The sequence below is a fragment of the Shewanella sp. MMG014 genome (genome assembly GCF_018100775.1).
In the GTDB taxonomy this organism is placed as follows: Bacteria; Pseudomonadota; Gammaproteobacteria; order Enterobacterales; family Shewanellaceae; genus Shewanella; species Shewanella japonica.
The window spans coordinates 173,014-230,684 of sequence record NZ_JAGJDZ010000005.1; the positions used below are offsets into that span (position 1 = coordinate 173,014).

Annotated in this window: 54 protein-coding genes (2 of these 54 only partly in view); 31 read left to right on the forward strand and 23 right to left on the reverse strand. The window is 42.3% G+C overall.

From position 1 onward, the window contains the following. Positions 1-476 carry the beginning of an amidohydrolase gene (locus J8L86_RS10050; RefSeq protein WP_211030113.1) on the reverse strand. The gene continues 823 nt to the left of window position 1, outside the view, so the window shows 476 of its 1,299 coding nt (coding positions 1-476); it begins with the start codon at positions 474-476; its stop codon lies off the left edge, out of view. A gap of 191 nt (positions 477-667) precedes the next feature. On the opposite strand from J8L86_RS10050, the gene J8L86_RS10055 reads away from it, so the two are divergent. Next, complete coding sequence (locus J8L86_RS10055) at positions 668-2,179, forward strand: ATP-binding cassette domain-containing protein (protein ID WP_211030115.1); 1,512 nt, start codon at positions 668-670, stop codon at positions 2,177-2,179. Between the two features lie 30 nt (positions 2,180-2,209). Here the strand turns inward: J8L86_RS10055 and J8L86_RS10060 are convergent, their stop codons facing one another. Both J8L86_RS10060 and J8L86_RS10065 read right to left on the reverse strand, forming a co-directional pair. Next, positions 2,210-2,581 (reverse strand): hypothetical protein, encoded by a 372-nt coding sequence (locus J8L86_RS10060; RefSeq protein WP_055025367.1) that lies wholly within the window; start codon positions 2,579-2,581, stop codon positions 2,210-2,212. A gap of 23 nt (positions 2,582-2,604) precedes the next feature. Continuing rightward, positions 2,605-3,207 (reverse strand): tRNA-uridine aminocarboxypropyltransferase, encoded by a 603-nt coding sequence (locus tag J8L86_RS10065; protein ID WP_065110171.1) that lies wholly within the window; start codon positions 3,205-3,207, stop codon positions 2,605-2,607. Positions 3,208-3,313: 106 nt separating this feature from the next. On the opposite strand from J8L86_RS10065, the gene J8L86_RS10070 reads away from it, so the two are divergent. Further along, positions 3,314-4,318 (forward strand): putative porin, encoded by a 1,005-nt coding sequence (locus J8L86_RS10070; protein WP_211030116.1) that lies wholly within the window; start codon positions 3,314-3,316, stop codon positions 4,316-4,318. A 70-nt stretch (positions 4,319-4,388) separates the two neighbouring features. On the opposite strand, the gene J8L86_RS10075 is transcribed toward J8L86_RS10070, so the two are convergent. Then, positions 4,389-5,597, reverse strand: coding sequence for a multidrug effflux MFS transporter (locus tag J8L86_RS10075; protein ID WP_211030118.1), 1,209 nt, complete (start codon positions 5,595-5,597; stop codon positions 4,389-4,391). 130 nt (positions 5,598-5,727) lie between these two features. Here J8L86_RS10075 and J8L86_RS10080 point away from each other — a divergent pair, with 130 nt between their 5' ends. After that, a complete protein-coding gene (locus J8L86_RS10080) occupies positions 5,728-6,696 on the forward strand; it encodes a LysR family transcriptional regulator (RefSeq protein ID WP_065110174.1) in 969 nt (322 codons plus the stop codon). A 229-nt stretch (positions 6,697-6,925) separates the two neighbouring features. Next, positions 6,926-7,273 (forward strand): hypothetical protein, encoded by a 348-nt coding sequence (locus tag J8L86_RS10085; protein WP_055025371.1) that lies wholly within the window; start codon positions 6,926-6,928, stop codon positions 7,271-7,273. 168 nt (positions 7,274-7,441) lie between these two features. Here J8L86_RS10085 and J8L86_RS10090 read toward each other — a convergent pair whose 3' ends face one another. Then, positions 7,442-8,845: a tetratricopeptide repeat protein gene (locus J8L86_RS10090; RefSeq protein ID WP_211030120.1), complete on the reverse strand. Its 1,404-nt coding sequence runs from the start codon at positions 8,843-8,845 to the stop codon at positions 7,442-7,444. 31 nt (positions 8,846-8,876) lie between these two features. Beyond that, the gene (locus J8L86_RS10095) at positions 8,877-9,608 is read right to left on the reverse strand and encodes a hypothetical protein (protein ID WP_055025373.1); all 732 of its coding nucleotides are present in this window, start codon (positions 9,606-9,608) and stop codon (positions 8,877-8,879) included. A 195-nt stretch (positions 9,609-9,803) separates the two neighbouring features. Here J8L86_RS10095 and J8L86_RS10100 point away from each other — a divergent pair, with 195 nt between their 5' ends. Both J8L86_RS10100 and J8L86_RS10105 read left to right on the forward strand, forming a co-directional pair. Further along, positions 9,804-10,331 (forward strand): DUF2780 domain-containing protein, encoded by a 528-nt coding sequence (locus J8L86_RS10100; protein ID WP_211030282.1) that lies wholly within the window; start codon positions 9,804-9,806, stop codon positions 10,329-10,331. Between the two features lie 128 nt (positions 10,332-10,459). Beyond that, positions 10,460-10,909 carry a TerB family tellurite resistance protein gene (locus J8L86_RS10105; RefSeq protein ID WP_055025375.1) on the forward strand — a complete coding sequence of 150 codons (450 nt, stop codon included), beginning with the start codon at positions 10,460-10,462 and terminating at the stop codon, positions 10,907-10,909. Between the two features lie 89 nt (positions 10,910-10,998). Here the strand turns inward: J8L86_RS10105 and yjeH are convergent, their stop codons facing one another. After that, a complete protein-coding gene (gene yjeH, locus J8L86_RS10110; RefSeq protein WP_211030122.1) occupies positions 10,999-12,267 on the reverse strand; it encodes an L-methionine/branched-chain amino acid transporter in 1,269 nt (422 codons plus the stop codon). A gap of 178 nt (positions 12,268-12,445) precedes the next feature. Between yjeH and J8L86_RS10115 the strand changes: the two genes are divergently transcribed. The 5 genes from J8L86_RS10115 (at position 12,446) to menE (ending at position 18,258) form a co-directional block, all read left to right on the forward strand. Next, entirely contained in the window at positions 12,446-12,874 is a 429-nt protein-coding gene (locus J8L86_RS10115; RefSeq protein WP_211030124.1) for an Lrp/AsnC family transcriptional regulator, read from the forward strand. Positions 12,875-13,033: 159 nt separating this feature from the next. Beyond that, positions 13,034-14,761, forward strand: coding sequence for a 2-succinyl-5-enolpyruvyl-6-hydroxy-3-cyclohexene-1-carboxylic-acid synthase (menD, locus tag J8L86_RS10120; protein WP_065110180.1), 1,728 nt, complete (start codon positions 13,034-13,036; stop codon positions 14,759-14,761). Continuing rightward, the gene (gene menH, locus J8L86_RS10125) at positions 14,761-15,531 is read left to right on the forward strand and encodes a 2-succinyl-6-hydroxy-2,4-cyclohexadiene-1-carboxylate synthase (protein WP_211030126.1); all 771 of its coding nucleotides are present in this window, start codon (positions 14,761-14,763) and stop codon (positions 15,529-15,531) included. Before menD ends, menH begins: the two co-directional genes overlap by 1 nt. A gap of 72 nt (positions 15,532-15,603) precedes the next feature. Next, positions 15,604-16,710: an o-succinylbenzoate synthase gene (menC, locus tag J8L86_RS10130; protein ID WP_211030128.1), complete on the forward strand. Its 1,107-nt coding sequence runs from the start codon at positions 15,604-15,606 to the stop codon at positions 16,708-16,710. A gap of 48 nt (positions 16,711-16,758) precedes the next feature. Continuing rightward, positions 16,759-18,258, forward strand: a complete 1,500-nt coding sequence (menE, locus tag J8L86_RS10135; RefSeq protein ID WP_247663321.1) for an o-succinylbenzoate--CoA ligase — start codon at positions 16,759-16,761, stop codon at positions 18,256-18,258. A gap of 79 nt (positions 18,259-18,337) precedes the next feature. Here the strand turns inward: menE and rpoH are convergent, their stop codons facing one another. The 4 genes from rpoH to ftsY all read right to left on the reverse strand — a co-directional run bounded on the left by rpoH (position 18,338) and on the right by ftsY (position 22,564). Continuing rightward, on the reverse strand, positions 18,338-19,201 hold the full coding sequence (rpoH, locus tag J8L86_RS10140) for an RNA polymerase sigma factor RpoH (RefSeq protein ID WP_055025380.1): 864 nt from the start codon (positions 19,199-19,201) through the stop codon (positions 18,338-18,340). A gap of 226 nt (positions 19,202-19,427) precedes the next feature. Then, on the reverse strand, positions 19,428-20,393 hold the full coding sequence (gene ftsX / locus J8L86_RS10145; protein ID WP_055025381.1) for a permease-like cell division protein FtsX: 966 nt from the start codon (positions 20,391-20,393) through the stop codon (positions 19,428-19,430). After that, the gene (gene ftsE / locus J8L86_RS10150; protein ID WP_055025382.1) at positions 20,393-21,085 is read right to left on the reverse strand and encodes a cell division ATP-binding protein FtsE; all 693 of its coding nucleotides are present in this window, start codon (positions 21,083-21,085) and stop codon (positions 20,393-20,395) included. The genes ftsX and ftsE overlap by 1 nt, the downstream gene beginning before the upstream one ends. 6 nt (positions 21,086-21,091) lie before the next feature. Then, a complete protein-coding gene (gene ftsY / locus J8L86_RS10155; protein WP_211030132.1) occupies positions 21,092-22,564 on the reverse strand; it encodes a signal recognition particle-docking protein FtsY in 1,473 nt (490 codons plus the stop codon). A gap of 179 nt (positions 22,565-22,743) precedes the next feature. Between ftsY and rsmD the strand changes: the two genes are divergently transcribed. Both rsmD and J8L86_RS10165 read left to right on the forward strand, forming a co-directional pair. Beyond that, entirely contained in the window at positions 22,744-23,328 is a 585-nt protein-coding gene (rsmD, locus tag J8L86_RS10160) for a 16S rRNA (guanine(966)-N(2))-methyltransferase RsmD (protein WP_055025384.1), read from the forward strand. Positions 23,329-23,337: 9 nt separating this feature from the next. Beyond that, positions 23,338-23,622 (forward strand): DUF1145 domain-containing protein, encoded by a 285-nt coding sequence (locus J8L86_RS10165; protein WP_055025385.1) that lies wholly within the window; start codon positions 23,338-23,340, stop codon positions 23,620-23,622. 368 nt (positions 23,623-23,990) lie between these two features. Here the strand turns inward: J8L86_RS10165 and J8L86_RS10170 are convergent, their stop codons facing one another. Continuing rightward, the gene (locus J8L86_RS10170; protein ID WP_055025386.1) at positions 23,991-24,554 is read right to left on the reverse strand and encodes a NapC/NirT family cytochrome c; all 564 of its coding nucleotides are present in this window, start codon (positions 24,552-24,554) and stop codon (positions 23,991-23,993) included. Between the two features lie 453 nt (positions 24,555-25,007). Between J8L86_RS10170 and J8L86_RS10175 the strand changes: the two genes are divergently transcribed. The 3 genes from J8L86_RS10175 (at position 25,008) to J8L86_RS10185 (ending at position 30,460) form a co-directional block, all read left to right on the forward strand. Continuing rightward, complete coding sequence (locus J8L86_RS10175) at positions 25,008-25,436, forward strand: hypothetical protein (RefSeq protein WP_156669196.1); 429 nt, start codon at positions 25,008-25,010, stop codon at positions 25,434-25,436. Between the two features lie 221 nt (positions 25,437-25,657). Beyond that, a complete protein-coding gene (locus J8L86_RS10180; protein WP_211030134.1) occupies positions 25,658-27,304 on the forward strand; it encodes an efflux RND transporter periplasmic adaptor subunit in 1,647 nt (548 codons plus the stop codon). 12 nt (positions 27,305-27,316) lie between these two features. Next, positions 27,317-30,460 carry a CusA/CzcA family heavy metal efflux RND transporter gene (locus tag J8L86_RS10185; RefSeq protein WP_211030136.1) on the forward strand — a complete coding sequence of 1,048 codons (3,144 nt, stop codon included), beginning with the start codon at positions 27,317-27,319 and terminating at the stop codon, positions 30,458-30,460. 75 nt (positions 30,461-30,535) lie between these two features. On the opposite strand, the gene J8L86_RS10190 is transcribed toward J8L86_RS10185, so the two are convergent. The 4 genes from J8L86_RS10190 to J8L86_RS10205 form a co-directional block, all read right to left on the reverse strand. After that, on the reverse strand, positions 30,536-30,802 hold the full coding sequence (locus J8L86_RS10190) for a tetraspanin family protein (RefSeq protein ID WP_080914608.1): 267 nt from the start codon (positions 30,800-30,802) through the stop codon (positions 30,536-30,538). A 98-nt stretch (positions 30,803-30,900) separates the two neighbouring features. Next, positions 30,901-31,695 (reverse strand): VOC family protein, encoded by a 795-nt coding sequence (locus J8L86_RS10195; protein ID WP_065110189.1) that lies wholly within the window; start codon positions 31,693-31,695, stop codon positions 30,901-30,903. A gap of 238 nt (positions 31,696-31,933) precedes the next feature. Beyond that, entirely contained in the window at positions 31,934-33,157 is a 1,224-nt protein-coding gene (locus J8L86_RS10200; RefSeq protein ID WP_211030137.1) for a biotin/lipoyl-binding protein, read from the reverse strand. Further along, complete coding sequence (locus J8L86_RS10205; protein WP_211030138.1) at positions 33,154-33,498, reverse strand: MFS transporter; 345 nt, start codon at positions 33,496-33,498, stop codon at positions 33,154-33,156. Before J8L86_RS10205 ends, J8L86_RS10200 begins: the two co-directional genes overlap by 4 nt. Before the next feature lie 160 nt (positions 33,499-33,658). Here J8L86_RS10205 and J8L86_RS10210 point away from each other — a divergent pair, with 160 nt between their 5' ends. After that, positions 33,659-34,702 (forward strand): AraC family transcriptional regulator, encoded by a 1,044-nt coding sequence (locus J8L86_RS10210; protein WP_211030139.1) that lies wholly within the window; start codon positions 33,659-33,661, stop codon positions 34,700-34,702. 34 nt (positions 34,703-34,736) lie between these two features. Here J8L86_RS10210 and mtr read toward each other — a convergent pair whose 3' ends face one another. Next, positions 34,737-35,981, reverse strand: coding sequence for a tryptophan permease (gene mtr / locus J8L86_RS10215; protein WP_055025393.1), 1,245 nt, complete (start codon positions 35,979-35,981; stop codon positions 34,737-34,739). 11 nt (positions 35,982-35,992) lie between these two features. After that, positions 35,993-38,413: a glycerol-3-phosphate 1-O-acyltransferase PlsB gene (gene plsB / locus J8L86_RS10220; RefSeq protein ID WP_065110192.1), complete on the reverse strand. Its 2,421-nt coding sequence runs from the start codon at positions 38,411-38,413 to the stop codon at positions 35,993-35,995. A gap of 408 nt (positions 38,414-38,821) precedes the next feature. Here plsB and lexA point away from each other — a divergent pair, with 408 nt between their 5' ends. The 6 genes from lexA (at position 38,822) to J8L86_RS10250 (ending at position 45,014) form a co-directional block, all read left to right on the forward strand. Then, positions 38,822-39,439 carry a transcriptional repressor LexA gene (gene lexA / locus J8L86_RS10225; protein ID WP_055025395.1) on the forward strand — a complete coding sequence of 206 codons (618 nt, stop codon included), beginning with the start codon at positions 38,822-38,824 and terminating at the stop codon, positions 39,437-39,439. Continuing rightward, the gene (locus J8L86_RS10230; RefSeq protein WP_055025396.1) at positions 39,436-39,942 is read left to right on the forward strand and encodes a SulA-like leucine-rich domain-containing protein; all 507 of its coding nucleotides are present in this window, start codon (positions 39,436-39,438) and stop codon (positions 39,940-39,942) included. The genes lexA and J8L86_RS10230 overlap by 4 nt, the downstream gene beginning before the upstream one ends. Before the next feature lie 440 nt (positions 39,943-40,382). Further along, positions 40,383-41,951 (forward strand): cytochrome c oxidase subunit II, encoded by a 1,569-nt coding sequence (gene coxB, locus J8L86_RS10235; protein WP_065110193.1) that lies wholly within the window; start codon positions 40,383-40,385, stop codon positions 41,949-41,951. Between the two features lie 9 nt (positions 41,952-41,960). After that, positions 41,961-43,577, forward strand: coding sequence for a cytochrome c oxidase subunit I (ctaD, locus tag J8L86_RS10240; RefSeq protein ID WP_055025398.1), 1,617 nt, complete (start codon positions 41,961-41,963; stop codon positions 43,575-43,577). Position 43,578: 1 nt separating this feature from the next. Then, positions 43,579-44,142, forward strand: a complete 564-nt coding sequence (locus J8L86_RS10245) for a cytochrome c oxidase assembly protein (protein WP_065110194.1) — start codon at positions 43,579-43,581, stop codon at positions 44,140-44,142. Further along, on the forward strand, positions 44,139-45,014 hold the full coding sequence (locus tag J8L86_RS10250) for a cytochrome c oxidase subunit 3 (RefSeq protein WP_055025400.1): 876 nt from the start codon (positions 44,139-44,141) through the stop codon (positions 45,012-45,014). The genes J8L86_RS10245 and J8L86_RS10250 overlap by 4 nt, the downstream gene beginning before the upstream one ends. Before the next feature lie 28 nt (positions 45,015-45,042). Here J8L86_RS10250 and J8L86_RS10255 read toward each other — a convergent pair whose 3' ends face one another. Further along, positions 45,043-45,270, reverse strand: coding sequence for a DUF2909 family protein (locus J8L86_RS10255; protein WP_055025401.1), 228 nt, complete (start codon positions 45,268-45,270; stop codon positions 45,043-45,045). Between J8L86_RS10255 and J8L86_RS10260 the strand changes: the two genes are divergently transcribed. The 5 genes from J8L86_RS10260 (at position 45,269) to J8L86_RS10280 (ending at position 49,257) form a co-directional block, all read left to right on the forward strand. Next, a complete protein-coding gene (locus J8L86_RS10260) occupies positions 45,269-46,036 on the forward strand; it encodes an SURF1 family protein (protein ID WP_065110195.1) in 768 nt (255 codons plus the stop codon). The genes J8L86_RS10255 and J8L86_RS10260 overlap by 2 nt on opposite strands. A gap of 21 nt (positions 46,037-46,057) precedes the next feature. After that, positions 46,058-46,612: a hypothetical protein gene (locus J8L86_RS10265; RefSeq protein ID WP_055025403.1), complete on the forward strand. Its 555-nt coding sequence runs from the start codon at positions 46,058-46,060 to the stop codon at positions 46,610-46,612. Further along, complete coding sequence (locus tag J8L86_RS10270) at positions 46,612-47,592, forward strand: COX15/CtaA family protein (protein ID WP_055025404.1); 981 nt, start codon at positions 46,612-46,614, stop codon at positions 47,590-47,592. Before J8L86_RS10265 ends, J8L86_RS10270 begins: the two co-directional genes overlap by 1 nt. A gap of 14 nt (positions 47,593-47,606) precedes the next feature. After that, a complete protein-coding gene (cyoE, locus tag J8L86_RS10275; protein ID WP_065110196.1) occupies positions 47,607-48,527 on the forward strand; it encodes a heme o synthase in 921 nt (306 codons plus the stop codon). Positions 48,528-48,636: 109 nt separating this feature from the next. Next, entirely contained in the window at positions 48,637-49,257 is a 621-nt protein-coding gene (locus tag J8L86_RS10280) for an SCO family protein (protein ID WP_211030284.1), read from the forward strand. Between the two features lie 162 nt (positions 49,258-49,419). On the opposite strand, the gene J8L86_RS10285 is transcribed toward J8L86_RS10280, so the two are convergent. From J8L86_RS10285 to J8L86_RS10300, 4 genes are all read right to left on the reverse strand, one after another. Next, entirely contained in the window at positions 49,420-50,427 is a 1,008-nt protein-coding gene (locus tag J8L86_RS10285) for a type II CAAX endopeptidase family protein (protein WP_211030140.1), read from the reverse strand. A gap of 43 nt (positions 50,428-50,470) precedes the next feature. Beyond that, positions 50,471-51,358 carry a sensor domain-containing protein gene (locus J8L86_RS10290; RefSeq protein ID WP_065110198.1) on the reverse strand — a complete coding sequence of 296 codons (888 nt, stop codon included), beginning with the start codon at positions 51,356-51,358 and terminating at the stop codon, positions 50,471-50,473. Next, entirely contained in the window at positions 51,345-51,752 is a 408-nt protein-coding gene (locus J8L86_RS10295; RefSeq protein WP_197495561.1) for a PadR family transcriptional regulator, read from the reverse strand. Before J8L86_RS10295 ends, J8L86_RS10290 begins: the two co-directional genes overlap by 14 nt. A gap of 714 nt (positions 51,753-52,466) precedes the next feature. Next, entirely contained in the window at positions 52,467-53,513 is a 1,047-nt protein-coding gene (locus tag J8L86_RS10300) for a polysaccharide deacetylase family protein (protein WP_211030141.1), read from the reverse strand. Positions 53,514-53,522: 9 nt separating this feature from the next. Here J8L86_RS10300 and dinF point away from each other — a divergent pair, with 9 nt between their 5' ends. The 3 genes from dinF to J8L86_RS10315 form a co-directional block, all read left to right on the forward strand. Beyond that, a complete protein-coding gene (gene dinF, locus J8L86_RS10305; RefSeq protein WP_211030142.1) occupies positions 53,523-54,872 on the forward strand; it encodes an MATE family efflux transporter DinF in 1,350 nt (449 codons plus the stop codon). An 81-nt stretch (positions 54,873-54,953) separates the two neighbouring features. Then, positions 54,954-56,888, forward strand: a complete 1,935-nt coding sequence (locus tag J8L86_RS10310; protein ID WP_211030144.1) for a S9 family peptidase — start codon at positions 54,954-54,956, stop codon at positions 56,886-56,888. 54 nt (positions 56,889-56,942) lie between these two features. Then, positions 56,943-57,671: the beginning of a S9 family peptidase gene (locus J8L86_RS10315; RefSeq protein ID WP_211030146.1), read on the forward strand. Its footprint extends 1,221 nt past the window's final position; only the first 729 of its 1,950 coding nucleotides appear in the window; the start codon lies at positions 56,943-56,945; its stop codon lies off the right edge, out of view.

The window sequence follows — 57,671 nt, forward strand, 5'->3', positions numbered from 1 at the left end:
CCAGCAAGGCTATCTTTAGCATTAACAAGGTTTTCGGCCACGCCCATTAACATCGCCACATGGGTATCATGACCACATGCATGCATCACGCCTACAGTTTGACCGCGATAAGTATCAGTGGCTTTTGAGGCAAAAGGTAAGTCCACCACTTCAGTGACAGGCAATGCGTCCATATCAGCACGAATACCAATTAATGGCCCAGGTTTTGCCCCTTTTAAAATCGCTACAACGCCTGTGTGAGCCACACCAGTTTGTACTTCTAAACCTAATGATTCTAGGTGCTGAGCAATCACTTTACTGGTTCTAAATTCTCGATTAGATAGCTCAGGATGCTGATGTAAATCCCGGCGCCACTCAATGACTTTTTGTTCAACATTCGCAGTCAATTTAGCTGCATCAGGGCTATTGGCAAAAACGGCAGGAGCAAACGTGCCTGACAGTGTCGCAACACATAAGGCTAAAGTAGAGAGGCGCATATTATCATCCATGGTTATTATCATTTTTTGTAGCATTCCAATCTACAAGGTCTGACTCGAGTTGTTAAATATTTTGTTAAAGGAGGACCTAAGAAATTGTTTCGATTTGTTTACTTAGTGAACTTCTGTACGATTGACCTGTGCGAATCGTTACCCTTTCGCCAGTGGTTGCAACACAAGGACATTAGCTAATGGATATCAAATTTAATCAATTCACTGCATTGAGTCACTCTCTGACACTGGATATTGCCGATTGGCATATTCACAACCAGTCGTGGGGAGTGTTTAGTGCTCATGGTGATATTGGATCCATACTAGGCGATCTGCTTTGCCAGCAATCCGCTGCATTATTTGATAACAAACTGACTAACCAACCCAAAGATATTGAGGTGTTGTCAGGTGACATGATTATATCGGCGCATCGCATTGCCCAAGTTTCATTAACCGAGCAGCAAAGGTTATTAGCCTTAGAGCTTGAAAGTGACGACACAGATTTTCATGATATTGTCGATACAGGCACTAAAGTCATCGAACTGATAAAACAAGCACTGCCCGCAGCGGGTAGCAGACAAACCAATAACCCCGAGCCAATTGATGCACTACTGACAAAGCTAGATCTACACTCACTACAAGAGCAAGGGTTTCGAGAATTATCGACAGGGGAAACACGACGAGTCATGCTGGCAATTGCCATCGCCAGTCAGCCAGACTTTTTAGTGCTTGATAATCCATTTTCAGGGTTAGATATTCAGCATCGAGATGCATTATCTGACTATTTAAGCCAATTACCAATCCCGATGTTACTGGTGTTTTCAAGAGAAGAAGATCAACCCAAGTGGATAGATAACATTGCTATTTTCAGCCACGGAAAGTTAGACAGAAAGATGAACAAGCACGATTGGGAGCAGCACCCTGTCATCGCCCAAATAACCTCACAAACTCAGGTACAAAGCGAATTAATGTTGGCGACAATGCAACGACATCGCCACCTGAGTCATTTTAACAATCCGGTTTTTGAACTTAAAAATGGCAAAGTTGCCTATAGCGAAAAAACGATTTTTACCGATGTGAATTGGCGAATTGATAACGGCCAACACTGGCAAATTAAAGGCCCAAATGGTTGCGGTAAGAGCACCTTGTTAGGGTTAATATTTGGCGACCACCCTCAATGCTATAGCAATGATATTCATATTTTTGGCAAAAAAAGAGGCACCGGTGAAACCATATGGGAAATTAAACAGCATATTGGCATGGTATCTTCAGCACTCCACTTACAATATCGGGTAAATTGCAGTGCGACAGATGTGATTTTATCAGGTTTTTATGACTCGATAGGCTTATATCAGCAAGCCAGTGCTGACCAGAAAGCTGTCGCAAAAGATTGGCTCATCATGCTGCACATGGTTGAGTACGCCAATACACCGATAAAGCAATTAGACTATAGCCAACAACGATTATTACTGATTGCTCGAGCACTCGTTAAACAGCCTACGCTACTGATTTTAGATGAGCCTTATCAAGGCTTAGATTACTTGGGAATACGTTTAGTTAAAAAGACCCTTGAGTTGATCGCCAAAGAGAACCTGAGCCAGTTATTGTTTGTATCCCATTATCATGAAGACAGTATCGATAGTATTGACCACTACTTAACATTTGTGGCCAAAGAAAATGGTGAAGGTTACCGAGCAGTGATTAGTGAGTAATACACTGCTAACAGCGTTAACTGCTGGAAGCTATTTCTCTTCAATTTTTCGCTCTTTCGCGGCAGCTTCTTTTGCTTCACGCAGATATTTGTCGGCACGAGATTCACGCTCATTAAATTGTGCTTGAGACTTTTTTATCTGCTCTTTTTCCCACTCACCAGACTCTTGACGGGCTAAGACTTCTTGCTCACGATTTTGGGTATCACTTGCTGCTTTACGAGCTTTTTCTAACTGTTCTTGCTCAGTCTTTTTGGAATCAATTCGCCCTTGATCCGCTTTTTGAGATAATGTCAGCCTAGGCTTTTCACTTGCGCTCACGTGCCATGAACTGATCGCACTCAAGATTGCCATTACCGTGACAGCAATGAAATATGTGTTACCCAATCGCGTTTGATTCAACATGCGGTATATCTTCCTTGTTATTGTTATTGTTCTTGATCATAACGAGCACGCACAGCTGGCGGCATGGCATCTAGCTTATGTTGCACCATCGCATCAAAGGCTGCAAACATTGGCGCTATATCCAATGTCGGATTAATGGCTTGCAGCATATATGCTGTCGCTTCAAGCGTCGACAAGCTATCACTTCGTTTCGCTTTACGAATGCGATACTGTGACACGCCTTCAAACTCAATATGCAATGCCGGCAAATCAAGTAACCAAGGATTAAGCTGCAGCATTTTGAAGGCTTTTCGCCAAGTGCCATCAATCAATAAAATAATACAATCTTCAGGTGAATTTGACTCTGAAGCACGTTGGCTTGTTTCGCTTGGATAGACTAAAAATACAGGCTTGCTGGCTTGTTGCAGATACACTTGCAGCTCAGCAAAGTCTTCTGCTGTTTCCCCTACCACAACTTGGGTCTCTGGTAAGGTTAAACACAATAACTTAACCGTATTTTTAGCATGCTCAACCTCTGAAGGGTGCTGCAGCACAATCACTTCGGTTTTGACCTTCACCGTTTTCACGCTGCTACACACGCACGCCGACTTTGGATAAGCACATTTTTGGCAAAAAGCTCTGCTCATTAAAATTATAGCCTGTTGTAATAAAAGAAATTATATGTAATGTTACTTAAATAACATTTGCTAATTAAGCCTATGTTTAGGATATATTTTAACTCAGGGAAGAATTATGACTATCAATAAAATATCACTTTCGGTGATACTTTACCTTGCAAGCTGTGCCTCTTTTGCAGCAGATACCTCTCCATCAAGTTCAGAAAGTCGCTTTCATCACCAAGCCGAAATTGGGTTTCTTGACACCAGTGAAAGCTCAGACGGTTTAGCTAGCGCTTCATATAGTTATTTTTTTCAAGGCGTAGACCAAACCGATGTCCCTCTTGAACTTGCACCGTATTTAAGCCAATCATCTGTTGTTTCAGCTCGTTACGCTACAACAGATCACCAAGACCTTTATGCACTTAGTGGTGAATATATTTTCGATTCTCGCTTTTTTATTGGCGGTGCTTACTCCCTAGTAACACAAGAGCGTGAATGGTTTGATTCTAGTGATGAAGATACCTATGAAATCAATGCTGGTTACTATTTCAATCCATACGCTAAAATTACGTTGTCATACTTAACTTCTTCAAACTCCAATCATGATTCGTATGATTCATACAATTCTCACCGTTCAGAAGATTACGATGCCATAGCAGCCAAATACGAGCATTACTTACCTTTTGAAAAAACGTCTGGTTTAATGCTAACTGCAGGAGTGACCTATGCCGAAATGAAGTCGGAGTATCACAGTGCATACACTACGTATATTCCAAACGGAACTAATGATTTTATTCCACAAATGGTTGAGTCAAGTCACAAAGGGAAAGATGAGGAGACGACGTTAATTATCGATGCAGACTGGTACATTACAAATGCTTGGTCTGTTGGTGCTGGCTATAAATATCTAAACTTTGATGGTAAAAGCACTTACTCATACTCAAGCCAAAGCCCTGAAGGTTCAATAAACGACACAGGTAACTACATTAGTGATGATAGCTTTAATGTTTATACAGTGAATACCAGCTATTTCTGGAAGTTCTCTAAATACATTTCCGCTAGAGCTTCAATAGAGCAGCTTTTTATTGATAGCGATTCAGATACCAGTTTCGGTATCGCGATTAACGCTCGTTTCTAGAACCAAAACAACAATGCCGCTAATAATTCATCAGCGGCATTGAGCAACATCTATAAAATAACGAAAAAATTTAATGCTCTGGCTGTTCTTGCTCCATATGCAAATGGCTTAAACTTTTTATCGACATGATTAATAGCAATACTAACGATAAACCACCCATTAAGAAGGCTACGGCATAAGGAGCGCTGATGTCAGTCATCTGAATTAAGCCTGCTAACACAGATGCCCCACTCATTTGAATACAGCCTAACATGGCTGCTGCTGTACCCGCTCTTTCACCGAAAGCAGATAAAGCCATTGACGTTGCAGGGCCAAGTAATACTGCAAAACCAATGCATAACAACATCATTGGCAACATGAAGGCAAACCCTGCTGCAAGGCCGGTTTCAGGTCCAGCTAACTGCATGACGACTTCAATAACAGCAGCTAACAACATCATTGCCAGTGCAGCAATGACTGCTGGGCGATTGCCAATATGCTTAACCAACACTGGCGCTGCAAAACACGCAGCAATATTTACCGCAGCATTTAAGCCAAATAAGCCACTAAACTCAAGTTCACTTACCCCTAACTCGCCAATCAGCCACATAGGTGAATACGATACGTACGTAACAATAGAAGCCATAGCCACCATACAAGTACTCGCATAAAACATAAAATGCGGATCGCTTAGCACAGGCTTATAACGTGTCCAACGATATAAAGGGCCACTGGTATCGGTGTTTTCTGGACGAGTTTCTGGGAATTTAATGAGGACAATAGCGAGCACGATAATGGCGTAAAGTGCCATAAAAATAAATGTAGATCGCCAACCAAATTGCAGCGCGAGTAAGCCACCTAGTGTTGGTGCCAAAGCAGGAATAACACAAATAGCGCCATTCAAATAACTGTACATTTTGACGCTTTCTTTGCTGCTATAGCAATCACGCACCGCACTGAATACTACAATTGAGGTTGAACAAGCGGCTAACCCTTGTAAAACTCGAGCTAATTGTAGCACTTCAAACTCTTGTGCCATTGCGCCAATAAGACTGCTAACGCCATAAAGGACGATACCAAATAATGCGATAGGACGGCGCCCAAAACGATCTGCTAAAGGACCTATCAGAATTTGACCTAAGCCCATCGCAAACAAAAACAGCACTAATGTCGACTGAACTTGGCTACCACTCACACCATACTCTATCGCCATCGTTGGCATAGAAGGCAAGTAGATATCGATGGCCAATGGGCTTAATAGCACCATAAACATCAAGGTGGGTAGCAGGTTACGTCTCATTTGTTCTAGTCTCTTTCTTAATTTCGGGTATTGATTTAGGCGCGCATTTTAGACTACTCATGGTATGAATAGAAATGGTATGATTTCCTAAGTAAATTTCCCTAGAGGAATATCAGCCAAGGAATATCACATGAATATTGATAATCTTGCCAAGATTGACTTAAATCTACTGGTCATCTTGCAAGTCCTGCTCGAAGAACAAAGCGTCACGCGCGCCGCCAGCCGCTTGCACTTAAGCCAGTCAGCATTGAGTAAAAGTCTCAATCGCTTACGTTCAACCTTAGATGATCCATTATTTCAGCGAACCGCACACGGACTTAAACCTACCGCGCATGCCATTCAGTTAGGCGAGCAATTGCCACAAATATTACAGACATTGCATCAGCTCACCCAACCACCAACTTTTGAGCCTGCAAGCAGTAATCAACATTTTTCATTTTCCATGGTCGAAAGTGCTTACGAAACTTTGCTACCGTATTTTATCGGCACATTGTTACATGATGCCCCTAACGTCAAACTCGACTCGTATGTTTGGACCGAAAAGTCGATGCAAGATTTACAGTTAGGACAAATTGATTTTGGTATTGCAGGTCGTGACACTCACCCTCAAGCCGATTTAAAAATTGAGCAACTACCAGACGGTATCGAGCATCAAACCCTATTTAAAGATAAGCAAGTATGCTTGGTTCGCCAAGATCACCCCATGCTAGCAATAATACAAAGCCCGCAATGGAATTTGGCAAGCTACCTCACAATGTCACATGTGCAAGTGCGCTGCGAAGGCAATGATTGGTGGGCGCTAGATTATCACCTAGCAGAACAAAACTTACATCGTCGTATCAGCACCACAGTGCCCGATTTTTATGGCGCTGCCAGTATTTGCGCGTACAGCGATTTAATCTTTACCTTACCATCGAGCTTTGCCCGCCACGCGGTTAAACTTTACCCTTTAGTACAAGTCCCCTTGCCATTTGAATTTATGCCAATGGCTTATGTGTTGTTATGGCATGAACGTAACAGTCAAGCACCTGGACATTTATGGCTACGGAATATTATTTGTGAAAGTGTGGCGAAAGCCGTGAATCAAAGCGATGTTTAATTTTCCTAGATTCAAATAAACGATACTGATTAAAACCAATGACTTAATGCTTGCAGCCCCAAACCCGTAACCTTAGCTAACAAACATTAACCAGGTTTAACGTGACGTTAATAGCTGTTCCATTGCATTATTAATATACAAATTCTACGGCTTCGAATTTAACCAGCCATTCTAGAGACGTTTCCATCGCCTTTTGATTCGTGTCTAGCCAGTAAATTGAGGAATATTAATGAATTTTAACCAGTTTATAAATCAAGCCCAACTGAAACAAAAAGTTGGCACCATGAATCCTATTTTTGCACTATTATCGATTATCGCTATCGGCTTGATGTCGATTGTTTTATTGCCATTTTTAATTGTGTTTGCCGTTGTTAGCTTTATCGGGTTAAACCTACTTGGGCGCAAGTACCTAGCCCCAAAGATGCAGCCAATTTTCGGTCAACAAGCACCAGATGAGGTTTATCGAGGCGATCCGAACATCCAACGTGAACGCTCGGTTTACCAATCAGATATGTTTAAGCAAACAGGCAATCACAGGCAACGCAGCGGTCGCACCTTCGACCATCAACCTGATTAATACGTTTGTTAGCTTGTCACACATGAGTCATGACTCAACCAAAAACACCGCCATTTGGCGGTGTTTTTGTTTCTTCATTCAAGAAGTTGATAGTTGCGTGTAAAAAATCTCAGATTTTGAAAATTCACTTTACCTGATGACAAATAGAATATGGCTAATAAAACATAATTAAGCCAAGATCCCTTGTGCATGAATCAAAGATTTAAGCTCTTCATCACTAGGTTTAAGCGCAATGACATTATCAATTTGAATTTGAAGCGATTGCCAAATCGGTTCGATAATCTCAGCTTGTTCATCATTAGCATATTGTTTGGCTAGTTTAAGCAATGACGCCGATTCAACCACATCAATGCGTTTAAATACACCATCAGCAAGCGCGACACTTAGCTCTATCATTGCAGGAACACTGCGGCCGTAGTTAATCACATCTCGCAAATAGCGCTCTGCTAAACACACACCTGCGCCTAAACCTGAATCATCATTAAGCATATGCTGGGCTCGGGTAAACATGGCGTCTAATTGACCTTGCTCGGCCGCCTCTGCCAGCCAATGTTCACTGGCATTTGGATTTGCTTCACAGCCTTCACCATTAAATAACATCAAGGCAAGATGATATTGAGCATGAGGATAACCCGCTTGAGCCGCTTTATTAATCCATTCAAAAGCCTTATCAAGCTGTTGTTGCTGATAATACAAAACGCCTAGGTTTGACATTGCTTCAGTGTTTTCAGCTAATGCAGCTTGCTCTAACCAATTCGCCGCTACCGCTAAATCCACTGCAAAGTTTTCACTACCAACCAAGAAAAAGAAGCCTAATAGAGCTTTCGCTTCTATGACGCCAGCCCCTGCAGCACGTTCAATTGCTATCTCGCCAGCTAAGGCATTTTTTTCACCACTGTAGCCATGCAGTAAAGCAACGCCATGCTCAAATAAGGCTTGTTGATGCTTGTCTGAAGCCAGCTCAAACCAATTAGCCGCTTGCTTAAATGTGCCAGCTGACTCAACTTGATTTTCGGCATCTTGCTCAAGTGATTGCTCTTGCTCTTGTTGCATTAACGCTTTTGATTTAAGCGACATACCCACCAGGTACTGAGCCTGCGGATCGTTGTGCATCACAGCTTGATAGCACAGCTCACGCCCCACATATGAATCAAAGGCTTCAAACTGATACTCAGGCGCTTTTTTTCGGTGTACTTTTGGATACAGCAAGGTAATTAACGACAAGATATTCTTGATGGTTTTCTCAGCCAGTGAGACAAGCTGCTCTTGCGTTAAATGATATTTTTCTGGATGAGCACCACGGTTACCGTCGCTGCGTAATCGGTGCAGTGCACGTGTGGTTGGTACATCAATAAAACGCATTCGATTCAATTGCTCGATGCGGTCATATAAGTTCGGGCTATTAAATTTAACGGAATGTTTATCGGCTAATAGCGAGGTGACTTGGTGGGTAAAACTACGAACGAACACCAAAGCCTGTGTTGGAATATCTCTAACGTAGCTTTTGGCTTTGGTGTAATCGTCTACGATGTCAGCTGAGAAGCCGCCAATAAATTCAATATCATTTAACACTGGCGTGGCTCCTTAGCATGATTACTCGCATTTAGATTTCTGTGGTATCTGATTCACTATCATCTGTCGTACGGTTAACCATATACAATCTAAATAAGGCAACGTTAACGAAAAGTCCTAAAAATGCGAACAAGGTATCAATAATAATGCGTAGTGGGAAACCACCGAATTCTGTTAACTGCAACACGATACCGCCTACCATAGAAAGTGGCAGATATAACATTAAAATAAGCATAGTTTTCAATACGATTGGTGATGAAAACTTAAAGCTACTTTTAATGGCTTCAAGTGGTGATACACGTTCTACGATAACCATAAAGTTGACGTATGCAAGGCGAGCAAACAAGTAAAAACTAATACTTAATCCAATAATCCAAAATGGCCCAAACACGGCAAATAACATAACAGGTGCCAAAATAGCTAAACCAGAGAATACCCCTGCGAGCAGTAATGGTGGCACAAAGGTAAAGCTGTTTTTAAGCACTAAACCAGGGGTCACATCATGACCTCGCGAACGAACCTCTAAATACAAGGTTAGCGCGGCAATCAATAATGAAAAAATTAATAGTAACGCCATCATGGCTGCACCATGAATAGCACCAAACTGTGGGATTTCTACTTCAGCTTGCGCTGCGAGTTCTGTTCCTAACCACACTTGGATCATTACTTGAATTAACAGTAGTGGCACAGTAAGCGAAGCAAGCTGTGCAATATGGTTACGAAAGAAATTATATGCTTCAGTCAAAATTGCAGACAATGACATGGGATTTCCAATAATCTAAATAAGACAAATATGCTGCTAAGGATACCGAAAAAACAGTGTTTTTGCACAATTGATATTGAAGCTTAATAGAAGTTAATCAAATCAATTGTCACATTTTTGTGAATAACGTTAAAATGGTGACACAATATCGATACCTCACCTTTAATCATTCAACAAAACCACAGGATGGCCATGATGAAATTAAGCCCTGCAGTAAGTCTTCTAATAGCGATGTTTGCCCTAACTTCACCAGCACAGGCAAGTTGGTTAGACAGTGTATTTGGAAGCGATGAAAAGAAAGTAGAACAAGTAGACACTGCGGCTACTCAATCTACTGACTTAGTTGGTAATGTCATGTCACAACTCGGGTTAAGCCAAGAACAAGCTGAGGGCGGGTTAGGCACGCTTTTAAGCCTAGCGCAATCAAACCTAGGCGGTTCTGATTTCAGCCAGCTATCAAACAGTATTCCTGGAGCCGATGCATTACTCGCAGCAGTACCTGAGCTATCTTCAGATTCTGGTATGTCAGGGTTATTATCCCAGGCGGGTGACTTAGGTCAGTCATTTGAAGGCGCAGCTATGGTTTATGATGCATTTGAACAACTTGGTATCAAAAAAGAATACGTAGCGCCTATGGTCGATATCGCTAAATCATATTTAGAGACTAACGGCAGCGAAGGTACAGTCGATTTGCTGATGAAAGGTGTTAATTCATTGCTATAAGCCAAACAGCATTTAGGATTAACATAATTTAATGCCGAGCAATTCGCTCGGCATTATTGTCTCTGTTAAGCTTAATCAATATAGATTTCCCATTAAATGCGCTCATTAGCTGGCGTGTAGGAGGCAAAATGATCGCGAAACTGAAACAGTTTTTACAATCCCATGCTCAAGCTGTGACCCCTGAGGAGCAAGCGCAACAGCTAAAATTAGCCGCAGTGAGTTTACTGCTTGAAGTCATGTATGCAGATGAGACGCTCGATGAGCAAGAAGTCGCCATGCTCCCAAGCATGATTAGTCACAGCTTAAATATCAGTTCAGCTGAAGCAAATGCATTAATTGACGAGGCCAAATTAGTTCAAGGTAACGCAACGTCGTTATTTGAGTTCACCGCCGAAATTAATGCTCAATGCTCAATTGAACAAAAGCAAAAGCTGCTACTGTGTATGTGGAAACTGGCATACTCTGATGGCAAATTGTGCCGAAACGAAGATCAAATCATTCGCCGAACTGCAGATTTGCTGTATTTAAAGCATAGTGAAGTCATTCAAATGCGTAATATTGCCATGGAACAACGCTAACTCGGTTTTTGCATAATTTAGTCATAGAAAAACAGCGCATTAAGCGCTGTTTTTTTGTTTTGGCTTTTGTTTAAGTTATCTAGGAAATACTACACCAACTGTTTGCGAGCTTGATGCTGTTTCTGCCAATACATAAACGGAGCTATCACCACCAGTAGAATAAATGAATACAGCATATTTTCAGCTAAGGCGATGCCCACGCCAATACAAAATACACTACCACCAATAATCAATGGCAAATAACGTTTGCTGAGTAATTTTACTGCCGATAGCATGGTCAGCAGATAAATAATCACAAACACACCATTACTCCATGCAATAAGATCTTCAAGCTTTTGCTCTGTCACAAAGGTTAAGGTGATGACCAATGCCATGATGGTCAAAATAGTGTTCAACGCACGTAATGGCACGCCATAGCCATTAAGCTGGCTAAAATAACTTGGCAGCACCCCTTCTTTACTAAAACTCCACAATAATCTCGCTGCACTTGCACAATACACATTGACCGTCGCCAAACCACTGGCAATACCTAATACCCCAATCACTTGTGCACCCATGCCTTGCCAAGTGATATCACCTAATAACACATTGAATGCATGGATCATGGCTAAGCCTTCTTTATCACTTGGCACCATCAACAGCAATAAAGTACAGATAAGGTAAATCACGCCAACGAGGACAGTGCCTATCATCATAGCCGGTAACATATCCTTTTTAGGATCGTTAAAATCATTGGCTAAATGTGTCATGGCTTCGATGCCCAAAAAGCTCCAAAAACCGATCCCCATAGCTAACATCACTGTAGAAGCTTCTGGTGAAGCCATACTTGCAAAAGATTCCACTTGGCCGACATTGGTGCCACTCGCACCAAATAGCACTGCCACAACAGCGACAATGGCTAGCGTTAACGCAAATTGCAACTTGGCAGAAACTTGAATCCCGCGATAATTAAGCAGTAACAATACCGCCACAATGATGAGTTCGGCCGCTAATTGCCCCCAGCCAGTAATAGACACAAGTGCATCCATAAATTGGAAGGTCATTAAAATCGCTGCTGGCGCTCCAATGGGTATCACAAACAAGAAAATTAATCCTATTGTGCGCCCTGCTGTGGTGCCATAAGCTTTCTCAATAAAATAGGCAGGCCCTGCGGCATGTGGGAAGCGACTAGCCAATAACCCAAACACCACCGCAACAGGCAAAATGGCGATGGTTAATATAGCCCACGCCAATAATGCACCACTATTTGCCACCGCAATGGTCATTTGCGGCAAAATAAATACCCCTGTACCTAGCAAAGTGGTGGCCATCAACCCGGCACCTTGCCAGCGCCCTATCGTTCCTGTAATTTGATTCATTGGCTTATTCTATGGTGAAGTTTGAAAGAATTATAAAATTAAAATGATAAACAAACTGCCGTAAATACCCCACAAGATAATGGATTAAACCACCATATTGACGGAATTAATGCAAAAAACCGACATTATGGCGGCCCACTTATAACGGTTCAGCCTTTTAAAGCGAGTAATACTTCACATGGACAAATTCGACCAACTCATCATTAATACACTACGTGCCAATGCCCGCCAAAGTATTTCTCATATCGCTGAGACAGTCAGCTTATCACGTAGTGCTGTAACCGAGCGGATTAAAAAGCTCGAGCAATCAGGGATCATTCGTGGCTATCAAGTGTTATTAAGCGAGTCACAAAAAGAAGGCGTTTCCGCTTATTTTGAAATTCAGCATGAACGGGCTAATTGCGCCGATGTTGTCCATGTCTTCCACGCCATTCCAGAGGTAATCACATGCCAAGGAATCACCGGAGAAATGGATTTATTGGTGTATGTCAATGCGGCATCCATGAAGCGATTACATGAAATCCGAGAGTATATTGATGCGCAAGCCGATATTGTCAAAATTAAAACTCATGTAGTAATGAGCGAATGGATTAACAATCAAGCGTAACGCACATTTTATAATTAATTTATTGGTTATACTGATGAAAATAGCCAACATTTATTAAGCCAGTGACCCACATTCTGTAAGGTTTGTGGTTAACACTTAGCGTAAACAACCATGTTGAAACCTTAGGTTTCAGGCACTTTTAATTGGGTATTTATTACTATGCAAACACAACCTACGTCTGACATTAACTTACTATGGGGTGCGTTAATCCTAGAAGAGCTAGCTCGGCTTGGCGTAAAACACGTTTGCATGGCTCCAGGCTCACGCTCAACGCCTTTAACCCTAGCTGCGGCGGCGCAACATAAACTTGAGCGCCACATGCATTTTGATGAGCGAGGACTTGGTTTTATGGCGCTAGGCCTTGCCAAATCCAGCAATAGTCCAGTTGCAATAGTGACAACATCAGGCACAGCTGTTGCTAATTTATACCCTGCCATCGTTGAAGCATGGTTAACTCAAGTTCCATTAATTGTATTAAGTGGAGACAGGCCACCTGAGCTTATTGGCTGCGGTGCCAATCAAGCCATTATCCAACCTGCTATTTTTGCTGATTATGCCAAGCAAGTGAATTTGCCAACGCCAGATCTCGCTATCAGTCCAAACACACTCTTAACAACAATTGACGAAGCCGTGGCTAACCTTCAACAACCTGTGCATTTTAATTGCATGTATCGTGAGCCACTTTACCCAAGCGAGTTGGAGAGTTTACCAGCACTGATAGCATCATCAGCATCTTATACTCAACCGATCTCAGAATGGGCAAATCACAGCCACCCTTATACCGACTATGGCCAGGTTTCCTGTAATAACCTGCCCTCAGAAGACACCATGATGCGTTTTGTCCATGGTAAAGGCATCATTGTAGTAGGTACGCTTTCGCCTCATGACAATCCATCACTCATCATTGAATTATCACAAAAGTTAGGCTGGCCAGTCGTCACAGATGCTCAGTCACAATTACGACAACACCCAAGTGTTATCGGCCATATTGATCAATTGATGCTACACCCCAAAGCAACCAAATTTGTAGAGCAAGCAGATAGATTATTGGTATTTGGCGGCCGATTTATCTCAAAAAGGCTTATTAGCTTTATTGCACAACATCAATGGCACAGTTATTGGCAAGTACTTCCCAATCAGCAACGACTCGATCCTAACCACCAATCTAAACGTATTTGGCAAGCCAGTGTTTCAGCCATATGTAACGCGCCTTGGCCCCGTTCATCTTCAGCCAATTGGGCTTTACCTTTAATTGAAATGAACCAGCAACTAGAGGCGCTGTTCACACAGCACATAGATCAAAGTCGTTTTGGTGAGCCGCAAGTTGTACGTCAACTTGCTAAAGCGCAGACCTCAAACCACCAGTGGTTTATTGGAAATAGTTTACCGGTGCGCTTATACGACATGTTTTCTCCTATAACCTGTGAAACACCGCATATTTATACCAATCGTGGTGCATCTGGTATTGATGGATTAATTGCAACATCCTGCGGTATGGCCCTTGCCACGCAACAACCCAGTACTTTGTTAATTGGTGATATATCCAGTTTACATGACCTTAATTCGCTGGCTATCTGCAAACAAATCACAACCCCTTTTGTGATCGTGGTGCTCAACAATGATGGCGGCAATATTTTTAATTTATTACCTGTGCCAAATGAAGCGGTCAGAGATGAATTCTACCGTTTAAGTCACGGGCTGGAGTTTGGTTATGCCGCTGCCATGTTTGGCTTGCCTTATAACCAAGTAGATTGTTTATCTAGCTTTAATGAGGCTTATACTGATGCAATGGCTTATGCAGGGACTTCTGTAATTGAAGTCAATGTTGCCCCCAATCAGGCAAGCGATCAAATAAAGCTCATTGCACAATGGGTGAAACAACGCTAATGCCAACCATTAAACGTTACGGTGACACAGCATTACCTGCACTGGTTTTATTACATGGTTTTTTAGGTTCAAAAGAAGATTGGCAAGCCAGCTTGCCCATTTTAAGCCAGTACTTTCATTGTATCTGTATCGATTTACCAGGCCATGGTGAAAACGATCAAATATTACCTTCTCCTGGTTTTGAAGTATTAGCTCAAACCATTGTCGATAAAGTGATCAAGCTAGGTTACCCGCAGTTTCATTTACTGGGTTACTCTCTTGGTGGGCGCGTTGCTTTGCACATTGCGAAGTTCCACCCACAAGCATTGTTAAGTTTAATGCTAGAATCCGCCCATTTAGGCTTATGTTCCACTCGAGATAAACAAGCTCGTTTGAAACATGACCAAAAGTGGGCAGATAAACTCGATAATATGCCGATAACTGACTTTTTAGCCCAATGGTATCAGCAGCCTGTATTTGCAGATCTACAAAACAGCGCGCGTGAGCAACTGATTAGTATACGCAGTAAAAATGATCCGCAAGCGCTACTTCATTGCTTTAGAAGCACTTCATTGGGTTTACAAGATAATGGCCAAAAAGTGTTGAAACAATTACACTGCCCAAGATACATGTTGGTGGGTGAGCAAGACAGCAAGTTTTCTAAGCTGGCGCTTAAGTGGCAAGAAAAAATCGATATGTCGGTGATCAGTATTCCGAATTCTGGCCACAATACCCATAAAGCCCAACCACAGATGTTTGCCGCAAGGATAGTACAACTTTTATATCCTTAGCTAACCTTTAACGGTAAATGAAATTTAGCCACCTTAACCGAGGTGGCCATCGCTTTATAGGATATTTGCTTTATGCACTTTGATGCCCCACAACCTTTAAGCCATTCATGCTCTACTCAAATTGGCGAAACGACTGACAATGTGGCGCAAGCAAGCATCCGAGAACTGAGCATACATCAATATAAAATTGACCTTGAACCAGCTCTGCCCGTCGCCAGTCAGCGAATTAATCAACGTTTAGGGCTAATCATCAGTGCCACATTTGATAACTGCGCCCCAGAGTTTGTTGAAATAGCCCCTTTGTCAGGTGTTGATATTCAAGGAGAACTGCTAACTGGGTTTAGTCCTGAATCATTATCACAGGTCATTGAATACCTTGAACAACAATTACCTTCTCTGATAGGGCAACCTATCAAGGCACTGAATGAACTTGCCAATCAAGCGCCCTTTGCATCTATAGGTTTAGGGTTAAGTTTGCTCGGGTTTAAATCGTCATCACAATTTCAATATGCCCATGTTGATGAACGTAAAGTTGGCCTATTTTATTATAAAGACGACACCAGTATTGAGACCTTAACGCAGCAAGTTAATGCGTTACCCATAGGGACTTATGCCATTAAAGTTAAAGTCGCTCAGGCAAGTATCGAGCAAGAAATTACATTTATTCATCAAATTTTAGCTATTAATCCAAAACTGAAATTACGCCTTGATGCCAATCAAGGTTTTAGCGTTGAACAAGCTATTGAGTTCTTAGCTTGCCTACCAAAACAAGCTATAGAGTACATCGAAGAGCCTTGTAAAACGCCCGAGCAAAGCCAACTTGTATACCAAAGCCTACATATCCCCTTTGCACTTGATGAAACCTTAAATGATGGTCATTACCAGTTTGACATGCTTGAAGGACTCGCAGCCTTGATAATCAAACCTATGGTACTCGGTAATATTGATAAATTAGTTCAGCTGATTAACCTTGCTACTAGCCATGGCGTGCGGTGTATTTTAAGTTCAAGTTTAGAGGCCAATCTTGGGATTGGGGATCTTGCGAAACTTGCTGCAGTGTTAACTCCAGACGAAATTCCTGGGCTTGACACACTTGCCAGTTTTACTCAGCCATTAATGAACTCAGACAATCAACTTAACCTTGAGGTATGTCAACTGCTTCAACACTACCAAGGTTAATTCTGGTCGCTATTGAGCAAAAGTAGGCAGCATAAAATAGGTATGAAGATGATTTCTCCATTGCATCAAACAGCCCTTAATCAACCTAATGCTATCGCCATCAAGCAAGCATCAAGTTCAGTGGGTTCGTTAACCTATCAGCAACTCAGTGCCATGGTTTGCCACCTAGTTAATACGTTGCAAACACAGGGTATTAAACAACATAGCCGACTCGCTTGTGTCAGCAAAAATAATCTCGAAATGGTTTGCTTATATTGGGCTTGTGTTGACTTGGGTGCCGTGTTGTTACCCATTTCCCCACGCTTTCCTGCACAGCAAATTAACCAATTATGTCAACGCTTTAACATTGATGCGATATGGCTTGAACCTTCATTTATGGATGACTCAAGCATTAAGCACAATAACAAAACGGACAATAATCGCGTCGTAAACAAGCTACAACTTACCATCTCGCTATCTAACACAGCTTTAGCTGGCGCGATACCTAAAATAAATCCCCAGCAACCGTTAAATATCATTTTGACCTCAGGCTCTAGCGGTGCACCAAAAGCCGTTGTACATTGCTTAGAAAACCACATTGCTAGTGCAGTAGGTTCTGCTAACAACATCGCGTTGGCACAGGGTGATAGCTGGTTATTATCCTTGCCGTTATTTCATATTGGTGGCTTAGCCATCATTAATCGATGCGCTCTTGCTGGTGCAGCAGTGGTGTTAAATGATAGCCAAGCTTTGTGGCAACAGATCATTGCAAGCAAGGTGACTCATGTTTCGCTGGTTGCGGCGCAATTAAGTAAGCTACTTGCACAACATCCCCACGCATTAGATAGTGTCAACGCCTTATTATTAGGTGGTGGTGCTATAGAACCTCATTTAGTCTCAGCGCTTGCTGACAAACAAGTTAATGCTTATTGCAGTTACGGTATGTCTGAGATGAGTTCGCAAATCACCACGGCAGCTATCAATCCACAGGGGCATCTCGGCCAAGTATTATTACATCGCCAACTTAATATCGTCGATAACACCATTTGGGTTAAAGGCGACTGCCTATTCTTGGGTTATTTGGCTGACTCAGATAAAAATGAGTCATCACACGCAGCAATCACCCAAGCATCACTAACATTGCCACTGGATTCACAAGGTTGGTTCAATACTCAAGACCGAGCAATGCAGGACGAAAAAGGCAATTTATACTTGCTTGGACGCACTGATAATATGTTTATCTGTGGCGGCGAAAATATTCACCCAGAGGAGATTGAAGCTGCGCTAAAGTCGCACCCTCTAGTTAATGATGCAGTGGTATTTGCTCAAGCTGACCCGCAGTTTAGCTTATTACCCGCTGCCATTATCCAGTTAACAGATAAACACTCGCCCCTTACAGCAAAGATAATCGAATCGTTACAACAACATGTCCTGGCGAAAGTGGCACGCTTTAAACGTCCTCGCCAGTATTATTCATGGCCTGAAAATGTCATCACTACGAGCCTTAAAGTTCCTCGAAAAGCGATCGTTGCTGCGGTTAAAGCCAACTTGAATGAAGTAAACAACTAAAGACATACTCAGTCTTTTCAAGGCATAAAAAAACCTGCCGGAGCAGGTTTTAATCATCTTGGCAGCATCACTAATTAACTTAGATTTCCATACAAGATTTCAATTTGTTCATTGCATTCTTTTCAAGCTGTCTGATACGTTCAGCCGATACTTGATAAGTGGCTGCAAGTTCTTGCAATGTGGTTTTATCGTCATCTAACCAGCGAGAACGAAGAATATGCTGGCTTCGCTCATCAAGGGTTTTAATCGCTGAGAATAAACGAGCTTGTGAATCCGATTCCCAGTTTTCATTTTCAACTTCTAATGCCACATCAGAAGAGTGATCTTCTAGGTAATGAACAGGAGCAAAATCAGCGCTGCTGTCATCGTCATTGTCGTTGGTTAAGTCAAATGCAGGATCTTGCGCCGCCATTCGCGACTCCATTTCGGTAACGTCTTTTTTAGACACACCAAGATTCTCTGCTACCATGCCAACTTCTTCATCACTAAACCAGCCTAAACGCTTTTTAGTTTTACGAATATTGAAGAACAATTTACGTTGCGCTTTAGTGGTTGCAACTTTCACGATACGCCAGTTTTTAAGCACGTACTCATGAATTTCCGCTTTAATCCAATGCACAGCAAAAGACACCAAACGCACACCAACATCAGGATCAAAGCGTTTTACTGCTTTCATCAAACCAATGTTGCCTTCTTGGATAAGGTCCGCTTGTGGCAAACCATATCCAGAATAACCTTTCGCCACATGCACAACAAAGCGCAAGTGAGACATAATTAATTTCTTCGCAGCTTGTAGATCGCCAGTTTCTTGCAAACGTTTAGCTAACTCATGCTCTTCCTCTGCCCCAAGCATCTCAATGCCTGTGACTGATTGCATGTATGCTTCTAAGCTGCTACTTCCTCTAGGGACAGTGAGTGACATAGATTGCGATTGAAAGGCCATTAAAGCTCCTACTAGTTACTGCGTTTTTAACACTTTTTTACTTAAAAGATTTTAAGTAAGTGGTGAACTATCTATTATAAGACAAGATATGTCAACAGTGGTTCAACACCGAAATGCACATAAAATATGCGCTAAATGATAGTCGTCTGAAACATAAGAAAATGCAAGTGAACAAATGTTCATTTTTTCGATAGTCTTAATCTAGCATGCCTATACGACAGAATTATTAAGACGGTTCAATTGCACGAAGATGTTGCCTAACAGACAAATATGAACCCAACCACCCCAAGAACGAAGCTAGCAGTACTAGCTTAACTAACTCAGCCACACTCAAAGATTGGATCTGCAACTGACTACCATACAAACCCAATAGCTCAGCAAGTGCAGAATCGAGGTACCAAACCAGTAAATTGATAATAATCCACGCCAAAACGCCACCGATTACACCATACCAAATACCTGTATAAAGGAAGGGACGCTGGATAAACGCTTCTGTCGCACCGACAAGTTTCATCACTTCAATTTCAGTGCGGCGATTCATAATAGCCAGGCGAATCGTATTACCAATAACCAATACCACAGCCAAAACCAATAAGGCCGCTATGGCTAAAACAGTACGCTCTATTAATCTAACCATGGCTTGCAAACGCTCTAGCCATTCAATATCTAAGCGGCCAAAGCTCACTTCAGGCTCTTGCTCAAGCTTAGCCAGCAACTGCCTTGCCCCTTCAGGGCTAGAATGGCGCGCTAAAGGTGTGACCACCACCACGGCAGGTAACGGGTTTGAATCTAAATAAGATAATGCTTCGCCAAAACCAGATAAACGTTGAAACTCTTCTAGTGCTTGGTCTCGGTTAATATAATCAACCACATCCACTTCGGCATACACTTTTATACGGGAAATTAGGCTTTGAATGGACTGCTCACTTCGGCCTTCATTAATAAATAATGAAATTTCTGCAGCGTTATTCCACGACTGGGTAATATTCTCTGCATTTTTTACTAAGACTTGCAGCGCCGCAGGTAAGCTTAAACTGACCCCTAATACTGCCATGGTCATCACTGACGAAATAGGGTTTCGCCACAACTCACCAATACTCGCCATCGCTTGTTGAATATGACGAACGAAAAACATCACTAATCGACCAGTAAACGGTAGTTTGCTTGCGGTAATGCTCACCTTATTTGTCATTACGCCTGTCCCTGAGTATCTGTCGTGTAAATCTCATCACCACCTAGCATCTTGCCTTGGCGTAGGGTTAAGGTGCGATATTTCATCCGAGCAATTAAGCCCAAGTCATGGGTTGCGATAAGCACACTTGTTCCCGCATCATGAAAGGTCTCAAATAACCGCAAAATATCCATCGATAACTTAGGATCTAAGTTACCCGTTGGTTCATCGGCAAGTAATAAAGGCGGTTTATTAACAATCGCCCGGGCAATGCCGACACGTTGTTGCTCACCGCCTGATAACATGACCGGTAGATGGCGCTCTTTACCGTATAAACCAACCATATCTAAAGCACCAGCAACTCGCTTACGAATTTCACCATGGGAAAAGCCTTCAATAACAAGAGGCAAAGCCACGTTATCAAATACGCTTTTATCCATTAATAGGTGATGGTTTTGAAATATCATACCGATATTACGGCGAAGATATGGCACATGTTTTTTGCCTAACTTAGCAATATCATGGCCATTAATTGAGACTTTACCTGCACTAGCACGTTCAATCACAGTGATCAATTTGAGCAAGGTACTTTTACCAGCGCCAGAATGTCCGGTTAAAAACGCCATTTCACCTTGATGCAGGCGAAAATTGACTTCTGACAAGGCTTTTTGGCCACCTGGATAAATTTTACTGACTTGCTCAAAATGGATCATATATGACTATTCTGCCTTGTCTTGACTAAATAATGCTTCGATAAAATCGTTTGAATTAAAGGTACGTAAATCATCAATTTGCTCACCCACACCGATATGACGGATTGGGATAGTAAACTTATCAGCAATGGCAAAAATAACCCCGCCTTTTGCTGTACCGTCTAACTTACTGATGGTAATACCTGTTACACCAACCGCTTCTTGGAATAATTGCGCTTGGCTAATGGCATTTTGTCCTGTACTTGCATCTAGGGTTAACATCACTTCATGCGGTGCATTAGGGTCTAATTTTTTCATGACACGAACAACTTTTTTCAGTTCTTCCATCAAGTGACCTTTGTTTTGTAAACGTCCAGCGGTATCTGCAATTAATACATCAACGTTTCGTGCTTTAGCCGCTTGCAATGCATCGAATAACACGGATGCGCTGTCTGCACCAGTATGTTGCGCAACAACCGGAATATCATTACGCTGCCCCCATACTTGTAATTGCTCAACAGCTGCTGCACGGAAAGTATCGCCCGCAGCTAACATGACAGATTTGCCTTGTTTTTGATACTGTTTTGCCAATTTACCTATGGTGGTTGTCTTACCAACACCATTCACACCAACCATTAAAATAACATAAGGGCCGTCACTGTTTTCAGGTACAAGAGGGATAGCAACAGGATCGAGAATTTTTTGCATTTCATCACGCATCAGCTCATATAAAGCTTCAGCATCTTTTAACTGTTTACGTGATGCACTCTCTGTCAAACTATCGATTAGGCGAGTTGTGGTTTCAACGCCCACATCTGCAATCAGTAGTTGCTCTTCGAGTTCTTCAAATAACTCGTCATCAATTTTTTTCCCGCGGAAAATACCCATAAATCCGCTACCAATGTTTTCACTGGTGCGTAATAGGCCACGCTTTAGTCGTGCAAATAAGCCTTCTTTAGCAGGTTTTGCTTGCGGCTCATCAATGAGTTCAGCATCAGTTTGCTGCGCTTCTTCGGCTAAACGTTCTTCTTCAGCAATACGTGCCGCCTCTTGTTCGGCTGCTTCTTGCTCTGCTGCAAGTTGCTCCTCAGCTAAACGTTCTTGTTCAAGACGTTCTTGCTCAAGGCGTTCGGCTTCTAGACGTGCTTGTTCCTGCTTGGCCTGCTCACGTTCTTGTTGCTGACGCTGTTCTTCAGCAATACGAGCAGCCTCTTGTTCTGCTGCAAGTTGTTCCGCAGCTAAACGTGCTTGTTCAAGACGTTCTTGCTCAAGACGTTCTTGCTCAAGGCGTTCGGCTTCTAGACGCGCTTGTTCCTGCTTGGCTTGCTCATGTTCTTGTTGCAGACGCTGTTCTTCAGCAAGGCGTGCTGCTTCCTGTTCTTGCGCTTGCTGATCAGCATGACTGGTATCAATTTGCTCTTGTGCGCTCTCGGTTGTTACTTTCTCTTGTTCTTTGGTTTTGTCTTTACGAAACCACGAAAAAAAACCTTTCTTTGCCATGTCTACTACCAGTGCTTATTGAGCTAAAAAAATTCGGAAAAATAGTCTCGATAGCCCATTCATCATAATGTACAAAGGATTGCTCACCCTTACACTTCAGTTTGGTATAAAATATCGAGTATTCTAATTGGTTGCATAGTCTACCACTTTCTTTGTTCAGGCAAAATCACGAGGGCAAAATGTCCAAAAATAACTCGGCAAGCGGCCAAGTCAGAATCATTTCAGGGCAATGGCGTTCACGTAAGCTCCCTATTCATAACCTTGAAGGTTTACGTCCAACCACAGACAGAGTACGAGAAACCCTGTTTAACTGGCTTTCAAGTGATGTTCGTGGTGCACGAGTATTAGATTGCTTTGCAGGCAGCGGAGCATTAAGTCTTGAATCGCTTTCTCGTTACGCCAGTTATGCACGCATTTTTGAATTACAAACCAGCGCAGCCAAACAGCTAACTCAAAATTTGCAAACCTTACAGTGCGACAATGCAGACGTCATTAATGGCGACAGCTTGGCTATACTTGAAAAAGGCCCAATGGATAAACAAGGCTTTGATATCGTGTTTGTCGACCCACCGTTTCGAAAAAACTTAGCGAACAAGACCATTGCTTTACTTGATGAAAAGCAATGGCTCAACGAGAATGCGCAGATTTATGTCGAGACGGAATCTGAACTTGATGTCCTTGAGCTACCCAATACTTGGGTGGAGCTAAAACAGAAAAAGGCAGGTCAAGTGATCTACCGTTTATTCCAATATCAAATCGATTAAAGGTCAATAATGAAGTTTTTTATTACTGCAGGTAAAAGCTTTACCCTACTCACTTGGTTAGTGATGTTTTATAACCTGTTTATTCCTTTTGAAGGGCAAGTCAGTATTATTTTAAATATCTTGTTGCTGATTACAGTGATGATGCATTTCTTCCAGCTACTGATATTTCATACGATGTTTAGCAGCTTACTTAAACTTAAACTCATTGATTATATTAAGGTATATTTTTTCGGTGTCTTTGGGTTATTAGTCTACCGCCAAAAGGTGTTAGACCTACCACCAGCAGAAAAATAATCATATTTCTGCTTTGACATAAGCCTCACAAATGTGGGGCTTTTTTAATTGCCTACCTTGTCATTACCTACCATGTCATTAACTACAGTATCGCTCGCAATAAACTCTGCTACCCAGCTCCTTTAATATGAGGGTACAAACTTTGAGTGTCGGCGATATGGTAATTGGTATCGTTTTTTAACTGGTCATATTGTTAAATTCGTAATAACGGCCGGCCTTTTGATTTCCTTTTCTGTTTATTCGTTTCTTCTATTCTTAAGAGGTGATTCCAAATTTAAGCCATAAAAAAACCTCGCTATTGCGAGGTTTTTCTAATCGGTAGTCTCTCAGGTCATCACTCCCAATGAACTACCCTTGTATAGGTCTACTTACTTTTTAGGGTAAGGGTGAGCAACACCTTTATGACAATCTACACAAGTCTTTCTCTTATCGCCTTCTTGCTTGGCGTTGCGTTCATGCATTCTTTTAGCCATTTTCTTCATTGTTTCAGGCTGGTCTTCGTAGATGCGAGTATGACAATGTTGACAGTTAGCTGAGTCCGTTGCGCGGAAGTACTCAAGTGCTAAGTCAGCTTGTTCTTTACGGTTTTCATCTAACCAAGCTTGCGTGTTGAAGTCTTTGATAGTCACAAAACCATATAGATCTTTCGATACAATGATTTTCTTGATCAAGTAATCAACTGGACCGTGTGGAAGGTGACAATCTTGACACTGAACTGTCACACCAGCACTACCGCCGCCGTGAGCTGAAGCAAGGACTTCATCTTTCAGTGAATGGTTACTATGACAAGTCATACAGAATTCATCTGTACTGGTTGCATGTAAAGTTTGTTGAGTAGCGAAGTAGCCCACTACACCCATAACCACACCGACAATAATCAGTGCAATAATTGAATATTTTGCGCTAGGTTTAAAAAGTGCACGCCAGTTCATCACTCATCTCCAATATAGAATATTTAATTTATAATTTTTGAACTCTAAAATATAATTTTTAAATTCTAAAAATAATAATTATATTCTAGGTTGTTTTAACCTTAAAAAAATGATTTAAGGACATGTTTTAATTAATAAGTTGCCAAATTATGCTCAAAATGAGAGCCAGATCTAAATAACCACATAAATAGTGACTCAATACAACTTACTTAAACCTAATACAAGCTGAGCATATTCGCAAAGATTCTTTAACTTGATACAATACTCCTCATATCAAGCATGCCATATTAACGCATTGAACTATCTTGGTTTTAATGGGTCTAGATGAAAAGTTAGGCTTTTTATGACACTTTGATTGCTGGCAAGTTGTTAACAAGCTATATTTGGCACTTGTATCATTGCTTGCCTCAAATGTTCATCACTTATTTGTTTGTTGGCACCGATTGGAGAACCATGAAGCTTTCATTATCGCATCACATCATGACTTTCCTCGCTTTGTTCGCTTTACTCGGACAAGGTTTGGTGACTAATGGCTATGCGATGGTTATGCCGAGCATGACACATGACGCTTACGAACTCGCCTCTGCTACAAATGTTAAGCACCACATGGGCAGTGCAATGGCATCTTCAGCAGATGAAGAAGATCATTCATGTTGCGACACCATGCCTGAAATGGTGCAAATGGCATCAAGTGCCTGTTGTGATTCAGTGTCTGGATGCAGCATCGACTGTGGACATTGCTTAACAATCTCAATGACCGGTCACTTGCAAAGCCTGGATATCACCTTAGCGACACCCATTAATATCAAAGCTGAAGCCACAGCTCTGCCGCATTTCTTTTTCCATCAAACTTTACCCGCATTCAAACCTCCCATCGTATAACAACCTTTGCTATATCAGCCGCTTTACTTGTGCCAAAGCATAGGTACAGAAGGCATGAGCACAACGGTAGGTATACACTGAGATACATCACAGAGTAATACCGCTTGTTCATACTGAAAGTCAGCTGTTATAGCCACAGCCAATTTCAATGCTTTACTGACAAGATATTTAGGCGAATTTGTGCGTCACAGCGACGCATATAAGCGCCATTTGAGGTTTTTATGAAACACATAAACTGTATATTGATTGCGATTTCTGTTGGGTTCTCGCTTGTTTCGATGCCATCTCAGGCACAACAGCATAGTCAAATACATCAAGCGACTGAGCAGAGTTATGTTTGCCCAATGCACCCAGAAGAAACCAGCCATGAAAAAGGCCGTTGCCCTCAGTGCAACATGTTTTTAGTTCACCAGTCGACAGAACAAGTATCCAGCTCCCATGCTGCCAAAGACATAGCTCAAGAAGAGACTAAAAATACCTCCACTTATGTTTGCCCAATGCATCCAGAAGAAACCAGCCACGAAAAAGGCCGTTGCCCTCAGTGCAATATGTTTTTAGTGAAAGAAGAAGAGGAGGAATTTTCCGCAGATGAACATGCCGGACATGCCCATGCAATGGCGTCCACTGTCGTCGATACTTCTACCCAAACGAAAGCAGACAATATCCTAAGCCAGCCTAAACCCACGCTAACACCTGCTAACAAGCAAGCACAGACGAGTCATATTAAATACGTTTGCCCTATGCACCCTCACGTGGTTTCAGATGAACCTGGCAGCTGTCCTATTTGTGGTATGGATTTAGAAAAAGTCACCATGGGCGATGCAAGTTCTAGTGAGATACTTGTCGGCGTATCAGGCGGTATGCAACAAGCTTTAGGTATGCGCAGTGAACAAGTTACAAGCGGAACCTTATGGAAATTAGTACGTACAATCGGAACCGTTGAATACAATGAAAACCGAATTGGTCACGCCCATACTCGTGTTGATGGCTGGCTGGAAACGTTAATGGTGCACAATGTCGGCCAGAAAGTGAAAAAAGGTCAACTGCTTTATGAACTCTATTCGCCAGAGTTGATCACAGCACAAGATGATTATATGCAAGCCATTGATTACCTTAAACAAGATAAAGCACGCGGCGCAAGCTTGCTGCGCAAAGCACGTATGCGTCTAGAGCTATTAGGAGTGAGTGATAGCACCATCAAACAACTTGAACGCACAGGTGAAACCATTTACCGCGTACCTTACTACGCTGACCAAGATGGGTTTGTCAGCAAACTGTCGGTAAGGCACGGCATGTTTGTTGAACCTGGCACAACATTATTTGAAATCGTTGATTTAAAAAGTGTTTGGGTGATTGCTGATGTATTTGAAAACGAGCAAAGCTGGCTTGAGATTGGACGCCCCGTTGAAGTGTCTTCTGCGGCTCAAGGGATTTTCGATTTAGAATCGACCATTGACTACATATACCCAGAGCTCGATCCCGTCTCAAAAGCAATGCGTGTGCGCATCAAGCTGGATAACCCAGGTAAGCAATTAAAACCCGGCACTCTGGTCGATGTAAAATTGTTTGGTGGGCCAAAACGTAATGTGCTTTCCATTCCAACTGAAGCGCTCATTCTTACTGGACGAGAAAATCGCGTTGTTGTGCAGCGTGACAATAACAGCTTTGCCTCAGTTCCCGTAAAAGTTGGCATGATTGCTCAAGGTAAAGCCGAGATTATTGATGGGTTAAATGAAGGTGAAAAAGTCATTGTTTCTGGTCAATTCTTGTTAGATTCCGAAGCCAGCATTCAAGGCAGTTTACAACGTCTAAGTGGCAGTAATGCAGACAACACCACTGACACATCAGATGCGCATGCGCATCATTAATCGGAGACTGTCATGTTAGCAAAAATTATCAGTACTTCGATTAGGCAGCGAGCAATGGTGTTACTACTGACCCTTGTTGTTGCATTAGTTGGCTATCAAGCGATGCGAACAACACCGCTGGATGCTTTGCCTGACTTGTCTGACGTACAAGTGATTGTTAAAACATCGTATCCTGGGCAAGCACCACAGCTTGTGGAAGATCAAATTACCTATCCATTATCAACAGCCATGCTTGCTGTACCTGGCGCAAAAACGGTGCGTGGTTTTTCCATGTTTGGCGACTCGTATGTCTACATCATCTTCGAAGATGGCACCGATATTTATTGGGCTCGTTCAAGGGTATTGGAATACCTTTCGCAAACCCAAACCCAGCTACCTGATAATGTCACCCCAACATTAGGGCCTGATGCCTCTGGGGTTGGTTGGGTATTTCAGTACGCGTTAGTTGACCGCAAAGGCCAGCATGATTTAGCCCAACTTCGTTCACTGCAGGACTGGTTTTTAAAGCTTGAATTACAAAGTGTGGCTGGCGTTTCAGAAGTCGCAACGATTGGCGGTATGGAGCAGTCTTATCAAATCATTGTCGATCCGCATAAGCTGGCCTTATATCAAATTGATTTGATGACGGTTAAAAATGCGCTCGATAACTCCAACAGTTCTACCGGCGGGTCAGTCATCGAAATGGCTGAAGCCGAATACATGATTACCTCAACCGGTTATCGCCAAACCTTGGCTGATTTTAACGAAATTCCATTAGGCATTGTTTCTGATTCAGGAATTCCTGTATTGATGAAAGATGTCGCCCAACTGCGCACAGGCCCAAGCGCAAGACGCGGTATCGCAGAATTAGACGGTGAAGGTGAAGTGGTCGGTGGCATTGTTGTCATGCGCTACGGCGAAAACGCTTTATCCACTATCAACAATGTTAAGCAAAAGCTGACAGAAATCGAAAACGGCTTACCCGATGGGGTGGAGTTAGTCATCACTTATGACCGTTCACAGCTCATCCTTAATTCAGTGGATAACCTTAAAAACAAAGTCTTAGAAGAAATGTTGGTTGTTGGCGTCATTTGTCTGATTTTCTTACTTCATGCCCGCTCAACATTGGTAGCGATTATTTCACTGCCTATCTCAATTTTAATCAGCTTTATTGCGATGAACTTGATTGGCGTTAATGCCAATATCATGAGTTTAGGCGGCATTGCCATTGCCATTGGAGCGGTAGTTGATGCAGCCATTGTCATGGTGGAAAATACCCACAAACATCTTGAACATTACCGACAGCAACATCAAGGCCAAGCGCCCACAGGAGAAGCCCATTGGGAGCTGGTACGCAAAGCCTCTATTGAAGTCGGTCCGGCGCTTTTCTTTAGTCTGTTGATTATCACCTTAAGCTTTATTCCAGTGTTTGCTCTTGAAGCTCAAGAAGGACGTTTATTTCATCCGTTAGCATTCACTAAAACATTTGCGATGGCAGCCAGTGCTTTGCTGGCTATCACCCTTATCCCTGTATTGATGGGATATTTTGTTCGAGGCAAGATCCCTGACGAGAAAAAGAACCCACTCAGCCGCTTGCTCATTGCGATGTATGAGCCCTTACTCAGATTGGTATTACGCTTTCCCAAGTTCACCATTTTATTAGCGATAATCGCCCTAGGTAGTGCGGTTTATCCTATGACGAAAATGGGCAGTGAGTTCATGCCTGAACTCGAAGAAGGCGACTTGCTTTATATGCCAACAACCTTACCTGGCGTTAGCGCTGGTAAAGCCGCTGAAATTTTGCAGCAAACAGACCGATTAATTAAGACTGTACCTGAAGTTAAGCGGGTGTTTGGTAAAGTCGGACGCGCCATGACAGCAACAGATCCCGCACCGTTAACCATGCTAGAAACCACAATCATGTTAGCGCCTCGTGATACATGGCGTGAAGGTATGACACTTGAAGGGATCATTGCAGAGTTACAGCAAACGGTCAGAATCCCCGGTATGACCAACGCATGGGTGCAACCCATTAAAACCCGTATTGATATGCTCTCCACGGGGGTGCGTACCCCCGTTGGTATCAAGATTTCAGGCGCCAATATTGATGAGTTACAACGTATTGGTACTGAGATTGAAGCTGTCGTCAGTTCTCTACCTGGCACTAAGTCAGCTTTTGCCCAACGAACCAGCGGCGGACGTTATATTGATATTGAGCCAAATCTTAAAAACGCTGCTCGATATGGTATGACATTGAAAGACATACAAGATGTAGTACAAATGGCCATTGGCGGTATGCAAGTCGGGCAATCGATTCAAGGGCAAGAGCGTTATCCCATTAATATTCGATACCCAAGAGAGTTGCGTGACAGCATAGAAAAACTTACTGCATTGCCTGTCCTGACAAAAACAGGGAAATATTTGCCATTAGGCAATTTAGCCAGCATTACGATTAGCGATGGGGCTCCCATGTTGGCCAGCGAAAACGGCAGGTTAATCAGTTGGGTATTTGTCGATTTAGACAATATATCTATCGGTGAGTATATCGAGACAGCTCGAGCAACATTAGATGAGCAGATCCAATTACCAGCACGGTATAGCTATACCTTCGCTGGGCAATATGAGTATATGCAGCGAGTCGAAGCCAAAATGGAGTTAGTCATTCCTTTAATGATTGCGGTGATATTTATGCTGCTAATGATGACGTTTGGTTCATTCACTCAAGCTTCAGTGATTATGCTGAGTTTGCCATTTTCATTAGTAGGAAGTGCTTGGCTATTGTATTTACTGGACTTCAATTTCTCGGTTGCCGTCTCTGTCGGCATGATTGCGCTGGCTGGCGTGGCTGCTGAATTTGGGGTCGTCATGCAAGTTTATTTAAATAACAGTATTAAAGATAGAAAAAGCCAAGGCCAATACCAACAACGCAGCGACTTAACCGAAGCATTAATTCATGGAGCGGTGATGCGAATTCGTCCGAAAGCGATGACGGTTGCGACCATTTTCTTCGGCTTACTACCAATCATGTGGGGCAGTGGTACAGGTAATGAGGTGATGCAAAAAATTGCCGCCCCTATGGTCGGTGGCATGGTCACTGCGCCGTTATTATCCTTGTTTGTTATACCTGCTATTTACTTGTTGATTTACGGAAGAAAGCTTCCAAAAACAATCAACTAAACTTAGTTAACACCTAGTAATAACACATTAAAAAAGGCGCAAATAGCGCCTTTTTTGTAAAAATAATCACATTATTTAAGAATCATCGTGTTCTATTTGCTGTTTGATACGAGCAAGCCGAAACATACTGACTAATCCCCATAACATGATACTCGCACCGACGGCCATCATAACGTAAAGCACATTGGGGTTATCTAACATTGGCAAAGCCTCAAGCCTGTAGCCAACAACTATCCCATATAGACCTATCGCTAATAGCAATGTCCCAGGTAAATCAATTATTGCCACCAGCATCATTTTCTTTTGAATTTCAGCGAGTTTGTGTTCTTTCGTTTGCTGCATGCTGCTTCCTTGAGCTCTGTTGATTTCCGTGAAGGCTTTGCTAAAGCATCAGCAAAGCATCATTAAGCTATCAAACCAAAAGCCTAAGTTAAAGCAGATTATCCATTAGCAACAGGTAAGCTTAATTTGATAATAGAAAACGTCCCACCTTGAGGGTCATCTATCACTGCAAAGCGGCCAACATCTGGAATATCAGTAGGAGGGACGCAAACTTTACCGCCCAATTCTTCTGCCTTTTGCGCCATCATGTCGCAATCATCGACACTAAAATACAACATCCAATGCGATGGCATATCACCAAACTCTTCGGTCATCTCCATCATGCCGCCAACAGCTTGCTTAGCAACAAGCCACTGCACATATTCAGCAACACCCACTTCTGACATATCCACGGACTCAGTATCAAAACCCAAAACCTGACAATAAAAGTTCTTCGATACGCCAACATTGCGGCACATGTACTCGACCCAACATAAGGTGTTTGGCTCAAAAGTGCGCTTGATACCTATATGTTCTATCGCCTGCCAAATTGAAAAACGAGCCCCTTCAGGATCACGACAGACGGCCATTTTTCCAGAGTCCCCCACAGCATGTGGCCCTGCGATAATTTCTCCACCAGCATGCTGAATAGCTTTAACGGTTTCAGCGACATCATCAACCGCAAAGTACAACTCCCAATGCGTGGGAAGGCTGGCCATTTCTTTGGGCATTTGATACATAGCGGCAATATCATCTCCGTCTATTTGTAGCATAGTGTAATGCCCTTCAGGCATAGGCATATCATCAGGATGCCATTGAAATAACGCTTGATAAAATCCTTTTGCGGAATACCAATCATGAGTGGCCAGTTCCACCCAGCAAGGCTGACCTTGCATGTAATGAGTCACATTCATAAACCTATCCTTGAAATGTATATTTGCTCAGTGCGATTAACGGCAAAGTTATCTGATATTCACTATCAAGACTAAAACTGACACTGCAAATATTTTGGAAATCATGTCTATAGTTAAGACCGTTTTAGTTAGCCTGTCGAGGGAATAATCTGTTTAATTTGCACCATAAAAAAACGCCCTCTTGCGAGAGCGTTTTTAACGCGATATACCATTCAAACTTTGGCTGTATAAGCCGAGGTTATATTGACCAGATGTAGTATATTTGCGACTTCATTCTGATAATAATTCCACGTATCACATCCAAGAAAGCAAGGAACTCAATTGGTTTAGCTGCCGACACCCATGCCAGCCCTACCGAGCCGACTGGAATATCGAAGCCCTCAGCTTCATGTAATTTCAAGCGCACGAAATGGTGCTTGTTATTAATGTTCTGCCCAGTTGTTTGTCTAACATTGTCATCTCGAGCAAGCAAACTACCTTGGGCTTCGCCTGTGGCTTCAATTATCCCTTCAACTTCTGCATTGAAAATTTTGCTAGGATATACTGCTGAAGCAAACTCTGCCATTTGGCCAACTTTCACATTACGAATCGCTTGATGATTCACCCGCATAAGCACGTACTTTTCATCAGTATACATTTGGATACGAGGTGCAACCCCCACATACTGTCCTTCACGCATGATGAAGTTCGTTAAATAACCATCTGCAGGTGCAAAAACCTTAGTATTGTCCAAGTTCCATTGCGCCTGAGCCACATTTTCAAGTTCACTGTCTAAATCAGACTGACGGCTTTCTACTGTTAAGTGTGCTTTTTGAATATCTAACTTTGCTTTTTGTACTTGGGTATTCGATTTGGCAATTTGTGTCACATACGAATCCACTTTCGCTTGCGCTAAATCGACAGCCGTTTGTTGCTCATCTAGCTGACTTTCAGTAATGGTGTCAGCCACTTTACTGTTTTGTTCAACATAACGATTCATGGTGGTTTGCTTCCACACCAAGTCTTTTTTACTCGCATGCAGTTGGTTTTGATTAATCGCAACATCAGACTGCGCAGCGTGTAAAACTTTTTCAGCGATACCTATATCTTCTTTAGCAAGTGACAATGCAACCTTAGCTGTTTGTTGCTGCACTTTAGCCTTATTCAGCGCTATTTGATAAGGCTCATCATCTATCTCGTAGATTAATTGCCCTGCTGTTACTCTCTGATTAGGTTCGACATAGATACCTTTTACATTACCTTTAATTTGTGTCGAAGCTGGACGCAATTGAATATGCGGAGATTGCACAACAGAGCCACCTGTAATATCCATAGGCGCATAGTTTAATAGTCCTACCCATACAAACAGTAACCAGCCAGCACCGCCTAAGTATGAAAAAGCTTTTGTGCCTTTATTCCAAGGCATACCTATCAAGCGTAGAATATAAATAAACAACGCCCAAACTGCTAATCCTTCAATCATGAGTTAATCTCCTCTTTTGCTGGAGTGGCGGTAACAGGCTGTTCCCGTTCATTCTCTCGCCAAATATCTCTGATCCTTCTTAATGCTTTACCACTATCAATAAACGCCACCATGACTGCTAACACCCAAACCCAATGCCAGATAAATCCAATCCATGTGAGCGCAGTAATCAGTCCTATTTGTTGATGTTTTTCTTTGTGAGCTTTATGAATCGGCAACTCGTGAACTTTCCAAAAACCGAATCCTGCGGCAGCGACAGCCCCGACCAATACAACTAAAGCCACACCATGAAGTGCAACATCAACTCCAGAATCGACGAATGGCATACTGAATAAACTCATAGTGATTGCACCTCTTGTTAACTTAGATGCTGCGTAGTGTGCACCCAAACGACAAAACCACAACACAAAGTAACCATACGTATCAATTATCAATGTTTTTTGATATATATAGTTACTTAAATATCATCTACCGATCCCAAGCACTTAACGAGAAATTGACATGGCATTTGAAGTTTCATTTATTCGAGTTTGCTGCATTTTACCCGTGCTAAAAGGGGTTGAAGCCCACTATGGCATCACAGCAAAGGATCTATCGATCCCTCAAAGCTTGTTGAATGAGCCCATGACATTAATCCCTTACTCGGAAGTATCAATGTGGCTGAGTAAGATTGAGCAATTATCGAATGTTCAAGATTATATGTTGACGCTCCAACACTACTTAACCGTCAACCAATTTAATATGCCTAACAACTGGTTCTTGGCGACTCCAGACTTGGCAATTACCTTTCGGCGCATTAACTATGCCATGGCTTGTTTTCATTCAGGTGCAAGTTACTACGGTGCTCAGTCGAATAAGATTATTAAATGGTGCTATCGCAATAACTATGTCAGCGGCAAAGCCAAATCCCATGACTCGCTCCGCATAGCCTTAACACTGCTAAATACCTGCAAGCACTTTTTAGGCAAAGACTTCACCCCGATTAAAGTGATGCTCAGCGGCCCCGCCATTAACCAACAGGAGAGCGAAGCGATATTTGGAGCCAAAGTGACCTGGAATGCGCCGCAAACCGAGATATGGCTTGATGTCGACTCCTTGATTAGCTCTGAACAACACTTTTTGGCTTCGCTATCCACCTCCCAACATATTCAGCGCAATAACAAAAGTAGTATTAGCCTCAATCAACTCGACTCATATTTAAATATGCCTCAACCCCATGACACGCCTAAAGTGCTTTATGAGCTGGTGAATTACATACGTTTTTATGGTTTACCCACATTAGATTCCCTTTCGGAATTATGTGGTTTTTCGAAACAACAATTACAGCGACGATTGCAGCGTAATGGCTTTAGTTTTACAGAGTTAATGCGCTATATCTTAGGAAATTTAGCAGTGAAATATATGCTTGAAGGCAAAGAGGTTAAAGAGATTTCGCAGCTACTTGGCTATGCCAGTGTACGCAGCTTCAGTAAAAGTTTTAGGCGATTACATCATCAATCACCGACTCAGTACGTTGAAAAATTGCATCAAAAAAGCCCTCAATAGAGGGCTTTTTTAGATTATCAATATTGCGTATAGCTTATCGATAAACAGGCAATAAATCAGCCATTGCCAATAAGTGACAAGCTGCTGTTAGCACACCAAAAAGAATCACTACAACCACTAGCGGCGTACCACCAGGAACTCTAAAGCTATTCTCATCAGGGAACATTTTACGTGACTTATACGCCATCATCGCTGGCACAATAGCAGCCCAAATTGTCGCGGCAAGAGCGGCAAAACCAATCGCGATTAAAAAACCATCTGGGAATAATAAGCCTAAGATGGTTGGCGGTATAAAGGTCACTGCAGCGGTCTTGATTCGGCCATTAGCCGATTCATCAAAATCAAATAAGTCTGCTAAATAATCAAACAAGCCTAAGGTCACCCCTAAGAAAGATGACGCAACGGCCAAATTAGCAAACAGAGTTAACATGGTATTTAGCCAAGCACTGGACATCACATCTGACAATGCCGCAACCAATACGCCCATATTCCCACCTTGAGCGATAATATCGCTAAAATGACTACGAGGAATATTGCCCATGGTGGCAATTAACCAGCACGTGTAAATCACTAACGCGATAAAGGTACCGATACAAATCGCCTTGATAATCACATTAGGCTGCTTGCCATAATACTTAACTAAGCTTGGCACATTGCCGTGATAACCAAAGCTTGTCAGACCAAAAGGAATGGCAGCTAAAATATATGGAGCAAAACTCGCCTGTCCGTCAGGGACTAACAAGTTCACGGTTTCCACATCAATCAGCAAATTACCGACGGCTAAAAAGAAAGTAATGATCATCCCGCCAAGCATTACTGTCGTAATACGGTCGACCACTTTAGTGCTAATCATCACAATCGCAGCAAGCACAAGGGCAAAAACTAAGCCTGCAATACTTTGTGGTAAATGAATGCCCATACCTGACAAGGTGTGGTTCACAATAGAGCCACCACCACTGATATAAGCGTAAGTCAGAATATATAATACGAAGGTAATGGAAAGCCCATTAACTATCCGCCAGAATTGGCCTAATGTCACTTTGGTTAACGTGTCGAAACTGTCGCCAGGTTTAAAATGTAAGTTGGTTTCAAGTAGCATTAAGCCTGACACCAACATACAAAACCAAATACCGATTAGCATGGCAATGGAATAGCCAAACCACATACCAGCACTGACAACAGGAAGGGAAAACATACCGGCACCGACTGTGGTACCGGCAATAATCATAGCACCGCCTAATAATGATTTATTGTGCGGTTGTGATTGTGTTGAACTCATAAAGTTAGTGGTTACCCATGTTCCATAGTGACGCTATCTACTATGGTTTTACGAACAGATAAACGCAACATACCATTGGCATGGTCGCGAATTCGGATGACAGCAAACTGATTGTCATTACCCGACAAGTGCCCTAATTCTTTTAATTTTACACTCAAATTATTGTAGAGTTTTTTATCATAAAACTCTGGCGCAGTTATTCCGTGTAAAGCACCTAAACGCTGAGCTAATAAGTGGCTCGCGCTTTCTAGATCTGAACGTTCAATATCCGGTTTATAAGCCAATAAATTAAAGATAATCGCGTAACGTTGTAATGTCTCACTGACAGTTTCAGACAATAACATTAACTGGGTAATATTACTTTGATTGAGTTCAAACTCGTCTGTACCCGAAATAAGCTGTTGCTCAACAAATAAGTTTAATACGCTATCAATGTAAGCGGGTAAGTCTTCAATCCCCATAAACAACTCAGCCTTGAGTAGCGGGTAGAAGTCATTAACGATTTCATGAATTTTTTGACGATTAAACTCTTCGTATTGCACCAAGCAACTCGCAATTAACGAAGGAACTGCCATTAAATGGATGATGTTATTACGGTAGTAGCTCATCGCAATTGCTGAAGACTCTTCAATCGCAATAATTTCACCAATTTGATCAGTGTGCGAAGTAAACTTTTTCAGTGATAGACATTGATCAACTAATTCACTAGCACTGCCTTGAGCTACTGAGGTGTAATCAGTGTAAGGCACTTCTTTCATCAATTTAAGATATAAATCTAGCTGACGTTCCAGCTCTGTGCGCTCTAATGCATTTTGTTCAGCGGCTAATAACACCATACTGGTTAACGTAACAGAGCTCGCAGCTGCTGCACTGTTAATGTTTGTCATCACTTTATTGGCTAATTGATTAACCGCAGGCGTTAACCATGTTGGTTTTTGCTCGGGATCTTTAGCCACTTCTTCACGCCAATCAGGCGACTGCTGATTTAAGAACTGCTGTACGTTAATTGGCTCACCAAAGTTAACGTAACCTTGTCCAAAGTTACCCAACTTACGCAATGCACCAAACACTTGCCATACAGATTCTTTTTGCTTTTTCTTACCACTTAATTCTTTATGATAAGTCGACACTTCCATGACATGATCGTAGCCAAGATACACTGGCACTAAGGTCACAGGACGCTCGATACCCCGCAATACGCTGTTTACCGTCATCGCTAGCATGCCTGTTTTAGGAGCAAGTAGACGGCCAGTACGTGAACGACCACCCTCAGTGAAATACTCAACTGAATAGCCTTTAGCAAATAGTTGATCTAAATACTCTCTGAATACTGCGGTATAAAGCTTATTACCGTTAAAACTACGACGGATAAAGAAGGCACCACCACGGCGGAACATTGGACCTGCCGGCCAAAAGTTAAGATTAATCCCTGCCGCAATATGCGGTGGAACCATGCCTTGATAATAAAGAATATATGACAGTAACAAGTAATCCATATGGCTTCGATGACACGGCACATAAACGATTTCATGACCATCATGATGCAGTTTACGAACTTGCTCCGCACTCTTGATGCTAATACCACTGTATAACTTGTTCCAAAGCCAAGTTAAGAAACGCTCAGCAATACGAATCAAGTTATCCGAATAGTCTGCCGCGATTTCATCAAGGTACTCAATGGCTTTTTCACGTGCCTTTTCTTCGGGAATTTTTTTGTTAACGGCTTCTTCTTGAATGGCACGCTTGATGGATTCTGACTTTAACAGTGAATTGAACATCGCTTGACGATTAGGAAGCTGAGGCCCCGTCATCACCTTACGTTGTCGGCGAAAATGCACACGAGCCACACGGATAAGCTTATGCGCAATACTGACATCTGTGCCGTGTTCATCAGCCATATAACGCAGCGACATGGCATTAGAAAATTGAATGAAGTTATGGCGACCTAAAAATAGAATCATTAACCATTTACGTAACCATGTTGGGTTTTCACGCTCAAAAACCGCAGCGGTCATGGTGTCATCTTCTTTACCTGGGATACGCCCCCAATATAGGCTTACAGGCACAAGCTGGATGTCGAGTTCTTTGTTCTTTTGGTGTAATTCGAGCAACTTAGTAAAGTTTGCTACAAATTTATCGCTACTATGGCGCTTACCAAACAAGGGTTTACGCCCTTCCACACACACAATTCTAGGGGTATTGAAACCATCAACATCTAACCGTTCATACGGACTTGGCAAGTTATATTTAGCTGTCATTTCATGTAAGGCAGCAATATCACTCAGCGACTCCGTTTTCATCACATAGACCACTGGCTTGTCAGGATCTAAGTTAAGGTCAGCGAACGGATCTTCAGGCACAACAACACTGTGTACCATTAATTTCTGAATCCAACGTAATGATTTAGCAATGATAGAATCTGGTTTTAGCATGGGTCTTCGCATTATCAACAACGATTTATTGCGCATAGGATACCAGAATATCATTCAGTTACACTAACCTCGGTAAATCTAGTTAACATTTAAGTAGCAAGTTTTGTTGGTTCTAACATCAAGTATCAATCACTTAGTAAGTAGCAAAACATTTAGGTACAGTACTGTATAAATAGACGGTATCCAGTACTTTTTGGCTTATTCACTTGAGTCATCAATAATAAAACACACTAATTTACCAGCCCCTATAAAAACAATAAACTACTGATTTAATGAACTTTAAATAACTAGAAACTTCGATAAAAATTCATATCTATTGCTTTATCAGCAAAAAATGTTGGTTAATACTTGCGCGACCAAAGATACTGTATATAATGACAGTCACTGTATAAAAAAACAGGAATCAACATGAGACCTTTAACGCCACGACAAGCTGAAATTCTAGAATTAATTAAATGCAATATTGCCGAGACAGGTATGCCACCAACTCGTGCAGAAATTGCCACTAGATTAGGCTTTAAAAGTGCTAATGCTGCAGAAGAACATTTAAAAGCACTCGCTAAAAAAGGTTGCATTGAAATTATTCCAGGTACCTCTCGCGGTATCCGTATGGTCCAAGAAGAAGAGGAAGTTGAAGAAGGCTTACCACTGATTGGTCAGGTTGCGGCTGGTGAACCAATTTTGGCGCTAGAACATGTTGAACAATACTTTCAAGTTGATCCTGAAATGTTTAAACCCAATGCTAATTTCTTACTACGTGTTCGTGGCGACAGTATGAAGGATATTGGCATTATTGAAGGCGACTTATTAGCGGTTCACAAAATGCAGCAAGCTAAAAATGGTCAAGTCGTTGTTGCCCGTGTTGATGATGATGTCACCGTGAAGCGTTTTGAAAAGAAAGGCAACGTTGTTTATCTGCATGCAGAAAACGAGCAGTACTCGCCGATAAAAGTCGATTTAACATGCCAAAGCCTTACGATTGAAGGGCTCGCTGTTGGCGTTATCCGTAATGGAGGTTGGTTATGAACACATTAATAGGTAATGCACCACGTCACCCAGGTTTATGGATGGACATGGCATCAGCAGCTGCGCCAGTAAAGCAAGGTATCGAAACCAAACAAACAGCTAACCAAGGGTTAACTGAATTAACTCAGCTATGCGGCCAGTTAGCCGTATTAAGTCAACAAGGGCGATGGATTGTACTGATTAACCCGCCTCACATTGGTTACAAACAAATTCTAGCGAACGCCAATGTCAGAATGGACCGTGTATTACTGGTTCACACTAAAGATGAAGTCGAAACACTGTGGGCAATGGAAAAAGCACTCACAAGTGGTACATCCAGCGCAGTGATTACATGGACAACCCCATTAGATGCTCGTGATAATCGCCGCATTCAATTAGTCGCTAAAAGCGCCTTAGCACAAGGTGTCATTATCGAAGATGTAAATACTCACTTACGTGATGACCAATTAAACGCCAGTAATCCTGTGACTGCAACCCAATTGAATTTATCTGCATTTCACTAAAGTCTATTTGCTAAAAAAGCCCTTCATTTCGGTGACGGGCTTTTTTTTGCGCCTTTTTTCAGCAAATTAGATGATAAAGTGATCTTGATCAATATTTAATCTCCAAGTAATGTAGTTAACAAGGGAGTAACATTTATTGACCTCTCTTAGTGGTAAAAATGAACATAAGTGATAAAACGCTGTAAAGATTGTGCTGGTACCATGCGGTATAGAAAGCCTTGAATAAAAAGCGTCAATTTAAGAATTGAAAAGTTCAGTATTAGGTACAAGTGTGGCCACCAAAACCCAATAGAATAATCGAGTATTAATACTCACTGCCACCGTGTACTTTGAAGTGATCAAACTTTTTCGGGAATAGAAAAGTTTGCATAGAGCAGAGTATTACTGTGTGACTTTTCCTTGTTGTTATTGCAAATCGCAATTGGCAGAGGAGTAGTCTTGTGAAGCGATTGTTGTATGGATTAATGGTGCTGTTTTTTGCAGTGCCGCTTGCAGCGGCTGATATGCCGCTTAACATGACCCAAGGGGTAACAGAGATCAGTGGTAAGGTTTACGACCTCCATATGATCATTCTTTATATCTGTTGTGCTATTGGTGTTGTGGTATTTGGAATCATGATTTACTCCATGATTTATCATAGAAAATCAAAGGGTGCAGTACCTGCTGATTTCCATGATAGTACCAAAGTGGAAATAGCATGGACTGTCGTGCCGTTTCTTATCCTCATTGGTATGGCAATTCCTGCCACAAAAACCCTCATTGCTATGGAAGACCCAAGTGATGCGGAGTTAACTATTAAAGTAACCGGCTCTCAATGGAAATGGCATTACAGCTATTTTAATGAAGACGTCGAGTTTTACAGTTTACTTTCCACCCCTGCCGATCAAATTACTGGGACAGAAACGAAAACTGAAACTTACCTACTTGAAGTCGATAAGCCCCTCGTTCTGCCAATCAATCGTAAAGTACGCTTTTTAATGACTTCAGATGATGTGATTCACTCTTGGTGGGTTCCTGCATTTGCGGTGAAAAAAGATGCTAACCCAGGTTTTATTAATGAAGCTTGGACCAAGATTGATAAGGTTGGTACCTACCGAGGCCAATGTGCTGAGTTGTGTGGTAAAGACCACGGATTCATGCCGGTGGTAGTTGAAGCCGTTTCTGAAGCAGACTTTGAGCAATGGCTAAAAGATCAAAAACAACTCACTGCTGATGCAAAAGCCGCGGCTGAAGCGTCACTGTCGCAAACCCTGACCTTTGATGAGTTGATGGCTCAAGGTGAACAAGTTTACATGGGCCGATGTGCCGCTTGTCACCAACCAAATGGTGCAGGACTACCTGGTGTATTCCCGTCTCTTATCGGCAGCCCAATCATTAAAGGGTCAGTTGCTGGCCACATTGATATTGTCGTCAACGGCCAGCCTGGTACTGCCATGCAAGCCTTCGCGAAACAGCTTACTGCAACAGAAATTGCAGCTGTTGTGACCTACGAGCGAAACGCTTGGGGTAATGATTCTGGTGATGTGGTTCAAGCTGCAGATGTGAACTCTGGTGGGGCACCTAGCGATGCAAGTTCAGCAAGTGATAAGCCAACGCCTGTCACTTTGCCTGCTGAATTACCAGCGACACAACCTGAGGTAGAACAAGTGGTTGCTGACGTCGTTGAAGAAGCAACACCTGACGTTGTTATGGATGACTTATCTATGGATGAACTGATGGCAATGGGTGAGCAAGTTTATCTCAGCAGCTGTGCTGCATGTCACCAAGCCGCTGGTACAGGTTTACCTGGCGCATTCCCTGCGTTAGTAGGCAGTCCGTTAGTCATGGGCCCTGTTGAAGGACACCTTGAAGTGGTTATCAATGGCCAACCTGGTACAGCAATGCAAGGATTTAGCTCCATACTCTCACCTCAGCAACTCGCAGCTGTTGTGACGTATGAGCGAAATGCTTGGGGAAATAATACTGGTGATGCTGTTCAAGCCACCGATGTTGTTGGTCATGGAAAGTAAGGGATACAGATGAGCACAATTACACAAGATACTACCCCAGCTCATGATGAACATTCTCATGACGGCCATGATGATCACCATCATGGCGCGCCAAAAGGCATCATGCGCTGGATATTAACCACTAACCATAAAGACATTGGTTCTATGTATTTATGGTTCAGTTTTATTATGTTCCTCACTGGTGGTGCGATGGCAATGGTCATTCGCGCAGAGCTATTTCAGCCAGGCTTACAGTTAGTTGACCCTAACTTCTTTAACCAAATGACCACAGTACACGGTCTTATTATGGTATTTGGTGCCGTCATGCCCGCCTTCACAGGGTTAGCCAACTGGCTGATCCCAATGATGATTGGAGCACCTGATATGGCACTGCCTCGAATGAATAACTGGAGCTTTTGGATCTTACCATTTGCCTTCGCGATTCTGTTGAGTTCGCTGTTTATGGAAGGCGGCGGCCCTAACTTTGGCTGGACTTTCTATGCACCGCTATCAACAACCTATAGCCCTGATAGCACTGCACTATTTGTTTTCTCGGTGCATATCATGGGGATCAGTTCGATTATGGGCGCAATTAACGTGGTCGTGACCATTGTTAATATGCGTGCACCAGGCATGACTTGGATGAAGTTGCCATTATTTGTATGGACATGGCTCATTACTGCATTCTTGCTGATTGCAGTGATGCCCGTACTTGCAGGTGCGGTTACCATGGTATTAACCGATAAATACTTTGGTACCAGTTTCTTTGATGCCGCAGGTGGCGGTGATCCTGTCATGTTCCAGCATATTTTCTGGTTCTTCGGTCACCCTGAAGTCTACATCATGATTTTGCCATCGTTCGGGATTATCTCGGCCATTATTCCCACCTTTAGTCGTAAAAAATTGTTTGGCTACGCTTCGATGGTTTACGCCACGTCCAGTATTGCGATTTTATCCTTCTTGGTTTGGGCGCATCACATGTTTACCACAGGGATGCCAGTATTTGCTGAACTGTTTTTCATGTACTGCACCATGTTAATTGCGGTGCCGACAGGGGTTAAAGTATTTAATTGGGTAGCAACGATGTGGCGTGGTTCAATCACGTTCGAAACCCCTATGTTATTTGCGATTGCCTTTATTATTCTCTTTACCATTGGTGGTTTTTCAGGATTGATGCTGGCGATAACACCTGCTGATTTCCAATACCATGATACTTACTTCGTGGTGGCGCATTTCCACTATGTACTGGTGACTGGAGCGGTGTTCTCTATTATGGCTGCTGCCTATTATTGGTTACCAAAATGGACTGGCCATATGTATAGCGAAACCCTAGGGCGCTGGCATTTCTGGTGTAGCGTGATTTCAGTCAATGTGCTGTTTTTCCCGATGCACTTTTTAGGATTAGCAGGCATGCCTCGCCGAATTCCAGATTACGCCATTCAATTTGCTGATATTAATCAAATTGTCTCAATCGGCGGATTCGCATTTGGCTTATCACAGCTAATTTTCTTAGCCGTAGTGATTAAATGTGTCAAAGGTGGCGAGAAAGCGGCTGATAAACCTTGGGAAGGCGCTGAAGGACTGGAGTGGACCATTGCCAGCCCAGCACCTTACCATTCATTCACCACACCACCAGAGGTGAAGTGATATGAGCCAGCCAACAAAATCAAACCGTAACTTACTTATAGGTCTGGTATTAGGATCAATAGGTATGTTCGGCTTTGGTTTTGCGCTGGTACCGCTTTATGACGTGCTTTGCGAGACCTTAGGCATTAACGGAAAGCCTCAAGGTACAGCAAGTCGTTATGAAGCGGTGGTCGTTGATAAAGAACGCACCATTACTATTGAATTTATCGCCCAAGTGCAAGGCAGTATGCCATGGGAGTTTGGCCCCAAAGTGAACCGAATACAGGTTCATCCAGGTGAGCTAACTCGCACTGCATTTTTAGCAAAAAACCTTTCTGCTAAACCTCTTGTAGGCCAAGCGATACCCTCGGTATCGCCTGGCCAAGGCGCTGCATATTTCAATAAAACGGAATGCTTCTGTTTTAATCAACAGCCCCTAGCTGCAAAGGCTGATGCTGAACTGCCATTAATCTTTTATGTGGATCCTGACTTACCCGATTCCATTAAAACTTTGACTCTCTCTTATACCCTCTATGACATCACAGACAAACAAACTGCGGCCATAGAGCAAGGAGCAGCAAGATGACAACAAAACATGAAACTTATTACGTGCCAGCGCAAAGTGCCTGGCCCATCATTGGCGCTATTGGGTTATTCCTGATTGCTTTTGGCGCAGGTTCGTACGTACAACAACTCGCCACCGAAGAAACATCGGGCGGCTATATTCTCGTGGCTGGTATCGCAGTCATCATTTTTATGCTGTTTGGTTGGTTTAAAAACGTCATTGATGAATCAATGTCTGGCTTATATTCAGCGCAAATGGATCGTTCTTTTAGACAAGGAATGAGCTGGTTTATTTTCTCTGAAATTATGTTCTTCGGCGCCTTCTTTGGCGCACTTTTTTACGCACGAATGGTCGCTATTCCGTGGTTAGGTGGTGCTTCAAACAATGCCATGACCCATGAAGTGCTTTGGCCGACTTTTGAAGCCATGTGGCCACTCACTAAAACACCTGATGGCACCACGACTGAAGCGATGCCTTGGACAGGGTTACCCCTATACAACACCCTGATATTACTCGCATCGTCAGTCACTTTACACTTTGCCCATGTGTCTCTTGAAAAGTCTAAGCGTGGGGCATTAAAAGTCTGGTTAGGACTAACCATCTTATTGGGTATTGGCTTCTTATTTTTACAAGTTGAAGAATATATTCATGCCTATCAAGAAATGGGACTGACACTATCATCAGGGATCTACGGCAACACTTTCTTCTTACTGACGGGTTTTCACGGTATGCACGTCACATTGGGGACTGTGTTCTTGATTATTCTGTTCTTTAGGGTGCTCAAAGGCCACTTTACCCCTGAAAGTCATTTTGCCTTCCAGTCTGGTAGTTGGTACTGGCATTTTGTCGACGTAGTCTGGTTATGCTTATTTATTTTTGTCTACGTCATTTAAGAGTATGGCTCACCTCTACAGAGGCGAGCTAATACGGCCTAGGGTTAGGTGTTACCCAGCCTAATCCTAGGGCCAACAACAATAACAACATCACCACAGCTGAAAAGATAACGCGTCGCCCCAAATATTGACTCATTGGCTGTTTGTTTTCAGCTTTAACCATAATAAACAAGGCTCTAGCTAAATTAAATAATATGAATACAAGCAGTAGTACTAATACAAGCTTGAAAATAACTAAGGTATCTAACGCTGCCATGGGCTCTCCTTTGCGAGTCTGGCGACTATCTACTGGGTTATTGCTGCTTGTTACTGTGAGTGTGTTTTCTATTTTGGTCAAGTTAGGTTTATGGCAACTCGATAGAGCCCAGTACAAACAAGCATGGCAAACCACGCTAGCTGAACGACAAGCCGCCAGCGCATTGGATTACCAAAGTTTACTTAATTTAGCTAACAATGACCCTGTGACAGGTTACCGATTAACTGTCGATACCATCGCAGTCAGCGAACAAATTTTATTACTTGATAATCAAGTTCATAACGGTCAAGTGGGTTATCTCGCATATCAATTGGTCAAGGTGTCTGAGTCACAACCTTGGTTAATGGTTGAACTAGGGTTTGTTGGCGCCAATAAAGACAGACGTATTCTGCCAGCACTGACTCCCATGCCTAATCAGCCATATGAGTTAACAGGGCGGGTCTATCAAAAACAAACAAACCCATTAAGCGAAGCGCTATATGCCGAAACATTTTCAATGAATAACCATGAAGTGATTCGGTTTCAAAATTTAAACCTTGTGGCCTTAGCAGAGAAAGTAGGCCACGAACTGGCACCGGCAGTATTGCAGCCAGATGTGACTCCAACAATGACATTAGCAAAACCTTGGACACCCATTCCCTTATCAGCACAGAAACACCAAGGGTATGCATTGCAATGGTTCACCATGGCAGCGGTTTTTTTAGGGCTCATGCTATGGATTGGTTTTAAAACGTTGAAGAAATCAACACACCCTATAACAAAATAAGTCGTAACAAGAGGAGCAAGTATGAACTCCCCAGCAAAACCAAAGAGCAACAAGACGCTTTATATACTGCTGTTGGTATTTATTCTACCCGTAGCTATGGCCAAACTCGTGCTCAGTATGGATCTTTATAATGGTGCAGCGACCAATAAAGGCCAACTGATTTCACCTTCAATAAGCTATCAGAGCTTATCAATGGACAACCCTCAGCCTCAGTCGTGGCAGTTACTTTATCTACTGCCAAAACAATGTCTTGAGCAATGCCAACAACGTTTATACGTTTTACATCAAAGTCATGTGGCATTGGGTAAACATCAAGATCGTGTCAGCCCTATTGTTTTGTTACAAGACGGCAGTGACACCCAAATTTTAGCCAGTTTAAATGTGCCTTTTGCAACCGCTCAAGCCAGCCCACAGCTAACTTCAATGATGGAAAAGCAACAGCTTATTATTGTTGATCCCCTCGGTAGCTTAGTCATGCAATATCCAGGTATTGCTGGTGAAGAAGAGAATATTGCGCAAGGTAAATCCATGATCAGCGACTTGCGCAAAATGCTCAAATTGTCGAGGGTCGGTTAATGAACATCAAAACCTTACTCAAATTCACTTTGGTGTTTACCTTTGCCGTGATCTTAATGGGCGCTTATACCCGTTTATCTGATGCCGGCTTAGGTTGCCCTGACTGGCCCGGCTGTTATGGCCATATTGGCGTACCAAGTGACTCCGCCGCATTAGCCAAAGTCGAAGAAAATTTCCCTAACCAAACTGTCGAGCCTAAAAAAGCATGGCTCGAAATGATCCACCGCTATATTGCAGGAGCCCTAGGGCTTTTAGTATTAACCATTTTAATTGTATGCTTGAAGCGTGCAGATGCACCTAAAAAACTGCCAATATTTATTTCAGCCTTAATACTATTTCAAGCCGCACTCGGGATGTGGACTGTTACCATGAAGCTAATGCCCATTATCGTAATGGGTCATTTAATTGGTGGATTCAGTTTATTTTCGTTACTGCTATTACTCTACCTTAGAACCAAACCTTTGCGGATCCCAGGTGGTGATGCCTACGCCAGAAAGCTTGCACCGCTTGCTATGGTCAGCATGCTAGTACTGATATTACAAATCATACTAGGTGGCTGGACCTCATCAAACTACGCCGCATTAGCCTGCACAACCTTACCGATATGTGAAGGCAATTGGATGGATAACTTAGCGTTTGCCAAAGCATTTTCGCCATTTCAAGGCGATCACCCTAGCTTTGAATTTGGCGTATTAGAATACCCAGCCCGCATGACTATTCATGTAACCCATCGAATTTGGGGCATTATCACTGCCGCTTGTTTATGTTGGCTGGCCTTTAAATTACTAAAAGCACAGTCATCAGTGATGCGTAAAAGTGCTTGGTTGTTGTTCGCACTCGTCGTAATCCAAGTGGGATTAGGCATTAGCAATATTGTTATGCACCTGCCGCTTGGTATTGCGGTTTCACATAATGGCGGCGCAGCATTATTACTGCTAACCGTTATTTTCATTAACTATGCGCTGTGGCGTAAAGCTTAAGCAAGGATTCTATTATGGCTAAATCACTTTCACTGTCCGCAAGCGCAACGAAAACCAACACTAGCTCTAGCCCACTACAGTGGCGTGCTTATTTTGAAATGACCAAACCCAAGGTGGTCGCACTGATGCTGCTAACAGTGCTGGTCGGTATGTGTCTTGCGCTCCCCGGCGCTGTTCCACTTCAACCGCTTATTTTTGGCATGATTGGCATCGCCATGATGGCAGGTGCTGCAGCGGCCTATAACCATCTTATCGATCGCCGTATTGATGGCTTAATGGCGCGTACCTACAACCGCCCTTTACCTAAAGGCAAAGTATCAGCAATCAAAGCCATGACCTTCGCCACTTCAATCGGCTTAGGTGGGTTCATTATTCTGTATGCGTTGGTTAACCCGCTAACCGCATGGCTAACGTTCGCCAGTTTAATCGGTTACGCAGTGGTCTACACCGCATATTTAAAGCGTGCCACACCGCAAAATATCGTCATTGGCGGATTAGCTGGCGCCATGCCACCATTACTAGGCTGGACAGCGGTCACCAACGAGTTACATGGTAATGCCCTGCTTTTAGTGATCATCATCTTCACTTGGACACCACCACACTTCTGGGCGTTAGCGATTCACCGTAAAAAAGAATACGCCAAAGTCGACGTGCCGATGTTGCCCGTCACCCATGGTGTAGAGTTCACTAAAACTTGCATATTGCTCTACACCTTATTACTGGCCATCGCTTGTTTATTACCTGTGTTAGTGGGCATGTGTGGACCTGTTTATTTAGTCGGTTCAACTTTATTAAGTTGTGGGTTTATCTATAAAGCTTGGCAATTAAAGTTCCATGACAAACCTGGTCTGGCAATGGATGTATTCAAGTTCTCTATTTACCACTTAATGATTTTATTCTTAGTGTTATTAGTTGATCACTACTTGTGGGTCTAAGCTATGGGTCTAAGCTATGGGCTTAAGTTATGCACATAGCAATAACCAATGCTGCAATGAATAAACGGGGAGTGACCGATTGAAAAAAATCCTTTTATTAGCCGTCATCATGTTGGGCTTAGGCGTTGCGGTTGCAGCGCTATTCCCTCGCCAATCAGCAAATACGGCCTTGATGGCTCAGGTGCCAGACTTAGCCCTTCAAAGTAGTTATCTTTTTGATAACCCAAGACCACTGGCCCCCTTTACCCTGCATGATCAATTGGGCAATGAGTTTGGCAATCAACAACTACTCGGTAAGTGGAGTTTACTGTTTGTCGGTTTTACCTCGTGCCCTGATGTGTGCCCGACAACGTTAAATAAGCTCAATGCTGCTTATGCTGAACTGCAATCAGTATCAGAAGATATTCAGGTGGTGTTTGTATCTGTTGATCCAGACAGAGACACGCAAACAAAGCGCTTAGATTACATCAATTTTTTTAATCGAGACTTTAAAGCTGTCACAGCTGACCACACTCAACTGTTCCCGTTCACCCGTGATTTAGGTTTCGCCTATGCCATGGTGGGTGACGGCGCTGATTATCAGGTAGACCACAGTACCAGCTATGTTTTAGTGTCGCCTAAAGGGGAAAAGTTTGCGGTATTTAAACCCAAACAACAACCAGGGAAAATTCCACAGATTTTGAATAAAGAACTGGTTGCTGATTTGAAATTGATTATTGAAAGTGCATAGTGTTTTTTGATTAGAAATTGAATTATGACAAAGCCTCAATATGAAAATATTGAGGCTTTTTTGGGTTCATATATGAGATAGCAATTAAAGGTTTAATCCTTTGATTGTCGTTTGTCGCAATCCACAGCTAAATAAATTCTATTAAGCCATTAGGATAATAAGCTAAAGTTGTACCCTACTTTTACGCCACATTTTGTCGAAAACAATCATGCAGATGAGAGATAAAATTAAAAATACCCCCATTTGCTCAGAAAAAGGTACAAATCTTGGCGAACTATTCATAGCGGTATGAAGCAAAACCACCATCAATAGGTTTCCCCCTGTACGGTTATATAACCATGTAAAAACAATACCCAACATTATACAAGCGCCTGCTTTAGCAAAAACCATTTCAGGCGGATCACTATATTGCCCGATAACGAATAATGGGAAATGCCATAAACCCCAAGCAATACCGATAAATACCGAGCTGAGAAGTGGACTAAATCGTTGCTGTAAACGCGGTAAAATCCACGCTCGCCAACCTGCCTCTTCGCCAATAGCGACCACCAAAAATGTGAGCAAAATTGAACGTGCGGTGTATAACCCCCAAGTCTGCAACTCTAAATTATGCTCGACTGCCTCTACCTGTATCTTTTCTCCAGTCATGCTAGCCATTAACACACCTAACATCATCCATACAGAAGGGAGCAACAAAGCGATTAACCACCACTTAATCGATACACGCCACTTGCCCACTGAACTTAATGCTTTTGAACGACTAACAGCCAAAGAGGCGATTACAAAGCTCCCAATTACTGCAGACACTATTACACCTAGGATTCCTGTAACAGAAATTCCAGCTGGTCTAGCCTGAGAAAATTTTTCAGCTGTAATGCCATCACCAGTTAGCAGTATTGAAAAATACAATCCAAACAACAATGCGAAAAAAGTACTAAAGCATAACCACCACTTTTTATTTCCAATGTCAGCTCCATGGCCACATAGCTGGTTCATAAAAATGGCTGCTAATGCAGGCCCGAAACCTGCACCAACATATATTCGCCCTAACGACCAATCAGAACCTGCAAAGAAAGGAACGGTAAACCAAATTGACCAGGTAAATCCAAAACAAAGAATCAGAAAAGCACTAACAGGATACCTTTTTCCAAACGTCTTCAATATTTTCATTGTTAAATACTCATATTTAAGAGCTAGAATTTAACTTTTCTCGTTAAATTGTCACCAGCATGGACTTAGCAAATCTTGCATGCAGTTTTCCGATAGTTTTTGCTGCATGTAACGACAGCATTAAACCGATAAGACTAAGAGGGGCGGAAATAGGGAGCCAGTACCAATTAATATCAATACTCAAAGAAGGGTTTATCGTATTGAGTAATGGGTCAATAACTGGCGATAAGAATAACAAAATTGAAAATACTGCTGGTAAAACGAAAATAGTGAAATACAGTAAAGATAATGGTAACTGAAGCAATAGGTACAATATCGATGTCCAATTCTCGCGATTTTTAATTAAAGCTATAACTCCTTTTAGAGACCTGAACTGAGATAGGTTATGCAGAATTTTAGGCCTATGTGGCATGCGCTCACCTAATAACGGCTCAATTAATCGCCCTTCAAATAATGAGAAATATCGCATTGAGTTGATGAAAAAAATAAATAACGGTATGCCAATCAATACAAGGGATGCAACGGCGCTACTTAGCCCAACCAATAACACCCAAGCTATATAGACCATAGATAATGGGAAGCTAATAAAATAGTAAATAAGCGCTTTAAAGGCCGCAGTATCTTTTAATATCGAGAAAATTGAATCGGATTGAACCTTTGATCGATACTCTTTCCTACCATGAAATGCTAAATCAACAGTTAACTCCATGTCACAGTAATGCTGAGCAATAACTTGCGGAGTACCATAATCTTGGATGATATCCGGCATAGGATTGGCTTTATTACTTGTTTCTAATAGTGCTGCACGAAAGTGACTTTCCGCGTCAAATTTAGCATCTTGTACTAATGATAAATCTTGATTGTGTAATGCGGCACTTAACTCACGTAAATAATGTTGAATATCCTTTTCGATAGCTTTATTTGACTTCATCGTTTCCATTTGATTTGCCTGTAATTATTTGATTTACAAAAAGCTGAGTGCGTTGCCAAATCTGCAACCACTCTTCTAATACTTTTTTGCCCAATATTGAGATAGTGAAGTACTTCCTAGGAGGTCCGCTTTCAGAAGGGAGTACCTGACTTTCCAATAAGCCTTTAGCCTCCATATTCCGCAGCACAGGATAGATCACTCCTTGCTTGTCTGTATTAGAGTGACCTAAAAGTTTGGAAATCTGATATCCATAAAGTGGTTTATCTGAGTTGTTCAATATACTCAGCAGCACAAGTGCAGAAGTGCCTGAGTTGAGTTCTTTACTAAACTTTTTAATCAACAGATCAACGGCTTCTTCATGCTCTTTGATATCTTTTTTGTCAATTCCATTCACGTAACAACCACTAGTGTTTAGTTAATACTAGTGGCACGATATCACTAGTGTTAACTAAATACTAGTGATATCTTTTAAGCTTAAGAATTTGGAACTTACCTATACTTAATGAAACCCTAATACCACTTATTCAACTTTGATTTCCAAACTTCATTTGAATTAGGTTCAAGGTCGTGGCGCTTCGCCCACACCAGACGAAAGGGAAACAACAGCATTTCCCTTTTCGCTGATTTTCATAAGAGCCTTGCCGCCTCTACGAAATTGCTCTTAAAAGCGAGCAAGCCTCATGCTTATTCAAAAATAGCTAACGCATTTCAGAAGTTTCAATGGGGAACTGTTGTATCCGCAGATTCGCTTGCCCTAGTTAAGCACGAATAAAAGTCTTAAAAGGCTTGAATGCTTCAATTGAATTGAGGCAAGCAAGAAAATCACGTGAGTCCAGACATGGATGTCTGGCTAGCTTTCGAGGGGAAGGGACGCCCCACCGGAAGCGTTAGTGATTTTCACAGCTTGCCGAAGCAGGCTACAAACGAAGTCAAAAGCTATGGAAACCTCCGTTGGAAGTTTTCGCTTTTTAAAACTTCGCCGGAGCGGGTGGGTGTTCCAAGAGGGAGTTGCCGTTCACTCCCTTTTGGTCGGGTGTGGGTGGACAACCCACGACCTTGTTCTATTCCAAACGAAGTTTGGAAATCAACAAAACATCAAACCAAAAGACTATTCTTTTGGCCAGCTTCCATCATTATTCGGTCTCACCCACGCTTGTGAAAACCAATAGTAGCCATTTTGGGTTTTACTCGGCGCTGTGCAGTTATAGCGGCTGCGCCCTGCTGGTAAGTTAGCTGGCGCTTGAATACTAAATTCCGTCTCAGAAATCCACGTTGGCTTTTTAGCCCCTTGCCCTTGAACAAAGCACATGACTTGATGTGGGTAAATATCGCTTGTATCCAGCTCAACAGTCAGCTCTGGACGCCAATTACCAGCAGTTAATAAAGGGTCATTGATATTTTGTTTGAGAACGGGCATGTTCAAACTGGTAAATTTAACTTTCAAACTATCCAAGTCTGCATAGGGGCCTGCCACAGGAAAACGAGGTAATGCGGTTAATGCAGAGTATTTACCTGCGGCACCAGATTGCTGGCCTAATCCTATAAAATCATGCTGCTTGAGGATGTTTTCAACATCAGCATTATATTCACCATATGGATAAGCCAGCATTCTCACACTTTGGCCTGTGTGCTTTTTAATTTCAGCTTCGGTGTCTAATAAATTTTTCTCAATACGAGTTAACCACTGCTGCTTAGTTTCGCCTTCAAGCTTACGATTCAAATGCTCATGCGCCCAACTGTGATTGGCAATCGTCGCACCATCTTTAGCAAGTTGATTAATGTCATCCCAGCTCATCATCCCTGCATACCCTTTTTCAATCGGTTCAACCGACACAAACAAAGTGTAAGAAAAGTGATGCTTTTTCAGCACAGGCGCAGCCGCTTTTGCAATGCTGTCATAGCCATCGTCAAAAGTAATGACAATGCTTTTATCCGCGATTGGCTTGTTTTGTTTTATGGCATCAACCGCTTCTTGTAAGCTAATGATGGTAAACTCGTTATCAGCAAGATACTGCATCTGCTCTTCAAATTGAGCAGGCGTCACACTGGTAATTGCTGGCGTTGTTTCTGATACGTGGTGGTATTGCAAAATGACCACGGCATGCGCATTAACAGAAAAAAGCCAAATTAATCCCAACAGACTTTGTTTTAACATAAGATTCCTATGTCCTTAAAAGTATTACTATTTAACAGCCAAAAAAACCGTCAGCTATTTGCATTAGCTTTGCCGATGATTTTATCCAATATCACTATCCCACTATTAGGTTTAGTCGATACCGCTGTTATTGGTCATTTAAGTGAAGCCTATTACTTAGGCGGTGTGGCACTAGGCAGTACAATAATTACCTTAATTGTCTGGCTGTTGGGCTTTTTACGTATGTCGACCACTGGTCTGGTTGCCCAAGCTTATGGTGCTAATGATAACGTAACTCAGCAAAAATTGCTGGTTCAAGGTTGCAGCCTGGCATTGATGTTTGGTTTTACGGCGATTTTATTACAGCAATCGATAATCGATTTTGCGCTGACATTAAGTCAAGCCAGTGAACAGGTGCAACACTTTTGTCGCGAGTACGTTAACATCCGTATTTGGTCGATTCCCTTTGCATTAGTAAATTTAGTGTTATTGGGCTGGTTACTTGGCAGGCAAGCACCCAAAGCGGCAATGTGGCAGTTAATCATTGCCAACATAGTGAATATTATCCTTGATGTATTGTTCGTCATTGGTTTTGAATGGAACGTCAAAGGGGCGGCTCTTGCTTCTGTAATTGCCGATATTTGTGCGTTTTTAGTTGCAGCGACTATCGTCAAACGAGCGCTATACCAACAACACGATTTTCACTTCCGTCAGCTTTTAGTTCATTTAAGCTTAAAAGGTTATTCACGCTTATTAAAACTCAACCGTGATATTTTTATTCGCAGCCTATGCTTACAAGCCAGTTTTACCTTTATGACATTTTATGGTGCTGGGTTAGGTGATGACATCATAGCTGCGAATGCGGTTTTACTTAACTTGTTGATGCTTATCTCTTACGCTTTGGATGGTATTGCTTATTATGCCGAAGCTGAAGTGGGACGCGCGATTGGCCAAAAAGATTTAGCGCTATTGCATGACTCAGTGACATTAGCAGGCTATTGGTCGCTACTATTCTCGCTGGGCTTTTGCTTTTTATTTTTTATAGGCGGGGATGCCATTATCAATATGCTCACCAGCATTGAGGTCGTACAGCAGCAAGCTAACATTTATTTAATTTGGCTGGTGTTTATGCCGCTTTTGGCATTTGGCTCTTACCTGTTTGATGGCGTTTATATTGGCGCAGCTCAAGGCAAAGTTATGCGTAATAGTATGATGATTGCCACCTTTGGCGTGTTTTTCCCTTGCTGGTATGTACTGCAAAACTTTGGCAATCACGGTTTATGGGCAGCAATGAGTGCATTTATGCTGTGTCGAAGCCTATCTTTAGCGATACATTACCGTTTTAGTAAAACTTTTAGACAAATATATGGTTTTCAGTAGTTTAAAGAACCATAGTCTATCAATCTCTAACCCGTTGCTGATAACATTAAGTTAACAAAAGAGCCAATACGGATAGTGTAAATGAAACGGATTTTAATCTTGCTTTCAGCATCAGTGATGCTGTTGGCTAATTCAGTTGTTGCTAAAAATCAACAGCTGCCCCTAGAAGCTTTTGCCAGCATTCCTGATGTTAGCCATGTGACCATGTCACCCAATGGTAAATACATTGCTTCATTAGTGAGGCTTAATACCGACGAGCAACAAGGCACCATAGTTAATATCTTGGATATTGATACCCGTGAGTCACTTCTCCCTATCCAAACAGATAATGAAAAATTTGTCATATTGTCGATGAGTTGGGCAAGTGATGACCTGTTACTTGTTAAAGCAAAATTTCCTGCTGTTCGTTATGGTACTCCCACCACAGAAACACGGATTATTAAGTATTCTCTGAGCAAGAAAAAAACCTCGAACTTACTCAGCCGTTTGGGTCTTAAAAAGTTTAAGTGGATGCCGCAAATTCAATCCAACATTATTGATTATCTGCCTAATGATGAAAAACATATATTGCTTGGTAGCAATGGTTTAGGCAACAAACCTCAATATGAATCCGTCATTCAGGTGAATTTAAATAATGGCAACGTTCGCTTCAAACAACCTGCTGAAAGTAATATTACCGATTGGGTAACAGACCGACAAAATAGAATTCGAATTGGTATTTATCGTAAAGACACCCAGTATCGAATTTATGAGCAAGCTGATGCCCATAAAGACCGCAGGCTCCTTTGGGAGTTCGAAGCATTTGAAGAAGACCAAGTATGGCCAATGGGCTTTGCAGAAGATAAAGACACACTTTATGTACAAGCCTACCATGAAGGCTATGAGGCTATTTTTAAAGTTAACTTACAAGATCCTAAGCTCACTAAAGAATTAGTTTTCAGCAAAGAGTTTAGTGACGTCAATGGTTCGCTAATTTATTCAAAATTAAAAAAGAAAGTGATCGGCATTGATGATGGCGATGAGTCTGAATACACGTTTTGGGATAAAGAATACATTGGCCTTGCCAACGGATTGAACAAAGCTCTGCCAGATTACCGCAACTATATCACTCAATTTAGTGAAAATGAGCGCCGTTATATCGTTTATTCAACCAACGCGAAAGAGGCAGGGATCTACTTTTTTGGCGACCGAGATGCTGGCCAACTCTTACCTATTGCTTATCGCTACAAACAATTGTCACCTGATGTGTTAGCCGATACCGAAACTCTGACGTATCAAGCCCGTGATGGTTTAGACATCCAAGCGTTTCTAACCACCCCCAAAGGCCAAGAAGCTAAAAACTTACCGACCATTATTTTCCCCCATGGTGGCCCAATTAGTTATGACTCAAACAGTTTTGATTATTGGACCCAGTTCTTCGCCAACCGAGGTTATGCGGTGTTAAGAATGAATTTCAGGGGCTCTGCGGGTTATGGTTATGACTTCATGAAAGCGGGCCTTAAAAACTGGGGGCTCGATATGCAAAATGATGTTGAAGATGGCACGCGATGGTTAATTGAACGTGGCACTGCAGACCCCAATAAAATCTGCATTGTGGGCGCAAGTTATGGTGGTTATGCCGCACTAATGGGCGTTGCTACCACTCAAGATCTTTATCAATGTGCTGTCAGTGTTGCCGGTGTCACTGACATCGAATATTTAGTGAAGTCGTCAAGACGTTACACCAACTTTGAAATCGTCAAAAAACAAATCGGCGATGATTATGATGCCCTATATGAGCGCTCCCCTCTGAGTAAAGCCAAAGATATTAATGTGCCAGTGTTACTTATCCATGGCGATAAAGATCGGGTGGTACGGGTACAACACAGTGAAGATATGTTTGATGAACTCGAAGACCTTAACAAGCCAGTTGAATATATCGAACTTGAAAATGGCGATCATTATTTAAGTAATAACAAGCACCGCATTAACACCTTTATGGCAATCGAAGCCTTCCTACAAAAAAACTTACTTTAACCAACTTAACCCCACCCTCACATTGAGGGTGGGCAATACCAAAGAGAGCTTTAAATGAAACGGATTTTTATGTTGATACTGTTGTTATGTATCACCAATACGCCTTTTTCAGCCCCTGCGCAAACATCAAAAGTCACCCAATTACCTGTTGAGGCTTTTGCCAGTATTCCTGATGTAAGTCATGTACGACTGTCCCCCAACGGTAAGCATATTGCTTCACTTCTTTTAGACGATACTGCAGAAGTACCACATAAAATTGTGGCCTTATTTAATACTGAAACAGGTCAATTTCATATCCCAATGAAAAACGATCACGAAAAGTTCATGATCACTAATCTAACTTGGGCGAGTGATGAAATACTGCTGATAACCGCACTCATGCCATCTAAGCGTTTTGGTAAAAATGCCAATGAGAGCCTACTCATTAAATACAATTTGAGCACGGGTGAAGCTGGCAGTGTGTTAACTAAAAAAGCGTTAAAACGATTCGACTCTATCCCACAATATCAAGGCGACGTTATTGATTTATTGCCTAAAGATCCTGAACATATTCTTTTATCTGTATCGGGTTTCAGTAAACGAGTCAGCGAACCAACAGTCATCAAAGTCAATTTATATAACGGCAGCTTTACCACTGAACAATATTATCGAGAACACGTTATTGATTGGATGACGGATCAACAGCATCGGGTACGCATTGCCACTTATCAAGATCGGGATACCACCGAGTACCGAATTTATGAGCAAAGCGAAGCCAATGGCGACTTACGACTGTTGTGGAAA

Bases quoted from the DNA above. Each gene is read 5' to 3' on its own strand.
- J8L86_RS10105 (WP_055025375.1), top strand. From the start codon at position 10,460: ATGATCGCGAAACTGAAACAGTTTTTACAATCCCATGCTCAAGCTGTG.
- yjeH (WP_211030122.1), bottom strand. From the start codon at position 12,267: ATGAATCAAATTACAGGAACGATAGGGCGCTGGCAAGGTGCCGGGTTG.
- ftsY (WP_211030132.1), bottom strand. From the start codon at position 22,564: ATGGCAAAGAAAGGTTTTTTTTCGTGGTTTCGTAAAGACAAAACCAAA.
- J8L86_RS10070 (WP_211030116.1), top strand. From the start codon at position 3,314: ATGACTATCAATAAAATATCACTTTCGGTGATACTTTACCTTGCAAGC.
- plsB (WP_065110192.1), bottom strand. From the start codon at position 38,413: ATGCTAAAACCAGATTCTATCATTGCTAAATCATTACGTTGGATTCAG.
- J8L86_RS10270 (WP_055025404.1), top strand. From the start codon at position 46,612: ATGAACATCAAAACCTTACTCAAATTCACTTTGGTGTTTACCTTTGCC.
- ftsE (WP_055025382.1), bottom strand. From the start codon at position 21,085: ATGATCCATTTTGAGCAAGTCAGTAAAATTTATCCAGGTGGCCAAAAA.
- J8L86_RS10075 (WP_211030118.1), bottom strand. From the start codon at position 5,597: ATGAGACGTAACCTGCTACCCACCTTGATGTTTATGGTGCTATTAAGC.
- J8L86_RS10190 (WP_080914608.1), bottom strand. From the start codon at position 30,802: ATGCAGCAAACGAAAGAACACAAACTCGCTGAAATTCAAAAGAAAATG.
- J8L86_RS10285 (WP_211030140.1), bottom strand. From the start codon at position 50,427: ATGAAAATATTGAAGACGTTTGGAAAAAGGTATCCTGTTAGTGCTTTT.
- J8L86_RS10180 (WP_211030134.1), top strand. From the start codon at position 25,658: ATGAAACACATAAACTGTATATTGATTGCGATTTCTGTTGGGTTCTCG.
- J8L86_RS10100 (WP_211030282.1), top strand. From the start codon at position 9,804: ATGAAATTAAGCCCTGCAGTAAGTCTTCTAATAGCGATGTTTGCCCTA.
- J8L86_RS10065 (WP_065110171.1), bottom strand. From the start codon at position 3,207: ATGAGCAGAGCTTTTTGCCAAAAATGTGCTTATCCAAAGTCGGCGTGC.
- dinF (WP_211030142.1), top strand. From the start codon at position 53,523: ATGTCCTTAAAAGTATTACTATTTAACAGCCAAAAAAACCGTCAGCTA.
- J8L86_RS10055 (WP_211030115.1), top strand. From the start codon at position 668: ATGGATATCAAATTTAATCAATTCACTGCATTGAGTCACTCTCTGACA.
- J8L86_RS10290 (WP_065110198.1), bottom strand. From the start codon at position 51,358: ATGAAGTCAAATAAAGCTATCGAAAAGGATATTCAACATTATTTACGT.
- J8L86_RS10200 (WP_211030137.1), bottom strand. From the start codon at position 33,157: ATGATTGAAGGATTAGCAGTTTGGGCGTTGTTTATTTATATTCTACGC.
- J8L86_RS10210 (WP_211030139.1), top strand. From the start codon at position 33,659: ATGGCATTTGAAGTTTCATTTATTCGAGTTTGCTGCATTTTACCCGTG.
- lexA (WP_055025395.1), top strand. From the start codon at position 38,822: ATGAGACCTTTAACGCCACGACAAGCTGAAATTCTAGAATTAATTAAA.
- menC (WP_211030128.1), top strand. From the start codon at position 15,604: ATGCACTTTGATGCCCCACAACCTTTAAGCCATTCATGCTCTACTCAA.
- J8L86_RS10195 (WP_065110189.1), bottom strand. From the start codon at position 31,695: ATGAATGTGACTCATTACATGCAAGGTCAGCCTTGCTGGGTGGAACTG.
- J8L86_RS10265 (WP_055025403.1), top strand. From the start codon at position 46,058: ATGAACTCCCCAGCAAAACCAAAGAGCAACAAGACGCTTTATATACTG.
- menH (WP_211030126.1), top strand. From the start codon at position 14,761: ATGCCAACCATTAAACGTTACGGTGACACAGCATTACCTGCACTGGTT.
- rsmD (WP_055025384.1), top strand. From the start codon at position 22,744: ATGTCCAAAAATAACTCGGCAAGCGGCCAAGTCAGAATCATTTCAGGG.
- J8L86_RS10280 (WP_211030284.1), top strand. From the start codon at position 48,637: ATGTTGGGCTTAGGCGTTGCGGTTGCAGCGCTATTCCCTCGCCAATCA.
- J8L86_RS10245 (WP_065110194.1), top strand. From the start codon at position 43,579: ATGAGCCAGCCAACAAAATCAAACCGTAACTTACTTATAGGTCTGGTA.
- cyoE (WP_065110196.1), top strand. From the start codon at position 47,607: ATGGCTAAATCACTTTCACTGTCCGCAAGCGCAACGAAAACCAACACT.
- menE (WP_247663321.1), top strand. From the start codon at position 16,759: ATGATTTCTCCATTGCATCAAACAGCCCTTAATCAACCTAATGCTATC.
- J8L86_RS10260 (WP_065110195.1), top strand. From the start codon at position 45,269: ATGGGCTCTCCTTTGCGAGTCTGGCGACTATCTACTGGGTTATTGCTG.
- J8L86_RS10310 (WP_211030144.1), top strand. From the start codon at position 54,954: ATGAAACGGATTTTAATCTTGCTTTCAGCATCAGTGATGCTGTTGGCT.
- J8L86_RS10085 (WP_055025371.1), top strand. From the start codon at position 6,926: ATGAATTTTAACCAGTTTATAAATCAAGCCCAACTGAAACAAAAAGTT.
- J8L86_RS10080 (WP_065110174.1), top strand. From the start codon at position 5,728: ATGAATATTGATAATCTTGCCAAGATTGACTTAAATCTACTGGTCATC.
- rpoH (WP_055025380.1), bottom strand. From the start codon at position 19,201: ATGGCCTTTCAATCGCAATCTATGTCACTCACTGTCCCTAGAGGAAGT.
- J8L86_RS10170 (WP_055025386.1), bottom strand. From the start codon at position 24,554: ATGAACTGGCGTGCACTTTTTAAACCTAGCGCAAAATATTCAATTATT.
- J8L86_RS10300 (WP_211030141.1), bottom strand. From the start codon at position 53,513: ATGTTAAAACAAAGTCTGTTGGGATTAATTTGGCTTTTTTCTGTTAAT.
- J8L86_RS10250 (WP_055025400.1), top strand. From the start codon at position 44,139: ATGACAACAAAACATGAAACTTATTACGTGCCAGCGCAAAGTGCCTGG.
- J8L86_RS10165 (WP_055025385.1), top strand. From the start codon at position 23,338: ATGAAGTTTTTTATTACTGCAGGTAAAAGCTTTACCCTACTCACTTGG.
- J8L86_RS10185 (WP_211030136.1), top strand. From the start codon at position 27,317: ATGTTAGCAAAAATTATCAGTACTTCGATTAGGCAGCGAGCAATGGTG.
- J8L86_RS10115 (WP_211030124.1), top strand. From the start codon at position 12,446: ATGGACAAATTCGACCAACTCATCATTAATACACTACGTGCCAATGCC.
- J8L86_RS10175 (WP_156669196.1), top strand. From the start codon at position 25,008: ATGAAGCTTTCATTATCGCATCACATCATGACTTTCCTCGCTTTGTTC.
- ctaD (WP_055025398.1), top strand. From the start codon at position 41,961: ATGAGCACAATTACACAAGATACTACCCCAGCTCATGATGAACATTCT.
- mtr (WP_055025393.1), bottom strand. From the start codon at position 35,981: ATGAGTTCAACACAATCACAACCGCACAATAAATCATTATTAGGCGGT.
- ftsX (WP_055025381.1), bottom strand. From the start codon at position 20,393: ATGACAAATAAGGTGAGCATTACCGCAAGCAAACTACCGTTTACTGGT.
- menD (WP_065110180.1), top strand. From the start codon at position 13,034: ATGCAAACACAACCTACGTCTGACATTAACTTACTATGGGGTGCGTTA.
- J8L86_RS10205 (WP_211030138.1), bottom strand. From the start codon at position 33,498: ATGAGTTTATTCAGTATGCCATTCGTCGATTCTGGAGTTGATGTTGCA.
- J8L86_RS10095 (WP_055025373.1), bottom strand. From the start codon at position 9,608: ATGTCATTGTCTGCAATTTTGACTGAAGCATATAATTTCTTTCGTAAC.
- J8L86_RS10255 (WP_055025401.1), bottom strand. From the start codon at position 45,270: ATGGCAGCGTTAGATACCTTAGTTATTTTCAAGCTTGTATTAGTACTA.
- J8L86_RS10230 (WP_055025396.1), top strand. From the start codon at position 39,436: ATGAACACATTAATAGGTAATGCACCACGTCACCCAGGTTTATGGATG.
- J8L86_RS10060 (WP_055025367.1), bottom strand. From the start codon at position 2,581: ATGTTGAATCAAACGCGATTGGGTAACACATATTTCATTGCTGTCACG.